The sequence below is a fragment of the Nostoc paludosum FACHB-159 genome (assembly GCF_014698835.1).
Taxonomy (GTDB): Bacteria; Cyanobacteriota; Cyanobacteriia; order Cyanobacteriales; family Nostocaceae; genus Nostoc; species Nostoc paludosum.
On the sequence record NZ_JACJTU010000047.1, the window covers coordinates 1 to 51214 of the forward strand.

The following is a 51214-nucleotide window of genomic DNA, read 5'->3' on the forward strand; positions in this document are numbered from 1 at the left end:
GGCAGCAAGCCTTTCACCTTTCGGCACATCCGGTATTAGCCACCGTTTCCAGTGGTTGTCCCTGACCTGAAGCTAGATTCTCACGCGTTACTCACCCGTCCGCCACTATGTCCGAAGACACCGTTCGACTTGCATGTGTTAAGCATACCGCCAGCGTTCATCCTGAGCCAGGATCAAACTCTCCGTTTTGTTGTGTTTCGAGTTTGTTTTCCGAAAACAAATATTATATTTATTTCGGAATCCTAGTTATAATTTTCGATTATCTTTTATTGGGAAGTCCCAAATTAGATTCTCTTGACGAGGATTGGTTATTTCTTAAGCTTTCAAAGTATTGTATTTTTGCGGTTCAGGTGTTGTTGGCGTTCTCTCTCGCCTTCACACTTATCTAGAGTAACTAGTCTATTAGGGATTGTCAAGGGGTAAAGGAATTTTTTTTCCAAATTGTGCAAATCCCTTGAGCAGTGCTGCTTTCACCTCAATGACTTAGACAAAACTGAGATGAAATTCTGCAAGAAGTTTCAAAACTATCTTTCCTTCATTGCTTTCTTGAGAAGATTGCTGTGGGTGGAAAGATTAAGTTGGAGCAGATTACGCACCGCCTGTTGTACATCATCTTGTTTAACTAAAGTGTCTCCTAATAGAACAGCATGTGTACCAGCTTCAGCGACAAAGGATAAGTCAGCTTGTGTATGTAAGCCAGACTCACTGATAATACTAATGCCCAAGTTCTGGATCTGCGATCGCCTAGCTGCCAGCAATTGGCCAGTTGTATCGATATCAATGCTGAAATCCTCTAGACTTTGATTGTTGATTCCTATCAAGCGCACATCATCAAGCTTTAGTACCCGATCTAGTTCTCCTAAGGTATGTACTTCTACCAGAGCATTCATTCCTAGATAGTGAATCACCCGCAAAAAGTTTTGAAGTTGGCGGTCGGATAGAATCGCTGCAATCAATAGCACGGCATCTGCGCCTGCTGCTCGTGCTAGATAAATTTGGCACGGATCTAAAATAAAATCTTTGCAAAGTAGAGGTAATGCTACTCTGTGGCGGATAGTTCGTAAAGTTTCAAAGCTGCCATGAAAGAACTTGTGATCGGTGACGACAGAGATACAAGTTGCACCACCACGCTCATAAGCTTTAGCGATCGCAACTGGGTCTAAGTCTGGTTTGATTATTCCATGAATTAAAGATGCTTTCTTCACCTCTGCAATGATGCAAGGTCGATAATGACTTTGTTGCAAAGCAGTAAAGAAGTCTCGTACCATAGGTGCAGCAGTTAACTGACGTTGCAATGAAGCTAAAGACATTTCCTGCTGAATTTGTGTAACTTCATACTTTTTCTGCCATACGATTTCTTTGAGAGTAGGTTGGAGTAGATGAGTATTAGGGATAGTAAATGGGTAAGTCATATGTTAATGATGACCAAAAAGTATGAATTAGAAAATGTAAGGCTACCCGTACATATTTTTTTTCAACCAGCGCGTACAATAACGCCATTGTTTATTTTTTTAGAGTTAAAGCCAGCTGGACTTAAAGCTTAAAGTCTCAACATTCTCACTATTAGTTTGACTGGATTTTGAAGTCTCAACTAAACAGTTATTTTTAAGAAGTCTGATGTAGGTACGATAGGGTATGTAATCTATCGGATTGTAACCAGAAAAACGTAGGATTAAAACGCAGGCCCAGGAGTATTTGCCTGCGATAATTGCTTTGAGAATTTGTTCAATTTGTTCATTGTTGATTTTTCTGCCCATTTGTGGTTGATAACTACTAATATTTTGATTCATATAAATACACTCGTTTGATACTAGGATAACTGGTCTTTACTTCACAGGTTTTTTGATTTTTTCTGAATTTGGTCTCATATTTTTTTAATTAGCTAATAACTTAGAGCGTATTTCAGGGAAATGAAGTATACAGGTAAGGGCACAACGATATTTCCTACGATTATCTGTATCTCACTTGTTTGCGGTCTGCTGTATTTATTCATGTAAAACTGTAACTGATTAATAAATATTGTTAGATTTAACTTACATAGATATATTCATGGTTATTTTCTGATTAAAAACCTTTGATATACAATTTAGACGAACAATATTATCTTAATTAAAATTTTACCATCAGCATTTTTAATATCTAAAATCAAGGACAGCATCATAAAAGTCATCATAAATAAATTAAAAAATCAATAAATTATTCCAAACTTATATTAAAAGTAGGGGCGGGTAGAACTGACAGAATAAATATCTAGTTTAACCCGCTCTTACAGATGAACCGTATTGCAGAAGCAGCTTCTTCATTAAGCTTACTCAATGTTTGGTAAACTAGTATATGAACAATTTTTTGATAGACGTGTCTATTTTTTTGTTTTTGAAATCTAAGTTATTTTCCTTCAGAGAACTAACTTAGACTTGGGTAAGACACAATGACTATTATCAAGTTTTATGTCTTAATAGGACATACATTATGGGACTTATCGGTTTTCAATTATTTTTTTTTAGAAGATGCAAACATCCTTTAATTTAAATAAAGAAGCTCGCTTAACACATGTTTACTTAATTTTTTCTATTTCTTTTGGGAGATTTTTGGGATAACAAGCACAAAGTTAATTATAAAAATGTATACCATATGACAGATGACAGGGTTTATTTTTATATAGTTTAATCTCTTAATCAACAAATTAAAAAAATTAAATTGATAAAAATTCTTTTTATGGTTGAAACTATGTGTATTAAGACGAATGTATCTAAATATATATAGAATTTGGAAGATTTTATATTATTGATTAATCACTTTTTTGACTAGTAAATTTTATTTTAGCCTCTGGTATTATCTCTGGTTAAAAATAAAAAACAGCTAAATTATCTAGTTGTTATGTATTTTATGTAAAATAAGAGCTAAGTACTTAATTGTTAATTTAATCAATAGGGAAAACTTATACTTACAAATAAAATTAATCAAAAATATATATCATCATAATAATGTAATGCTCGATATTTGATTTTTAAACTTTCACAGAAATAAAGTAATAAATAATATTTATTTATATCAGAATCATACCAAAAATTCTTTACATTACCATCATAAAAAAATCATAATTTATTGTTAAAATCAAAATTAAAATCATAACTTATCTCTGATTCTTTAGTAATGGATTTTATTTTTGACTAAGGAATAGCAAGATTAGAATTTTATAAAGCTGTGATTAGCAACTCATTAATGGGTATAGTGCCGACTTGGTTGACCAACTAACCAGATATATGAATTCTGGCGGGTACAGGTGAGTTGAATTTAACTTTCCATTGGTACTAGAGCCAGAAGTTGAGTTGAAATTTACTGGTTCCCTGATGTAGTTTTCTTAGTTATTAATTCATAACTATGTTCTGATAAAGACTCATAGGTTTTTAGAGAAAACTCGGCACAAAGTTTGATCGTCATTTCCTGCCACAAAAATCCTATTGATGGAAAAATGATACACGAATCATCGAAAAAAATTCTTGTTATTGAAGATGATGCCGTTACCCGCAATGTCTTCTTAGAGGTTCTTGAAGCTCAAGGTTTTAATAGTATAGGTGCTGAAAATGGCTTAGCTGGTATCCAACAAGCACAAGAGCATTTACCCGACTTGGTGATTTGCGATATTCAAATGCCGGATATGGATGGTTACAGTGTTTTGACTACACTGCGTCAACATCCTGACACAGGTATTATTCCTTTCATTTTTTTGACTGGTAGTAATACTCAAGCAGATCTTCGTAAAGGTATGGAGTTGGGAGCAGATGATTATCTGACTAAACCTTCTACTATAGAGGATTTGCTCAGAGCGATCGCTGTCCGATTTGAAAAGCAAGCTTTATTAAAGCACTGGTACACAAATAACGCTCATCAACTTAGCCTACCGCTAGCTTCATCAACTAACTCTGAGTCGATTTTTCCATCTATTCCTCAATTACAATCAGTTTTCGACTACATTGAAGATAATTATCACCAAGGAATTACTTTGTCTGATGTAGCTGTTGCAGTTGGTTATTCGCCTGCTTATTTAACTAATCGGGTAGCAAAACAGACAGGAGAGACTGTAAACGGTTGGATTGTCAAGCGCCGGATGGCGGCTGCACGTCCATTACTAAAAAATACGAATAAGACAATTGAGCAGATCGCTATTGCAGTAGGCTATCAAAATACATGTCATTTTTCCCGTCAGTTTCGTCAACACCACGGTATTTCTCCAAAAATTTGGAGAAAACAGCAAGAAATCTTTGAATCTTCTAAAAATGGGAAGCTACAATTAATTAAAAACCGTGGTTCATTGGAAAAACTTGTATCTTTAGGGCGTTGATTAAAAACAAATTATTAGCTTTCGCTACTTTTTGGTTTAGTTAACTGCTGTATTAATAATTGCAGCGTCAAAGCCAACAAACCAATTGCTACGATACCGAATATACCGCTTCCTAAAGCAACTACACCAACAACCAAGGTGCGAACAGCAGAGGTAATTTTTATTACCAATGGATTAATTGAATGGACAGGTTTGGTAGCAAAATTTGTGGCGATCGCAATCATTAGCGAATACATTGCAAATGCCATTCCTCCAGAAATTACAGCGCCAATTGTGGAGCGTAAAGGACTCGCACTCACCTGTATTTGAGCATCTGTTTTTGGGGTTAGATTTTGGTCGCTCATACAATTTTAGATTTTAGATTTTAGATTTTGGATTTTGGATTTTGGATTGGGCAAACAGGGAGTGTTGAGTAGGGAGTTTTTCTTTTTGTCTTCTCATCTTTCCCACTCCCTACTTCCCATTTTTAAACTGAAGATGCTACTTGAATACCGTGTGTAATTGTCCGAGCCACGAACAATTCTAAGTCTTCATCGGAGATTGCTTCCCTGATATGCAGCTTAACTTGTTCTGCTTGCTGTTCAGACTCAAAAAGAGCAAACACTGTCGGCCCGGAACCAGACATCATCGTTCCTAGAACGCCTTCTTCATTTGCAAAGGCTTCTCTGAGTTGTAATACTTGGGGATAGGCTGGTAATACTACGCGTTCTAAATCATTGTGCAGCTTTTCGGCTATTTTTGCTGCGTTTCGCTCAAAGATGGCTTTTACTATTTCTCCTGAGTGGACTGCATTAGCACGTGCTACTAAGTCGTTGGTATCTCTAATATAAGAATTACCAAATTCCTGGCGATAGGTTTTGTAAGCCCAAGCAGTGGAAACTTCTAAGCTGCGATATTTTGCCAATACTATATATATGTTATCCAAACTTGGTAATGGAGCAAGTTGGTCGCCTCTACCTGTGGCGATCGCTGTTCCACCTGATACACAAAATGGCACATCTGAACCAAGTGTAGCTCCCAATTCTTCTAATTCTGACTGAGTTAGTCCCAATTTCCAGAGTAAATCTATTCCTACTAACACAGCGGCAGCATTTGTGGAACCTCCAGCTAACCCAGCAGCTACAGGAATTTGCTTGTTGATGCTAATTTCTAAACCCCCATATCTAGCAAAGGCTTCAGGAAATTGCGTCGCCATAAGTTCTGCTGCTTTGTACGCTAGATTACTTTTATCTGTCGGTACTTGTGGATGGTTACAGTGAACGCGAATGCTGTCATTACTGGTGGATAAGACATCAATCCGGTCGGCAAGGGAAATACTTTGGAGTATCATTGCTAACTCGTGATAGCCACCGGAGGCATCGCCAATGATTTCCAAATACAAATTGATTTTAGCAGGGGCAATTAAACTGTAGGAATGCATTTTGAAAGTTAAGAGTTAGGAGTTAGGAGTTGGGAGTTGGGAGTTGGGAGTTGGAAGTGGGTGAATTTTGAGTTTTAAATCTATGAGGATGATTTGCTAATTTACTATTAACTCCTCACTCCTCACTCCTCACTTTTAACTCCTGACTCCTCACTTTTAACTCCCAACTCATTCGCCAGAGTTACCCATTGCTGAACACTAAGGTCTTCGGCCCTGGCTTGGGGATTTATTTCTAATTGTTCCAGTAATTGGGTTAAGCGATCGCGTTCTACGGCTGATTGCAAATTATTTCGTAACATTTTGCGCTTTGCAGCAAATCCCAACTTTATCAAATTCTCTAACCGCCTGGGATCGAGTGCTGGTATCTCTATTTTTCTGGGACGCAATCGCACAACTGCTGAATCGACTTTTGGCGGTGGATGGAATGCGGCTGCTGGGACTGTACAAATTAACTCACACTCAGCTAAATATTGTACCCGCACGCTCAACGCCCCGAAGGCTTTTGACCCTGGTTCGGCGTACAATCTTTCTGCTACTTCTTTTTGTACCAGCAGTACTATCGATTCCAATGGTTCGGGGTTAGGGTTAGCGATCGTACCGAGTAGTTTTTCAATAATTGGGCCTGTAATATTGTAGGGGATATTGGCTACTACTTTATTTTGCTTTTGGAAATTAGGAAATGCTATCAATTGAGATGGTAAATCTAGGGTGAGAAAATCTCCTTGTAGCAGTAAAAAATTTTCTCTTTTACCTAGTTGCTTTGCTAATAGTTCGCATAAGTCGCGGTCTATTTCCACTGCAAGTAGAGATTGTACTAAAGGTAGTAAACGACGAGTGAGAATACCCGTTCCTGGGCCGATTTCCAGAATGCGATCGCTTTGTTGACACTCTGCTGCTTTAATTATTGCGTCGAGTGCTTTTTCACTTTTAAGCCAATGCTGAGCAAAGACCTTGCGCGGTCGGATCATTGATATTTCTTACCTGGTATAGTTTTCAGATTTTTCCTACAGATGTGTTTGTTAGTTTTTTATCAAGAACAATTCAGTAAAAAGCAAGGTTGCATAAAAGTATTAACCGAATTAATCAAATTAAGTCGGACTTAACAGAAATATTATCAACGAAATTTAAGGGTTACGAAATTTATCAGAATCTGTATCTTAGCTTTTTTGCTGACCCTGAGGAACAAAGGACAACTAATTACTTAATAATGCTAAACAATCGGTTTCTGCCCACCAAGCATAAATTGGCGTATCGCGGTCTGGTAAACTACCAAAAGTATTAGGTTGTAATGCATTAATTTTGACACCATTCGTTAATTCCACAATGTAATTAACGTGTGTACCCAAATACATAACATTAACTAACCGACCTTCAAAAGAGTTTGTTGGTAAATTCGGTGGATAAAGTGAAAGCTGTATTTTTTCTGGGCGTACACTTACAACCACAGGGTGTGATAATTCGGTTGGTGTATCTTCAGCACGAGCGATGATAATTGAGAGTCCAGTTTTTGTCAAAATTTGCACATCAGCAGAGTTAACCGCAAGGATTTCACCGCTAAATAAATTAGTATCGCCGATAAAATCAGCTACAAAAGATGTTTGGGGACGTTCGTAAATTTGGCTGGGAGTACCAATTTGCTCTATTTTGCCTTGATTCATCACAGCAATGCGATCGCTCAAGGAAAGTGCTTCTTCTTGGTCGTGTGTTACCATCACAAAGGTCAAACCCAAGTCTTTATGTAAATTCGATAACTCAACTTGCATTTCCTTACGTAATTTTAAATCTAACGCGCCTAAAGGTTCATCCAATAGCACAACAGCGGGACGGTTGACTAAAGCCCTTGCCAAAGCAACGCGTTGCTGTTGACCGCCAGAAAGTTGGTTGGGAAAACGCGATCGCAAACTTTCCATTTTCACCAGTTTTAAAGCTTCTTGGACTCTAGTTTCAATTACTGCTTTACGTAATTTTTTTAACCGCAATCCGAAGGCGATGTTATCCCACACATTCAAATGGTTAAATAAAGCGTAACTTTGAAAAACAGTATTGACTGGTCGGCGGTAAGGGGGCACATTAGTCATAGATTGGCCCTGGATCAAAACTTTACCAGTGTCAGCTATTTCAAAGCCAGCAATTAAGCGCAGTGTTGTTGTCTTTCCACAACCGGAGGGGCCTAAAATACTAAAAAATTCCCCTTGTTTAACTTCCAAGTCGATTCCGTGTACTGCTGGTTCTTGATTAAAAAACTTGAACACATTACGCAGTTCAACGTCAAGCGGATGAAAACCTGCGATCCCCCTCTGATTCTGCATCACAGTTTGAGCCATAATCCTTAGTAGAATGCCGTGATTTTACCTGATTTGGTCAATTTATCTACTCCATTGGGCAGACTAGTAAAGACGCGATTAATCGCGTCTTTTCCTTGACACTTTGGTTTATTGTATCCGCCAAAAACAATATGTTCATAAATATACCCGCCTAATTCTCTAGCACCCAGTAGTGCCGATCGTAAATATTTACAGATAATCTTAATTTTCAAATAATCTTTGTCTTATGACCTTATTAAAACCATCTCCATTTGGTGGCAAAAAAAATACACGTACAGTCGGACGCGGTGGCCAGTCGATATTTTTTATCGTATTTACTCTGTTGATGGTGACGGGAATCTGTACTCGTTTAGCATACTTGCAAATTGTTGAAGGAGCGAATCACCGCAAACGAGCAGAAGCAAATCGAATTCGCATGATCCCCAAACAACCAGAGCGGGGCAATATTTTTGACCGCAATGGCAAACTTTTAGCTAGTACTCGCTATCCCCGGTCTGTATATTTGTGGCCGATGGCACATACTAAACCCTCGTGGCCGGTTGTGGCTCGGCGTCTATCTCAAGTTCTTGAAGTTCCCCAAGAAGAGATGGAAAAGAAACTAGAAGAGGCTGGCGCTAACTCTTCTTCGCTGATTCGGATTGCCCGTGACTTGAACGAAGCACAAATTACGGCATTAAAAGAGTATGAAAGCGAACTCAAAGACGTAGAAATTTCCACGGAAGCAGTTCGCTACTATCCTCACGGCAAGGAATTAGCACATATATTAGGTTACACGCGAGAACTCACCCCCGAACAGTTAAAAGAAAAGAAGCAGGAAGGCTACAGATTGGGTGATGTCATCGGTCAAATGGGAGTTGAAAAAGCTTATGAGAAAATGCTGCGGGGCGAATGGGGAGGTCAACAGGTAGAAGTAGATGGTGCTGGTCGGCCGCTGCGGGTTTTGGGAGAGAAACAAGCCAAAGCTGGTAATGATTTGCACTTAACTATAGATTTAGATGTGCAAAAGGCAGCAGAAAAAGCTTTAGGCGATCGCAATGGGGCGATTGTAGCCTTAGATCCTAAGAATGGTGCAGTTTTAGCAATGGTATCTCACCCTACCTTTGACCCGAATATTTTCTCGAAGCAAAAACTCACCCAAAAAGATTGGGAAAGCGTTCAAGGTTTAGAACATCCTTTGGTAAATCGCGCCCTCAGCGCCTTTCCACCTGCTAGTACCTTCAAAATAGTTACCACCACTGCTGGTCTGGAATCGGGCAAATTTTCTCCTAGCACAGTTTTACAAACTTACGGTTCCTTAAACATTGGGGGTACGCGTTTTGGCGAATGGAACCATGCAGGATTCGGCCCGTTGGGTTTTGTTGGGGCATTACAGTGGAGTAGTGATACATTCTTTTATCAAATTGGTCGCGGAGTTGGCGGGCCGACTTTAATTGAATGGACTAAAAAGTATGGATTTGGTAAAAAAACTGGCTTTGAATTTGCTAACGAAGAAACACCAGGTTTAGTGCCAGATGAAGCATGGAAACAGAAAGTATGGAAGATGCCTTGGACTGTAGGTGACAGCATTAATATGTCAATTGGTCAAGGTGCTTTACAAACAACACCCTTGCAAGTCGCCATTATGTTTTCCGTGCCTGCTAACGGTGGTTACCGAGTCCAGCCGCATTTGCTCAAAGATAATGAACAAGCAAAAAGCTGGCGGGAGTCTTTAAATATGAAGCCGACAACCATAAGTGTCCTGCGTCAAGGATTGCGGAAAGTAGTAGCTGAAGGCACAGGTAAAGCTTTGAACAAACCAACAGTTCCTCCAGTAGCTGGTAAGAGTGGTACCGCCGAAGCATGGAAGAATCATGTTAAACAAAATCACGCTTGGTTTGGTGCTTATGCTCCCGCAGATCGGCCAGAAATCGCGATCGTCGCATTTGCTGAACATTCTGGTGGTGGTGGTGGTAGTGTTGCAGCGCCAATGATTTTACAAATTATGGAAGAATATTTTTATCAGAAATATCCAGGTAAATATCAAAAACCAGAAAGTGAAAACCCACCAAAGAGCCGATAAAACTAAATTTAGCAGGCAACAGGCAACAGGTTTAAAAGTTTGTTGGTGTCGTGGTTTTACGATCGGTTATCTCCTAACCTAGCTGGCAACTGCTATAAAAATAATGTCAATGGAAATTGACGAATATATCCGAGTCACAATGACTACAAACCAGATTCCGGGACTTTCTGTTGCAGTGGTGCAGGAAGGCGAACCTGTTTTAGTTAAGGGTTATGGACTGGCGAATATTGAACATTCTGTTGCGGCGACTGAACACACAGTTTATGAAATTGCGTCTGTCGGTAAAACCTTCACCGCTGCGATCGCAATGATGTTAGTGGAAGAAGGAGTAATTTCATTAGATGAACCCATAACAAATTATCTCGATCGCCCACCTTTAGCTTGGCAAAGCGTCACAATTAAGCATATTCTCGCTCACCAGTCGGGAATTCCCAGTTATACAGATGCTCCAAACTATTGGGAACTTACCCGCCTTGATTTATCAAAATCGGAAATTTTGGCTTTAGTCGCTGACCTACCCCTAAAGTTTCAACCAGGTGAGTTTAGTGCCTATGACAACACAGGCTACTATTTGCTGGGTTTGATGCTAGAGAAGGTAACTGGAAAATCCTATGGAGATTTGTTACGCGATCGCATTTTTGCTCCTTTGGGAATGAATGCAAGTTTGATGAACGATCCCAAAGAGATTGTGCCAAACCGGGCTGCTGGCTATCGCTTGCTAAATAACAAACTCGTTAATAAACCTTATTACAGTCCCTCAGTCACTTATTCTGCTGGAGGTCAACTTTCAAGTGTGGCAGATATGGTGAAGTGGGAACAAGCGCTTTGTCGTGCAACTTTGCTCAAGCAATCAACCCTCGATTTTATATGGACTGCTAATTTTCCCAATCAAGGCGATGATTGGGAAAAATTGAGATATGTTGCAGGTTTAGGTTGGTGGGTATTGAATTATGGCGATCGCCGAGTAGTTGGCCATAATGGTTCAATTTTAGGATTCGCCAGCAATATCACTCGTTTTATTGATGACAAAATTACTGTAATTTTATTTTGCAATCTAGATACAATTTCCCGACCAGATGCGATCGCTAAAGAAATTGCCGCTTATTACTGTCCAGCACTCAGGGAAATAGTGCTTCAGCCTCCATAACAGACTTTTAAGGCTGTTGTCTATTGTCTACTGTCTCTTCCCCGCCATAAAACTATTTTTGCAATAGGTCTTTTCATTTCCTCATTACTAAACAAACGTGAGTCTCCACCGAAGACTCACGTTAACTTAATTAGTGTTTCAAACTCGGTTTAACACAAGGTTTTGTAGTAGAAACCTTTTTTATAATTTGTTTGTAAAAGTTTTTTGCCCTCACTCTGTATCCAAAAAGACAGCACCCAAATTAGGTGCAGCTAAATCTATCCCTCCGTTTGTTCCGGTGTTCGTAGGAAAACAAGAATTAGCGACATTCAGTAGTGTTGTGCGAGTGCAAGTAACATCAGGGGCAAAAAGTGAATAGCCGTAGACCTTTTGTCCTGGTGATACGAGTTCGTGCGTGCGAATCAGAATACCTCCTAAAACTTGGTTCGGTGGAATAGTGAGGGCAGGGTTTATAAGAAGTCCGCGATTATTGGCGGCATTGTTCAAGAAATAATATTGTGGAATTGGGTCTTGCAGTGGTGTTTTGCCCCAGGTGGAAGCTGCGATCGTGTAAATTGGGCCGTAGGAAGTGGGGTTTCCGTGTTTATCCACACTTGTAATTGCCGCAATACCGAAACCATCGTGTCCAGTAGGTAATCCGCGCTCGAAGACCGTAAAGCCAATTTTATTACTAGCCTTCACTGGCTTGGCAAGTACAAAGTCAAGTCGCTCAATGCTAGCGTTACCGTTGTAAGGGGTACCAGCTAAATTTGCACCTACGTTAGTAAAAACGTTATCTGGGCCTGCCAAAATATTGTTGATACTAAACAGGGTTTTTTCAGAAAGTGGGCCGACACTTAAAAAGTTAAAGGTTTTAGAAGAAGAGTTGAAACTGCCTTGGTAGTAAGCTAGCTTTCTAGGATCTGTAGCGGGTTTGCGACGAATTTGCACAACAGCAGGGATCGATCTAAACGTTGCGCTGCCTCCTGGGATTGTCAATCCTGTAATTGATTGAATTTGCCCTCCGAAATTTACAGTAAAAGTACTACCAGCAAATTCGCTATCACCTGCAACTTTCTTAAGGGATATACTAGGAAACAAAACAGTATCAGTAGTGATGGAAGTAATATCTTGCCCGATTATCTGAGCTTGTGCAGAGCTAAGGCACAAAAAGGGAGCGAGCATTGAACCCAGCCAAAAACTAAGCCCAATATTTGGGCGAAAACGGATAGGATTCCGCCCAATTGCGAGCATTAAAGAGTATTGCATTACACAGTTTCTATGAATGAGCAAAATTATTATATTGATGCTCAAAACACGTTTTGGTTAAGAAAAAGCCAAGAAACCTGAAATAAAAGTAAATTTCGGCACTTGAGGATAAAAAAAACGCTCATTCGGCTTTGAGCGTAGATAAAGTTTTATTTAGCTATTGGGGTGGGTTTTAAATTTCTGGCTCTATAGAATGTTTCCAAACTATCGCGATCGCCAACAAAACGCCAGTGCCAAGGTTCGTAACTCACGCCTTGAACATTATTTTTGGGAAAGGATATTTCAAAACCAAAACGCGCTGCATTTGCTTGTAGCCACTGATAAGCTTTGGTATTTTCAAAGTTAGTTTGGAGATTAGTTGCTGGTGCTGCACCGTCTCCAATATCCACAGCATAACCTGTGTGATGTTCGCTGTGGCCTGGAGGAGCGCTGAGGGCAGCTCGTTGTGCTGGTGTTTGATTTCGCTGGGCACTGACACCAAAAAATAATTGCTCTTGGTCTTTAACCGAGCGAAAACCAGAAATTGGCACCAAAATTACATTTGCACTCCGCGCTGTTGCTACCATCTCCTGAAATTTTTGGGCAGCAGTTTTCCGCATTCTAATGCCCCTATTTCCGGAAATGGTTACTAGTTCTGATTCAGGCGCTTGTGGATATGCCAGATGCCCCAACAGAGTATTGTTGGAATTATTGGATGCTGGGGGAGTTGCAGGAGCAGAACTAATTGGTGAAGGTTCCGAATTAACAGTTTTTCTCGGCGTAGTGAGGAAAAACAAAAAACCGCTTATTAAAGCCAGCAGCAAAAAGCCTGCTACTCCCCCAATCAGTAAAATTTGGGGCTGCAACCACACCTTCGGTGTTGCAACAGGAGTATCGCGTATAGCCACTGGAATATCATCAGGGTCGGGTGATGAATTTTGCAGTTTTTTAGAAAACCCAGCTTTCTTCAAGGGAAAACTCCTGTTTTGTGGGATAGCCATAACAGATTTTGTAGTGGACAAAAAGTATAAGTAACAGGTAGCATTTTACATTGGTGGTTCTTAGGTGCAATTTTGACAAACCTTTTAGAACTATACGTCAAGCTGGGAGGATTGGTACTGGTAGGTTTTATTTTGGGACGCAAACTACCTGTAAGGGTTCCTACCCATTTAGGACGGTTTCTTTATTGGGTGGGAGTACCCATAAGCATAGTATCTTTTTTGCGTCAATCCAGCTTGTCGGCACAGATTTGGATTGCACCCGCGATCGCTTACCTAGCCATTCTACTCGGTGCTTTTTTAGGTTGGGTAGGCATTAAAGCACAAGCTCATTTTAGAAAGACCGTTCCCCAAGCGCCAACTCAGGCTAGCTTCCTCCTAACGGCAATGTTCGGTAATACAGGCTTTCTCGGCTTTCCCATCACCTTAGCAATGGTAGGCAAGGAATACTTTGCTTGGGCGTTATTTTATGATTTGTTAGGTTCCTTCCCAGGAAGTTATGGCTTGGGTGTATTCCTAGCAGCGCGTTTTGGCGGTGGCGTCCAGAATCATTGGCACACAGTTAAAGCCATATTAATTAATCCTGGTCTGTGGAGTTTTGGATTTGGATTACTGTTTCGAGAAGTGGCAATTCCCACTTTTGTAGAATTGTTCCTAGAAAAATTGGCTTGGACTATCCTAGCTTTATCTTTAGTGTTAATTGGAATGCGATTAGCACTGCTTAATTCTTGGCGCAGCCTACCACAAGCAAGCATGAGCTTGGGTATCAAAATGCTATTAGTTCCATTAATCTTGGGCAGTATCCTACCACTATTTGGATTAACGGGTTCCACAGCTAAGGTAATAGTGCTGCAAATGGCTATGCCTCCAGCTTTCGCCACACTAGTAATTGCTGAGGCATTTAATCTCGATCGCGATTTGGCAGTAACAGCATTAGCCAGTGGAGTCATCCTATTGCTGGTTACTCTACCGATTTGGCTGTGGCTGTTTTGATTTAGGGATTGGGCATTGGGTATGGGGCATTGGGCATGGGAAAAGAGGAGGCAGAAGTTCTTTAATGCGTGAATTTTGTTAGCGCAGCGTTAGCGAGTCCGCGAGCGTCATTTTGAATTGATTTGTCTCCCTCATCTCCTCATCACCTTAGCCGCAAGTTCAGCGATGTTCATATTCTCGTAGTGTTCAAAGGGTTGGTGAATCCAGGGGTTATCGGGTAGGTAATCAACGTAGTAATCGGGTGCTATAACTGAACAGGCTTTATACCACAGTACGGCTGTGCGGATTTCTTCAATGGCAAAATCTGTATTTTGTTTTAGCCAAGGAATAGTTTGCTGGAGTGTAATTCCGGAGTCTACTAAGTCATCAACTAAAAGAATGTGCGAACCTAACTTTTCAGTGGTCATCGTCAAGTGGCGGGACAAAATTAAATTACTTCTTTGTTGCTTAGAGCCGCTGTAAGATGAGGTTGCTAAAATTGCCAGGGGTTTATCGTATATCCGGGAAAGAATATCTCCAACTCGTAGTCCTCCTCTGGCAAGACAAATAATTTGGTTAAATTGCCAACCTGATTCATAAATCTGAATAGCCAGTTGTTCAATTTTTTGGTGATAATCTGACCAAGAAACATAAAGGTCTGGCATAAATCTTAGGGAATTGGTAAACAGCTACTATTGAAGGCAAACGCAAACATTTTAGTATGAGGACAAGTTATTATGAATGATTCTGTTGCTGATGGTGATGCCCAACGAAATCCTTTAAATGAAAAACTGGATTTTAAAACAAAATTGGCTTACGGTGCAGGAGATTTAGGCCCGGCCATTACTGCAAATATCTCTGTGTTTTTTCTGCTGGTTTTTTTTACTAATGTTGCTGGTATTCCAGCGGGTTTAGCTGGCAGTATTTTGATGATTGGCAAAATTTGGGATGGCGTAAACGATCCGGTTGTCGGCTTTTTGACTGATAAAACTAAATCTCGTCGCTGGGGTCGTCGTCTTCCTTGGATGTTTTATGGAGCAATTCCCTTTGGATTATTCTTTTTCTTGCAATGGATTGTACCGCAATTTAGTGCAAACCAGAGTAATAATATTTGGCCGTTATTTTGGTATTACGTAGCGATTGGGGTGGTATCTCAGGCGTTTTACACTGTTGTGAATTTGCCCTATACGGCCATGACTCCGGAATTAACTCAAGATTATGACGAACGCACCAGCCTTAACAGCTATCGCTTTACATTTTCTATTGGTGGTAGCATTTTGTCTTTGATTTTAACGCAGATTGTTTTTTCTCGAATTAGCGATCGCCAACAACAATATCTCGTTTTAGCAGCAATTTCTACAATAATTTCGATTTTAGGATTATATTGGTGCGTTTTTGGAGTCCGCAAGCGGATTCTCGCTTTTGAAGCCAAACGCATCCAAATCGAAGAACCTCCATCTCTTCCCTTCTTTGAACAGTTAAAAATTGTTTTCAGTAACCGACCTTTTTTATTTGTTATTGGTATATATCTTTTTTCTTGGCTAGGCGTGCAAGTCACAGCCAGCATTATTCCCTATTTTGTAGTGGATTGTATGCGCCTCAAGGAATCAGATGTTCCCACGGTAATGATTGCAGTCCAAGGAACTGCTTTGGTGATGCTATTTGTCTGGGGTGAATTAAGCAAAAAAGTTGGCAAAAAAGTTGTTTATTTTCTGGGAATGAGTTTGTGGATTATAGCTGGTGCAGGATTATTTTTCTTGCAACCCGGTCAAATTTTGTTGATGTATTTTATGGCTGTGATGGCAGGTGTTGGCGTATCGACAGCTTATCTAATTCCCTGGTCGATGATTCCAGATGTGATTGAATTAGATGAACTGCAAACCGGACAACGCAGAGAAGGCATTTTTTATGGCTTCATGGTTTTGCTACAAAAATTCGGTTTAGCTTTCGGGCTATTTTTAGTAGGAAATGCGTTGCAAGTAGCTGGTTTTAAAGCCGCTGTCGCTGGACAAACTACACTACCTACTCAACCAGAATCAGCACTATTAGCTATTCGGATTGCTGTTGGCCCCATACCAACAATTTGTTTGATTTTTGGCTTAGTTTTAACTTATTTTTATCCAATTACCCGCGAGATGCACGCTGAAATTATGCTGAAACTCAAACAACGTCAAGAAAACAGAGGCAGATAATCCCTGTTCCCTTGCTTCCATAGAGGAACTTGCTTTAGACAAAGGGTATTTTTCTATAATTTGGCTTAATTCCAGCTAATTTGTCATGATAAGTTTAATAATTGAACTAAAACTTATCCAACAAGCTTGCTCTTAGTGCCAGGAGACTCTACTGTGCAAAAAGCGGAATTAGAGAATGCTCAACAACTACCGCAGATTGAACTAAGATCTTACCAATTTCCGCAAGCCCAGGAACCTTTACTGCCTGCCGAACAAGCACGAGTCGCAGAACTCGAAGCGCAAAACCGTCTTTTAGAAAATCGCGATCGCATTTTAGAAGCCACCACAACAGCTGCCAATGCTTTACTCACCATAGACAACTTCGATGAAGCAGTGAATACTGCCTTGAAAATAATTGGCGAAAGTTTGGATTGCGATCGCGTTTCGGTAATCGAGAATTTTGACCATCCATCTAAACCCTTACACTGCTGGAAGATTTTATACGAATGGGATTCACCTCATACGGTATCCCAAATCACTCATCCCTATGAAGCTCAAGGAAGCTATGAAGAGGGCGGGATTTGGGAATGGTATGAGCGAATTCATCAAGGAAACAGCATCAGCTATCTTCTAGAGGAAATGCCTGAGCCGTTTCGTAGTGGGCAAGCTGCACTCGGTGTCAAGGTATTACATGTTGTTCCGATTTTTGTCGAAGGTCAGTGCTGGGGAGTATTTGGTTTTGATGACTGTCGCGAAGCAAAACGCCGGGGGTCGGCGGAACTAGCCTTACTCAAAACCGTAGCCGCTTGTATTGGGAGTGCAATTGCACGTCAACGCATTCAGCAAGCCGAACAAAAACGCACCGTAGAACTGGCAAAATTAAATCAAGAATTGCAACAGCGCGATCGCTTACTTTCTGTAGTTGCCCAAGTCACTAAAAATTTGTTGGAAACTGAGGATATTGATGTTGCAATTCCAACAGCCTTACAAGCGATCGGGGAAGTAGCAAATATGAGCCGCGTCCAATTAATCCTCGAACGCCAAAACCCAACCACACAAAAATTACAGCACTGGGTGACCTATGAGTGGGTAGCTGAGGGAATTACCCCTCAAATCAATCATCTGACTATGGCAGCGATCGACAATGATGATGCCGAAGTCATCGTCACACAACTGTATGCAGGTCGTTCTATTTGGCGTATAGTTGACCATTTGCCGGATACCATCAGAATGCAGTTTGAATCTCTTGGTATTAAATCCTCTGGAGGAGTTCCATTATTCATTGAAGGGCGTTATATCGGCTGTGTTGCCTTCGATGATTGCCTTACCCCTCGTCACTGGAGTCAGCAAGAGATTGATGTACTCACCACTGCTGCTGAGGGCATTGGAGCAGCTTTACACCGCAAACAGTTAGTTGAACGCCTGATTGTAGAACGCGCCAGAGCTGGTGAAGAACGAGTTGCAGAACTGTCTAAAGCCAACACAGCACTCAAAAATAGTCTCGATCGCCTTGCTGCTGACTCCGAACTTGATACCTTTCTCGGTCATGCGATCTTAGAAATTAAACACCAACTAAGTGCCCAAGCGGCACATTTATTCCTCTACGATCCTCCCTCCCATACGCTGCGGTTGCATTTGGGTTCTGAAACAGATGAAGTACTGCCTAAAAATCAACTACAAGACATCGAGCCTTTCCTAGATCCCATTCCAGCAGATATTACTGGTGCTTGGAAAATCATGGTACAAACAAAACAACCGCTGGAATTTGGAATTTGGGAAAATGCTCATCCAGAACACTGGCCTGTAGCCTTGGAGTGGCATCGCAGACGAGGACATCAGACAGCTATGTGTATTCCTCTGATGTTGGGTGACATCGCCTTGGGTTTCTTGGGGTTATCATTCCAGCAAAAAGCTACCTTGAAACCAGAAGATTTTGAATTGGCGCAAGCCTTGGCACATCAAGGAACACTAGCAATTCAATTGACTCGCTTAGCAGAAGAAGCAAAACAAGCCGCTATCCTCAAAGAACAAAAAAAAGCCGCAAAAGAACAGATTGCCGAATTAGTCAGAGCCAACGAATCACTGCGAGGCTGTGTAAATCGGCTGGCAGATGAACCAGACTTAGAAACATTTTGGGAACATATTCTGCTAGAAGCCTCCGCCCAAGCCAAATCCTATGCAGCCGCCCTGTTCCTCTACAACGAAACCTCGGATACAAAAGTTATGAAACGATATGTTCGAGATGGACAGGTAATTCCCATCAAAACGGCTGCTGAACTAGAACAATTTAGAGTGCCTGTAAAAGGTAATCTTCTTTCTTTTTGGAAAGAAGCACTTTTTAGAGGCGAGGCGATTTTCTTTAATTTAGATGACTGGAATCAACAGGTTGACTCTGCAATTCAATGGCATCGCAATCAAGGGCATCGCTCTATTGTCCGCGTGCCGTTGATTCTAGGTTCTCGCCCTCTGGGTTTTATTGGTTTGTGCTTCCGAGAGCCAAGGACTAGCTTGCCTCAAAATATTGAACTGATTATGGCGTTGGCACAACAAGCCACATTAGCGATTCATTTGACCTATTTAGCCGAACAAAGCCGCCAAACTGCGATTTTGGAAGAACGCAACCGCATGGCACGAGAAATCCACGATACCCTGGCTCAAGCCTTCACAGGCGTAATTGTCCAGTTGGGTGCTGCCTCTAGGATAGTTCCTAGTGAATTGGCAGAGGTGCAAGCACACATCACTCAGGCGCGGGATCTGGCTCGTGAAGGACTTGCCGAGGCACGGCATTCGGTGAATGCTTTGCGTCCCCAAATCTTAGAAACTAGCAATTTGTCTAAAGCTTTTAGTCGCTTCGCTGCCCAAATGTCTGTCTCTATTGATACGCAGATAAACTGTAATATTATTGGCGACATCTATCCCCTGTCGATAGACATCGAGAATAACTTACTACGCATTGGGCAAGAAGCATTGACAAACGCAATTAAATATGCACTCGCCAGTGAAATCAAAATTGAACTGGTGTACGAACCGACGCAATTTATTTTGCGAGTTAAAGATAATGGACAGGGATTTGATACAGATAGTTTGTCTACTGTTAAAGGCTTTGGGTTGATGGGTATCAAAGAACGCAGCGATCGCATTTGTGCCCATTTAACAATCCAAAGCATTCCAGGTGAGGGAACGGAAATTACAATATTAATTAATCGACAGTAGGCAATAATACGAAAAAATGATTAATGACCAAACCACCACGTTGTATTGTCTGCAAGACAACTTTTTTACAAGGTCATAGCTTTTACACTGGACTGTGCGTTGAGTGTGGAAATATTAACTTCAGTAAGCGTCACCAAACTGCTGATTTACGGGGTACGATCGCCCTTGTCACAGGAGCCAGGGTCAAGATTGGTTATGGGGTAGCGTTGAGACTGTTGCGAGATGGTGCCAGTGCGATCGTCACAAGCCGTTTTCCCCATGATGCGGCAAAAAGGTACGCAGCAGAGCCAGATTTTCTAGAATGGCAACATCGTTTGCAAATTTACGGACTCGATTTGCGCCATCTTCACAGTGTAGAGCAATTTACCCAACACATTTGCAAGTTTTACCCGCGACTCGACATTATTATCAATAATGCAGCGCAAACGGTACGTCGTCCACCTGTATTTTATCGTCATTTAATTGAGTTTGAATCGCTGTCTTTGGGGGAACTTCCGCCAGAAATACAAGTGTTAGTAGGTCATAATCACGCCGTGAGCGCTGAGAATCCTGCACTATTAGCTAATAAAGAAGAAGCGACATTTGTCGAAAATTCTGCTTTATTCTCGCAATTTCCTTTGATTACTGAAGATAGCATAGATAATTCGGTTTTTTTTCCTCAAGGAGCGTATACCGATGATGGGCAACAACTTGACTTACGTCCCTTTAATAGCTGGCTAATGAAGGATGACGAAGTTAGTATTTTAGAATTACTGGAAGTACATATAGTTAATGCGATCGCTCCATTTGTCATTAACAGTAGACTCAAACAATTAATGAGCAAGTACCAAGAAACTAATAAATACATCATTAATGTTTCTTCAATGGAAGGGCGATTTAACGATGTTAATAAACCTTGGCGGCATCCCCACACCAATATGGCAAAGGCCGCTCTCAATCAAATGACCCGTACCTGTGCCAAAGAATATGCCAAACATCGTATTTTTATGAATGCAGTAGACCCTGGATGGATTAGCTTCCAACACCCTTATCATGAAGCAAAATCTATGCAAGAACGTGGTCTTTATCCTCCCTTTGATATCAATGATGCGGCTGCACGCATTTGTGACCCCATTTATCTAGGAACTAATCAGGGTAAAACGCCTTTTGCTAAACTATTTAAGGATTATAAAGAAACAGATTGGTAATTTCTGGCAGTGTAGTTTAATGGTAAAACGTCCGTTTTCCAGACGGAAGACGACCGTTCGATCCGGTTCGCTGCCACAGCAACGTAGTTCAAACAGTAGAATTCCTTGGAGTACACCAGGAGATATGGGTGCAATTCCCGTCGTTGCCCTTTTTGCGAGAGTCTTTTAATCCAAAATCCAAAATCTAAAATTGGTATAACCCCGCAAAACCAAATCTGCAACTGCATATAGTTAATGCGATCGCTCCATTTATCACTTTAGATGATAGGCGCATATTGCAGGTCTTTTAAGTCTATTTATCTCATATTCCCTACAATATTCATTCCTGTGACCAAGGAGGTATAAATGAGTTAAAATCCTTAGATTGAAGTGGGCGATCCATCCATATCCAATTTTCCCAATCTTCGTCATCGATAGATAATATTTTCGCTCCCATTAGCTCACCTTGCTCATCATAAACTTCAATAAAATTACCACTATTATCCCAACCATCATCGACATAACCATTGATACAAATCGCGTAAGTTATATCTTTGTTGGCAGGTATCTTAAAAATACAAATGTAACTAGCAGCGTGTTTTGCATACCAAATATGTCGTTTAAAAGCACTCAAAACCCCTGTTGGAACTTCTTCTTTTAAACATGCTTTAGCAAATTCTTGAATGTTAATATTTTCATTTTTAAATGTATCTTGAGGCGTAAAACTAGCACTTCCTATTTCAAATTTTACTTGAAAAATCCGGCAAATATTATCTTCATAATTATTTTTAATTTTCTCTTCGTAAAACTGTCTAATTACTAATTTACTCTCCATACCAAACCTTTTTTACAATTGCCGTTAATATATGACTCAAGCTTATTCTACTGCTAAACTAATCCTGACAAGCGTCAGAATATTAGGATTCGTCTTTATACTCCGGGTGATTGAGGAATGGCTCAAAATAGCGATCGCCTGAGTCAAGAAATGTATCAATATTATAATGTCAGCAAATTTATAGTATCTAAAAGATAATCTTACTGACGAAGGTATGACCCTGCAAAACCCAATCCGCATCTTGATTGTTGACGATCATCCCGTTGTTCGCCAGGGTTTAGCCGCAATGATCGATCGCGAACCAGACATGGCAGTTGTCGGACAGGTTTGTAATGGACGTGAGGCAGTTGCAGCATTTCGTCAAAATCAACCCGATGTCACACTCATGGATTTGCGGATGCCAGAAATGGATGGAGTCGCAGCCATTACGGCCATCTGTAGCGAGTTTGAAAACTGCCGAATTATTGTGCTGACTACCTACGACGGTGACGAAGACATCTATCGCGGACTTAAAGCTGGGGCAAAAGGTTATTTACTCAAAGATGCTGAACCAGATGAACTACTGGCAGCCATTCGTGTTGTGAACGCAGGACAGAAGTACATTCCCGCTTCAGTGGGAGCCAAACTAGCAGAAAGGGTGGGTATACTGCAACTAAGCCCACGAGAACTAGAAGTAATCCGCCTCATGGCTACAGGAAAGACTAACCAAGAAATTGCTGCTGTTTTGCAGATATCAGAGGGTACTGTTAAGTATCACGTCAATAATATTTTGAGCAAATTGGGAGTTAGCGATCGCATTCAGGCAGTGATTACAGCCCTAAAGCGCGGAATTATCAGTCTTGAATGAAAATTTGATTTTTAAACGCAAAGTAGCACAGAGGTTCGCGCAAAGGAACGCAGAGTTTTAATAAGGACATAAAATGAGATTCTTCCACTCAGCACTGATAATTACCCTAGCCATAAGTTAAGGTAATTTCCTCATCTTGGGGTTAAGTAAATACTGACCTTTACATCTGCTAAAAAATTAAACTTTGGGATAGGGACAAAGTTTGGCTAATTTTATAGAGTAAACCCATATCTTGTAAGTGCAATATCAAAGCTTTAGCGCAGACATATCGAGCGGGAGGATTTGTCACAAGACTTTCACAGGCTTTAGAGCATTCTGATTTTCCTCCACAAAGGTTTTCCATGAATCAAACAAATAATAATAACAGATTGCTCGCACCAATTTCACAACACGATCACACTCAAGGATTGATGGATGCACCCATAGTGCTAGTTGAGTATGGCAATTATCAATGCCCTTATAGTAATGAAGCTCACAGAATTATCCAACAAATTCAAGACAAAATTGGCGACAAACTATACTTTGCATTTCGGCATTTTCCCCAGCCACAAATCTATCCCCAATCACAAAAAGCAGCTGAAGCAGCGGAAGTAGCTGCCGAACAGGGGAAATTTTGGCAAATGCACGATACTCTATTTAAGTGTCAAAATTTACTAAATAACGGTTATCTAGTAGAGTATGCCCATCAATTGGGACTCAACGTCCCCCAATTCCTGCGCGATATGACAAATCACATCTATGCTGAGCGTGTGGCTGAAAATTTTCAGAGTGGTATACGTAGTGGTGTCAAGAATACACCTGCATTTTTCATCAATAACTTCCGATATGAGAATCAATGTGATTTTGAAAGTCTTTTAGAAGCACTTCTCAAAGCAGAAAAGCGCTGCGATCGCAGACAGTAATTTATCAAGAAAACTAATGAAGATTGGCATTGTTGGCTCAGGAAACATGGGCGGGGGCTTAGGTAAGATTTGGGTCAAAGCCGGACACCAAGTTATTTTTTCCTACTCTAGAGATGAGAACAAGCTACGTCAACTAGCTGCATCGGCAGGTGAAAACGCAAAAGTGGGAACACCTGAAGAAGCAGTGTATGAAGGTGATGTAGTGATGCTGGCTGTATGGGTGCCTTCTTTAGAAGAAGTCATTCGTGCCGCAGGTTCTCTTGATGGCAAGATTATTATTACTTGCGTGAGCGGTTTGCAACCTGACTTCACCGGACAAACGATTGGGATAGCAACTAATTTAAAAACATCTGTTGCTGAGACAATCCAGCATTTTGCACCAAAGGCAAAAGTTGTTGAGGCATTTAACATTACTTTTGCAGAAATCATTGGTTCCGACTCTCGACAGTTTGGTGGCGATCGCCCCAGTATTTTTTATTGTGGTGATGACGCAGAAGCGAAAAAGGTCGTTGCTGGGTTAATTGAGGAATGTGGGTATGAAGCGGTAGACGCTGGAGAATTGCTGGTAGCCCGTTCCTTGGAAACTTTAGCAACCGCTTGGGTACAGTTTGCAGTCACAAGTAAATTATTTCCGAATCTGGGACTTAAGGCATTACGACGATAAGCAGTCCCACAGTACTGAAAGTTTTGTTTGAAACTGAAATCAGAGGTTCAAAATGACTCAAGTCGAACAAAATAGCGATCGCCCTCCGATTTATGAATGAAGGAATTGCCAAAGTTGATCTGAAAGTATTTGACGAAACCTTAGACTCGAATATTACAGCAACAACTGGCTTAAGTCCTGCCGCACCGATTCAAGAATTAGAAAACTACAAGCAAATCTTTATTCACCCTACAATCAGCAAACAAATCTATGGACTTAAAAAATAAAGTTGCTATCATCACAGGTGCTAGCAGTGGTATTGGCGAAGCAACGGCTTATGAATTAGATGCGGCAGGTATGAGCCTTGTAATTACTGCCAGAAATAAAGAGAAACTTCAACAACTTACTAGCAAACTCACCAATGCTACCTTTGTTGCCAGCGAAGTCACAGATCTGGACTTACCCAAAAGCTTATTAGAGGCGGCACTTAATTCCTTTGGTCGAGTAGATGCGCTGGTCAATAATGCTGGCGTCATGGTTGTTGGTACTGTTGAAACTATTGACATTGAAGAAATTTGTCAAATGGTTCGTATTAATGTAGAAGCTGCATTTCGCTTGGCATATTTTTTTGCAAAGCATTTTAAACAACAAAATAATGGGTTTATTATCAATCTTTCTAGCATTTCAGGGACAACCAACTATCCCACTATGGCGGCTTACTGCGGTACAAAACATGCCATTGAATCTTTCACCGATTGCCTACGCTTAGAATTAGCAGGCAGTGGAGTTGGTGTAGGCTGTATTGAACCAGGAAAAGTGGCAACAAACTTGTATCAGACTTGGACTGATGACCAAAAGCAAATGGTAGCAATTGAACAGCCGCTTGTTGCTTTTGATATTGCTAGAGGCATTCGTTTCATACTAGAACAACCAAGTAACGTAAATATTGGTCGTCTGTTAATCACACCAGCTCATCAGTCAGCGTAACTTCAAAAGTTGATTTATCCTAGCGATCGCTTATCCCAATCAGCAATACCCACAAATAAAAAACTGAGATACAGCAAGCGGTTAAAGGCTTTGTAATCAAGCGAATTATGACTCCTTATGAAATGGCAGAAGCTGTGATGTTTTTGGCTTCTAATCAAGCAACATCTTTGACAGGTATGGATTTAGATGTCACAGGTGGTTATTTAGCTCGTTAGCGTTCCCTTGCTTTGCCAGTGTTGAGTTTATTGTGTCCCACTTGAAGGTGAATACCATGTCAAAAGGAAAACTGAGCCGAATTTTACTCTCTGTGGTCATTGTGAATACAGCCGTGGTTTCTGTGGCTGTAGATTGGAACGCCAGCCATATCTTTAACCCGACTTGGGTACCTCATGCTCGGTTTCATGATGTCGTGATGTTGTGGCTACTGAGTTGTTTATCAGCGATCGCACTTTGGTTGCTGTGGCGGCGTTCGGCAGAGCCACAAGTCAGCACGACTGTAGCAACTTTGGTTCCGATGCTTTTCTGGGCACCATTTTTCTTCACAACTTTATTGGTTCCTGGCACTAGCTTAAGTGCAATGCCTGATGAGCCTCTACCCATAATTGCTGGGATAACAATATATCCCAATGTTGTAATTGCTACTATCAACGAAATCTTAGCCGGAATTGGTTATTGGCTCTACCGCAGCCATAACGAGACTTTTAAAGCAGAAATATAACTAACCTATGCTTCTATTCCATCGCCAATGGATGTCTTACTTTTGGGCAATATTAACAGGAATATTTGTCTTATTCATGGCAAAACCCGCCATTGCTCACATTGGACATGGTGAATTTTTTACCAAAACACTGATTCATCAACAGTTAACTCCTACTTTGATGATTACCGGATTTGGCATCGCCTTTGTATTTGGAGCCGGACATGCCCTTTCACCCGGACATGGTAAAACAATGGTGGCTGCCTATCTTGTAGGTTCCCAGGGAACGCCAAAACAGGCAATTTTATTGGGTTTGGTTACAACTATTACTCATACACTGGGAGTTTTTATTCTGGGAATTGTGGCATTGGTGGCTTCACAATATATCGTCCCAGAAACCCTTTATCCGATTCTCAGTTTAGTTAGTGGTCTAACTGTCTGTGGAGTAGGGTTTTGGTTGCTCGATCGCCGTCTTTATGCCCACGAACATACTCATGAAGACCACCATCATGACCATCACCATCACCATCACCAACCAAGCAAATCCGTCACAAACCGATCGCTAATTGCATTGGGTATTGCGGGGGGAATTGTACCCTGTCCATCGGCGCTGGTTTTGTTGTTGAGTGCGATCGCTTTACATCAAGCTGCTTATGGAGTGATGTTGATTAGTGCGTTTAGCTTGGGATTAGCATCAGTGTTAGTAGCCATCGGGTTGTTTGTCGTGTATGCCCATCAATGGATAGATCGCTTCCCCAATAGTGCTAAATTGCTGCAAAATTTATCGATGGTTGGTGCTGTTGTTGTGATTGTGACAGGTGCAGCATTGACAGCGATCGCTGTGATTTAGAGCAATCGCAGTTTAGCGCATAAACCGATCCCAAAACAAAAGGCTTTCTTTGCCTATTACCTTTTCCCTCCTATATCTACAACCTCATAAATTCCATTCCATCAATTTCTCATGTGGAAAAAAACTCTTTGTTACTTTTTTGGCATCAGCTCCAGTATTGCCATTACTACCCCTACATTAGGAGCAGACCGCATTCAATTTAATTATCCGCCTTTTGGTGACTTTGAGATTGCCACACAAGATTTAGAAGTGTTTGCTAACGAAGGAAAAATTACTAAAGACTTTGCTTTTTATGCAAATCGTACTCAGCCAGAACAATTAGCTCAGATGCGAGAATTTTTGAAAACTAAATTTCAAATTTCGCCTACTGTTATCTCCCAATTTACTTATTCTCCCATTGGCGAAAAAATGCTGCAACGTTTAGGAGAATTACTACAAACACAAAATAGAATAAATGGTTTTTACGCTCTGCGTTCTGCTTTAATCTTGTCTGCTGCCAGTCCTGAAGGATTGAGTGTGATTAATATTATTAAAAACTATTCTAGTCCTAGTATTCGGCTCAATTTTTCAGAAAGTATACAGACAATAGGGCAACTATCTCAACTGTTACAAAAAAGAGATATAGTTGTTTCTGAAATCCAAAAAATAGCAACTCAAGAAGCTGCCAATGTTCCACCGATAGATTTTGCCCAAAAACCAGATATTCGTCAACGTGGTGAATTTAATTCTACGAAAATTACCTTAACCTTACACGATCGCTCTCGTGATGGAAAGTCAAAAACTGTTTTAGAACGGAAATATGATGTTGATGTTTACTTACCACAACCCAAATCAGCGATCGCACCAGAACCTTACCGCGTAATTGTGATTTCTCACGGTTTAGCAGAAGACCGCAGTAGTTTTGTATATATAGCTGAACACCTAGCATCATACGGTTTTGCCGTGGCTGCTCTCGATCATCCTGTTGCTAACTCAAAACAATTTCAAAAATTTTTAACAGGAATCGCTAGTCCTCCCCAACCCACAGAATTAATTGACCGTCCTTTAGATGTCAAGTATGTTTTAGATGAACTGCAACGTCTGAACGAAACTGATTCAAGATTTAAAAATAAATTAAACGTGCAACAAGTTGGTTTAATAGGACATTCACTCGGCGGTTATACAGCTTTAGCATTGGCTGGAGGAAGTTTTGATTTTGCAAAAATTCGCCAAGAATGTAATCCCAATCGTTCTTTAAATATTTCTACATTTTTACAATGTCGCGCCAACGACCTCAAACCTAATAACTATTTGATCGAAGACGATCGCATCAAAGCAATTATGCTGATGAATCCTTTAAATAGTGTTTTGTTTGGAAAACAAGGCCTCAGTAAAATAACAATCCCTGTAATGATGGTAGCTGGGAGTCAAGATATATTTACTCCCGCAGTTCCCGAACAAATTCAACCTTTTTCTCAATTACCCAGCAAAGATAAATACTTAGCACTCATTGAAAATGCCACTCACTTTTCTGTACAATCAGACTTACCAAGCAGTGAAACAGTTATTCCTGTACCACAAGGATTGCTGGGGCCTGATAGAAAAAGTGTCTATTCTTATATGAATAGTTTGGGAGTAGCTTTTTTCCAAACTCATCTTAGCGATCGCCAAGAATACAAGCCTTATATAACTGCTTCCTATGCTCAATTTATTAGCCAAGCGCCCACAAATTTAAGCTTAGTAAACTCGGATAGTGAAAAAGTAATATCCCAAGTTTTAAATCGAGTTTATCAAACTCCATCGAATTAAAAACTTCAAAAAAAATTGACCGTTGACACTTCGCAGTCAACAGTCAATAACTTTAAGTGGAATAATTTACTTTTTGGAGTTTCGTTAATAGTTAGACAGAAAATCGTCTTCAAAATTTCCAATTTTATGATTACTTTCGTGAACATTTTTACTGTCAATCCTGGCAAGCAGGAAGATGCATTTGAACGCATTCAACAGATTTATACAGAAGTGGTGCAGTATCAGCCTGGTTTTTTGGATGCTCAGTTACTTAAAAGTGACGATGGTTCCAAAGTTGCGGCAATTGCTCACTGGGAATCAGCAGATCAACTCGCCGCCTTGAGGCAGCATCCCCGATTTCAAGAACTTCACGACGAGGGGTTCTATGAAGCGATCGCTAAGGTTGAACCTCACGTTTACAGTAGCACTTTTAAAATAATTCGTAATTGATAATACTTCTAGTTCAACGGTTTATCTCTTTCAATTCTGCAATGCTCAAACTCATGACGCTGCTATTTGTCAGCAGTATGTCCATTATTGCTAGTCCGATGATTTCAAATGCGCTGCCTTCAAAGGAAACGCTCTCCAGCCAGTTAAAAATAGAAACATCTCAAATCACTTCTGTTAGTCAATTCTTGGATGTGCAACCAACAGATTGGGCATTTCAAGCACTGCGATCGCTCATTGAACAATACGGTGTTATTTCGGGTTATCCAGATGGTACATATCGAGGCAATCAAGCAATTAGTCGATATGAATTTGCGGCAGGATTAAATGCAGTTTTAGAGCAAATTAATAGACTTGTTGCCCAGGGAAAAGCAAATCTTATTTCCCAAGAAGACTTAGCAGTATTGCAGCGACTTCAAGCAGAATTTAAGGCAGAATTAACTAAGTTAACAGAGCAAGTAAATCAGTTAGAAACTCGCTCTAGCAAATTAGAGGCAAATCAGTTTTCTACAACAACAAAACTAGCAGGTCAAGTCATCTTGGCCATGAATGCAGGTGGGTTTGATAGCGATGGCATTATTGCTCCTAGAGGCGCTCAGATTACTGAAAATGACCCAAATGCAACTTTAATTTACAGAGTTACCCTCAACCTGAACACTAGTTTTACAGGTAAGGATTTACTACAAGTTAGATTGGTGACTGGCAGTGACGGTGCTGATGATAATGCAGCTGGCTTTCTTGAACCCAACTTAGGCAGTACTCTAGAATTTTCAATTCCCGGTCGAAATGGAGAATTGAGTATTGCTCGCCTTTATTACACTTTTCCTTTATTTGATGATGTGAGTGTAACCCTCGGCCCATCAATTACAGCCCCTGATTTTGTAGACAAAAATCGTTATGCTAGCGTCAGTTTTTTAGATTTTTCTACCCAAGCTTTAGTCAATAACTTCATCCTATTTCCTAGAGCCAGAGGCGCCGGTGCTGTTATTGCTTGGAATCCAGGTAGAGGTGCTTTACATTTACGAGCAGTATACATTGCTGGAGATCCAGAAAACACTCTCCCAGAAAATGCTCAAGTTTTTGGAGGTGGTAGACCTGAAGATATTCGACTATTTCCTGTCGGTGGTGGAGGAGCCGATGGAGGCTTATTTGGCGATCCTTATCAAGGAGTTATTGAATTAGAATATGCGCCGAATAAAGCCTTGGGTGTGCGTCTGCAATATAGTGGCGGTAGAGTTTTTGGTAGTGATTTTGATGCTTTAGGGGTGAATTTTGAACTAGCATTGAGCGATCGCTTGGGTATATTTGGGCGATATGGCTATGGTTCTTATCCCAACACAACGGTAGGAGATATTAACCCTAACTATTGGATGGTAGGGTTAGCATTTCCAAACTTATTTGTTGAGCGAGCGATCGCCGGAATTGCCATCGGTCAGCCATTCATTGAAAATGCAGTGGGAAACGCCACTCAGACAAATTTTGAAGGCTTTTATAATTTTCCACTCAACGACCAAATCCGAATTACACCCTTGATACAGGTGATTAATAATCCTGGGAATCAAGACTCAAACGGCACCATTATCACAGGCACAGTGCGGACTGTTTTTTCATTTTGAGAATTAAGAAAAGAGCCAATGGAACAAATTAAACAACCCATCAATTTAGCCCCCGGAGTTATTGCGATCGCTCATCGAGTCAAACCAGGATTAGAAGTTGCATTTGAAGAAGCTACACGCGGAGTAATTCTGGCAGCTAGCACATTCCCCGGCTATATAGGAAGTGATGTGCTATACCCCACCACAAAACGAGGTCAGTGGCAGCTAATTCTACGATTTGACACCCCTGAACACTTGCGAGAGTGGGAAGAATCTCCGATCTGTCAAGGTTGGATTGCGCGAGCTGAGGCCTTGACTATAGATCGCCCTAGAGTTATGCGTGTCAACTGCCTTGAAGCTTGGTTTGCCTTACCAGAAATACCTATTGCGCCACCACCACCGAAATGGAAGACTGCAATTGTCAGTGCAGTGGGTCTTTATCCAGTAATTTCTTTCATGCCTGGTTTCCTCAGACCAATTACCAGTGCGCTACCTGTTTGGCTAGCTAACTTGGTGAACATTAGTATCATGATGCCGTTGATGACTTGGGTGGTCATGCCCCAAGTGACACGCCTGTTTAAAGGCTGGCTCTATCCATCTAAGTAGAAACACAAAATATCGTATTTCTAAAGCAACATTCACACTCAATAATACCAATGACTCAACTAACTAGCACCGATTTATTTTCTCCTGTCCACCTTGGCCCTTATATACTCCCAAATCGAATTGTTATGGCACCCATGACCCGTAATCGGGCTGGTGCTGGCAATGCGCCAACGCCAATCAATGCCACCTATTATGCCCAACGCGCCACGGCTGGGCTGATTGTTAGCGAAGGTTCACAAGTATCACCACAAGGTTTTGGTTACCCAGCAACACCGGGAATTCATTCCCCAGAGCAGATTGCAGGCTGGCAGCTGGTGACAGATGCGGTGCATAATGCAGGTGGGCGCATCTTTTTGCAACTATGGCATACAGGGCGAATTTCTCACCCATCTTTGCAACCAGATGGAGCATTACCCGTGGCTCCTTCGGCGATCGCACCTGCTGGGAATGCGATGACTTATACAGGTAATCAACCTTTTGTCACCCCTCGCGCTTTAGAAACAGAGGAAATTCCTGATGTTGTCGATCAGTTCCGCCAGGGAGCTAAGAATGCCCTGGCTGCTGGATTTGATGGTGTGGAAATTCACGGAGCCTTCGGGTATCTAATCGATCAATTTCTTCAAGATGGTACTAATCAACGCAGCGATATGTATGGTGGTTCCATTAAAAATCGCGCCCGATTTTTGTTAGAAGTGGTGGAAGCCGTGACTGATGTTTGGGGTGCAAATCGTGTGGGTATTAAACTTTCCCCCAGCAACACATTTAACGATATTCATGACTCAGATCCTAAGGCTACATTTAGCTATGCGATCGCTGCACTCAACTCTTTTGAATTAGGATATCTTCACCTCATGGAACCAACACCAGCAGATATCCGGCATGGAGGCAAGCCAATTCCTGTTTCTGAGTTTCGTCCTCTTTATGCATACACCCTAATTGCCAATGGTGGATATGACAGAGAAAAGGGAAATGCAGCGATCGCAAATGGTGATGCTGACTTAGTTTCTTTTGGTGCCTTATTCCTTGCCAATCCAGATTTACCAGAACGCCTGCGGTTAAATACAGCACTCAACGAACCCGATCGTAACACCTTCTATGGGGGTGATGAGAAAGGTTATACAGACTATCCATTCCTGTATCCGACAACAATTATCCATTGATTGTAGTTGGTAATATTGTGTCGGGTTAAAGACTTATAAAACTCGCTTGGCTCATTTCCACTTTTGGAAATGGGACAAATTTCTATTTTGCTGAATACCTCAGACATAATTCTATTAATGAGGTATCACAATATTGATTTTGATTTTTATAGTAATACGATTTCTTTGTGAGGCTGCGCCAAATTCTCTAAGCTTTCTTTCTTCTTTCTTTGTGTCCTTTGCGCCCTTTGCGGTTCGTTCCTTATATACTTCGGCGCATCTTCATACAGAATTGGTATAAGTATTATGTAATATACCAATTCTCTGTGAAGATGCACTTTATTTTTAAAACGAACCGCCAAGAACGCCAAGAGCGCCAAGGTAAGAGTTTGAGAGAGTTTGGCGCAGCTTCACAAAGAAACGGTATTAGAGAAGAACGCCAAGAAAATAGCAACAAGAGAGATCAAATTATTTAGTGCAAGTTTATAGAGAATTGTTATATAGCAGTCCTAAATCATTTGTGAAAATTATATATCTCTTCCTTCTTTCTTATCTTTGCGTCCTTGGCATCCTTGGCGGTAGCCTGCGGCAAGCCGCTCCGCGTCTACGTTTCCCTATCCATATTTTTCACGACTCATTTAGGATTGCTATAGTACTTATTTCATTTAATCAAACTCTTTACAGACACTCTTTTCTCAAGTTCATCTACCTTAATCTGCGCTAATCCAAACTGTTGAATTACTCCAGCATTGGTAGTCAAATGAGTACTCACCTCGGCTACTCGATAATGACTTTCTTGTGAGGCTAAAGCAGCTGGCAATAATAACTGATCTGCTAAGTGTTCATCTACTGGTGCGCCTGTGTGATGAAACTCAAGTAGTTGCTGACAAGCAATTTCCGCAACTGTTTCGGCTGATAACCGCAAACGCCCAAAGCCACCAAAACCAGCTAGGCTATTTTGATACTCAGCAGTGAGGAAAATACCCGCGCCTGGTGCAACACCTTTTTCTCGTGATGCTTGCACAGCAACTTTTAAATGCGCTTCTCTTAACAAATTTTCGGCACGATTGGCCATGCGTTGGGGAATGTGGGAAGGTAATTCTGTTACCACAGCAACTCCGCGCACTTGCTGTAAAGTCCCCCGTTCCAACAAATCAATCCCACGGAGTTGACAACCACCAGTAACTTGCAATTCTAGTTCTCCGCCACCTTGGGGATACCAACCCCAAGCGCCTAATTTGACTTTTGCTTCTACTCCCATACGTTGCAATATCCGCAGATAAACTTGCTCAATGTATGTGACTGTGGGGCTAAAGTTCACATGAGTTCCACCTTTGAGTGTTACCTGGGAATTGCCGGGTGCTAGTGCTAAAGGCAGGAGAATTGTCTGGAGAATCAGAGCGATCGCACCCGCAGAACCACTAGGTTGTGCTTTACTAACATCAAAGGCATAAGTTCCAGGTTGCACAGCACTACCTGGGATAAATTCCAGCTGCATTGAACCCAAAGCATCACCCCATAGTTGGGCATTACAAATTCTAGCTGCGGCACGAACAGCTGTTAAATGCTGCGGTGCTAATCCTGGCTTTTTGCGTCCGGCGCGAATACCTGTAATTCGTATCGGTTCGCCAGTGATAGCGGCTAGACTTAAGGAAGTGCGAAGAACTTGTCCGCCTCCCTCTCCGTAAGAACCATCAATTTCAATCATGGGTGATTTTGGAATGTTGTTTTGGGTTCTGCCCACGGAATATTTGGAATTCCGAATTCAGAATTCAGAATACCTCAATTTTTATAGCAGATTTGCAGAAGCGTAAAGTACATAGACTAGGCATGTTAGCCAGATACCAAACCTGTTTTACTTCTGACACCTGAATTTTAACTCCTGAATTCTGAATTCTGAGTTCTGAGTTCTCAATTCTGACTCCTCAATTCTGCTGTAATTGCAGAACTTTGCTTTTACCAGGGTTCATTAACCCATAGGGGTCTACTATTTCTTTAAATTTTAACTGCTCAGGATCGATAACTTTTCTTCCACCTTCTTCAATAATATAGGTGTGAGGATTGGCAATAGTCACACCATGTTCTTCGTGATAGTGCATAATTTCGTTAAGACGTTCTTCTGTGGTGTAGCGCACGAGTTGTAAACCACCAGGAACTACAGCACCGTTGACGCGAAAATATTCTAAATGCATCATCACTTCATCGCCAAAATGATTATACATATGCTCTACAAGTTGCAGACTTTTACCCGCAGGAAACATACTTTGTAGGTAGGTAATTCCAGTGTCTACAGTCCGGGCGTGTAAGGTGGTGTGGTTCCAGGTAAATTCTGCTAATGGTGTGCCTTTGGCTGCTTCCTGGGCTGATTTTTCATAAGAAATCTGGCCGCCATATCGCTGCACCAAACCGGGCAAGAATTCTAAACTCGGTTCGGCAACCATCAAAAATACCGCATGGCTACCTTCAGGAATATATTGATGTAAGGCGTGAAAATATTGGGGAATTGGCGATGCGAAGACAGAAATTAATTTGCTAATCATGCCATCGGCATTGCCAAGTGCATGACCAAACTTTGCTGCTGCCATAAACTCGTCAAATGTAACGATGACTTCTGCCCAAGGATAAGCAGGCCCTAAGGGAATTTCAACTTCGGTAATAATGCCGTTAATGCCCCAAGCATGGTTAACCTTTTGTACATCGTCTCCCCGCAACTCGATCGCTCTGGGTTCATCTTCTAAACTTACCACTCGCAGTGCCAAGATATTACCGCGATCGCGTAAAGATCCATATTGTATCGAGCCAATACCCCCACTCCCCCCAGCAATAAATCCGCCAATTGTGGCTATGCGGTAAGTCGAGGGCGCCATGCGAATTTCCCAGCCGAATTCTCGTGTTTTTTTATCTATAGCCGCCAACTTTATCCCGGCTTCTACCCGCGCCACCCCTGGCTTCACCCAAAGAATCTTTTGCATCCGCGTCATGTCTAAAATTACGCCACCGTGCAGCGGTACGCATTGCCCATAATTCCCAGTTCCAGCACCCCGGACGGTTATAGGTACGCGATATTTCGCACAAATCGCTGCAACTTTTAAAACTTCTGCTTCACTAGTGGGACGCACGACAATATCCCCCACTTTTCCTTCTAGTTTTGGCACAAGCACCGGGCTAAAGGTGTGATAATCGTGTGATAATTTTGCGACTTGGGCGGGTTCTGTGATAATTTCTATGCCTTCTAGAGAATTAATCAGGGTATCTAAGTTGGTTGTCGTCATAATTTATTATTCAGGGTTTCTAAGTTGGTTATTGTCATAGCTTATTATTAATTACCCTACGCCATAATCTACATACTTACACTTGTAACGAGCTTGCAAACCCAGAACAATATATCTGGTGATACTCCCATGATCGGTAATTCTTCTGCTGGATTGCGATCGGTTAAATTCTGTTGCAGCCAGATTTTGCCATCTTTAATATCAAAATGCATTACGCATCGATAAATACGATTAAATTTAGGAAATTCAAGATTTGTTAGCACCTCCTAAGATTAAAATGTATTAAAATCTATAAAATTGATAATATAATAAAATACTGGTAGTAAAAATGGGCGATAAGTTAATGAATGTATCGCTTAATCCTATTATTAATCTAGTTGTAAATGTGTTGGGAAGACTTCAAAGTATGAGTGAAACTGCCGAAAAACTTAAACTCGAACTTTCTCAGCTTTCTGCAAAAGAACGTGCTGAAATCGCCTACTTTTTAATTCATTCTCTAGATGAGGATATAGATGATAATCTAGAAACTGCTTGGGATAATGAATTAACCGAACGATTGGAGGATATTAATCGTAAAACAGCTATTGGAGAAGCATCATCTCAAGTTTTTTCTGAGCTACGAGAAAAGTATTTGTGAAGTTTATTGTTATCCACACCGAAGCGCGAAAGGAGCTTGATGCTGCAATAGCTTACTATGAAGCTCAAAAAGTAGGCTTGGGGTTAGATTTACTGTCTGAAGTAGAAAAAGCTGTAATGAGAATTCAGCAAAATCCTAATTTAGGAAGTCTATATAAAATTCAAGGAATACGTCGTTATACTATTCAAAGTTTTCCCTATTTGATTTTTTATACTGATACCGTTTCACTTTAAATTTGATACATTTAGGCAAGCAGGGTAGCAGAGGAGCAGGGGAGCAAAGGGGAAAGAATTTGTATCAGGATTTTAGTAAAATGGTATGAGCTTGAAGAGGTGATTTGGGTAATTGCGATCGCGCATGGTAAGCGCAAACCAAATTACTGGAAACAAAGAAATATTGAAATTGAATAAAAAATTTGAAAGCTAGAGGAATTAACCCTTGAAACTCTCTTACCTATAGAGCATAATCAAATTCCGATCTAGTTTTCTTCTTTAACAGCACTTTCATGCCACTTACTTAATATAAAATCAGATAAAGCACTCAAACTGACAAAAATCAATACACCTAACCCAGTTGTCAGAAATAGTGCTGCAAACATTCGAGGAATTTGTAAGTTATAGCTAGATATCAAAATCCGATAAGCAATACCCGATTTCGCCCCACCAGTCCCGGCGACAAATTCCGCAACCACGGCCCCAATTAATGCTAAACCAGCGCTGATTTTTAACCCGCCTAAAAAGTAAGGCATGGCGCTAGGTAAACGGAGATATAGTAGTGTTTGCCAGCGAGAAGCTTTGTAAAGTTGGAATAAGTTGAGTAAGTTACGGTCAACGCTGTTGAGTCCTAATGTAGTGTTGGAAACGATGGGGAAAAAGGCGACTATCCAGGCACAAACTACTAAGGCGGCGAAGGTGTTATTTTTTAGCCAAAGAATTATTAAAGGTGCGATCGCTACTATGGGAGTTGTCTGTAAAATTACCGCATAGGGAAATAAACTGCGTTCAATCCATTTACTTTGAGCGAACAAAATCGCCATCAGCAAACCGGAAATTGCCGCAGCAACAAAGGCAACGATTGTGATTTGCAGTGTAATTAATAATGATGGAAAAAGCTCATTCCAGTCAGTAATTAAGGTTTGAAATACTAATATTGGCCCTGGGAGGATATAAGGAGGTAAATGCATTACCCGCACTAAGATATCCCATAGGAATAATACTAGAATACCAACTGCGATCGGTGCAAAAACATCAGCAGAAATTAATTTACTGGATATTTTTTGTGACTGGAGGCGACGGATAAACAGCATTTTCAAAAGTTTAAAATTCAATTTAACGTAGACGCGCAGCGGCTTGCCGCAGGCTACCGCCCAGACACAGAGAAGCCAGTGCGTTGGGCGGGTTCCCCGACTTGTTCGCTCTTAGCGTTCCCGAAGGGTAGCAACTGGCGCGGCACAGAGATAAAGAGTAATCTATTTCTTTCTCTCTGCGTTCTCTGCGCCTCTGCGGTTATTTATTTCATTGCTTGGGCTAAATGCAGAGAAATTTCACGGCAATATTGGTTATACACCGATGATGTACGAAAGTCATCATTACGGGGATAGGAAGCATCAATTTCTATATCTGCTACGATACGTCCCGGACTTGTTCCCATGACTAGCACTCGATTTGATAAATAGACTGCTTCGTAAATATTGTGGGTGACAAAAACTACCGTCCAGTGCTGTTGACACCATAAATCGAGTAAATCGCTATTGAGTTTACTACGAGTAATTTCATCTAATGCCCCAAAAGGTTCATCCATTAACAAGATATTTGGATGAGTTACTAATGCCCTAGCAATTGATACCCGCATTTTCATCCCACCAGATAATTCGCGGGGATAGTTTTCTTCAAAACCTTCTAATCCTACCAGCGTTAATGTCTGCTGCACCAATTTTTGACTATCTTCTTTAGAAATTCCCGCCAATTTTAACGGTAGGCGTATATTCTCCCAAACGTTTGCCCAAGGCATGAGGGCAGCATCTTGAAAAACAAAAGCCAATTTTCTTGCTTGCTGAGTTATGCCCCAATCAATACTACCAGAACTCATACGCCCCAGCCCGGCAATCAAGCGCAGTACTGTACTTTTACCGCAACCAGAAGGGCCGACTAAACTAACGAATTGTGCCTCTGGAATTGTTAAATTCAAGTCTTGCAGGGCAACAGTACCATTGGCGTAGACTTTGCTAATGTGACTGAGTGTAATAATGGGACGGTTACTCATGCATAAAATTTGGAGAATAACAGCGATCGCTCACCTAATTTTAGATTCTAAATTTTAGATTTTGGATTGAATATTACAAATTTAAAATTTAAACAGCTTGGAAGCCCCGGAATTCATTTGTCAAATAAATCTAAAATCCAAAATCCAAAATTGATTCACTTCTTGTAATAGCCTACCCCTTTATTCACAAATTGCAAGGTGTACGCTTCTTTATAATTAACGCTGGGTTGGGAAATCTTAGTATCAACCATACTATCGAAGAGTGATTTCCACCTTTCGTCACTCATTGCGCCAATACCTTGTTTTTCTGCTATGTCAGAAAGAATGATTCCATATTCATTGAGCTTTTGAATACTATAAGCCAGTTGCTCATCTGTCATTTCTGGATTATCTTTTTTAATCAGTTGATTTCCTGGTTGGGGATTTTCTAAATAGCTATACCAACCTTTGATGGAAGCATCAACAAATCGCTGCACTAAATCAGGATTTTTTTCTACGAGTTCTTTTTTGGTTTCAATAGTGGTTGCATAAGGTTGATAACCATAATCTGCTAATAAAAAGACCACTGGTTCAAAACCACCCTGCTTTTGAATGGCAAAGGGTTCAGATGTAACATAACCTTGTTGGGCTGAATTTTTGTCAGTTAAAAAAGGAGCCGGATTAAAATTGTAAGGACGCTTTTGATCGTCGGTAAAACCATACTTTGCTTCTAGTAAAGGCCAATAGGTAATATTAGCAGAAGCAGAGACATAAATTGGTTTGCCTTTAAGATCGCCAAGGGCTTTAATTGCTGTGTTGGGATGGGCGATGAGACACCAAGGATCTTTTTGAAAAATTGCTGCGACTGTGATTTTGGGAATACCCTGTGCAATGGCATTCACGGCATCAATGCCATAACCCATAAAGAAATCTACCGCACCCCCCATCAACAATTGAGTACCACTCCCTACCTGGGGGCCACCCATTTTGATGGTGACATCTAAACCGTAGTCTTTGTAAATACCAGTGGCGATCGCCTGGTAGAATCCGCCGTGTTCTGCTTGTGCTATCCAGTTTGTGCCGAATGTTACTTTGTCCAACCCAGAACTGTTAGTTGATGGTTGGTTGTTGTTAGTACAAGCTGCAATAAAGCTGCTAGCAATACAGATAGAACCGTATTGAATAAAATCACGGCGAGTTAGGCGATAATTTGTTGCTGATGAGGGCGAAGACGGATTCATAAAATAGTATGATAGTATCTCCTATCTACCGTCGTAGGTCAATCTATACGTACATTCTAGAATCAATTTTTGATTCACCAGCGAATAGGGTTGAATTTCGAGAGCGCGTTTAAAAGCGCGGATTGCCTCACTATACCTTCCTAGTGCTGCATAACACAAGCCCATGCCATGAAGGGCGCCAAAATGTATTGGATTTATCTGCACAACCATCTGACAATCTGCCAGAGATTTTTGATAATCGCCAATACTGTAATAGAGAAAAGCTCGGCGATTCCAAGCTTCGGCAAAATCTGGCTGTTCTCTGAGAAGTTCCGTCAGTGCTGTTTCGGCTTCAGTAATTTCGCCTGCATCCAGTAATTTTTGGCTGCGGTCAATCCTTTCTAGCCCATAGATTCCCTTTTGCTGAAACCAGATTCGCCAGATTTTTCTGGTTGCTTGTTCGCGGACTGTAGCATCGGGATTTTTCAACTCTTCAAGTAAGGAATTAATTGATAAAGAATCCATGAATTTGAGATCGGTGAATATACCTTTATTTTTACTTTCTCACAAATTTTAACGTCTAAAACATTTTTAAAGTCATCTTTAAATTTACGGAGTTCAATTGCTATTTATGAAATTTCTGTGTTATTTTTTGTATTCGACAATATGACTAATGCCAAACTCGACATTAAAAGTCACAACTGTTTGTTGGTAAGGATGTTACGCTTTTAAAAATAAAAACTAACTATAGGTAGTTGACAGTTCCCTAGTAACTAATAGTTCATAAAAACATTACAAAAATATTCATGACTATGCCAAAGCAAAACGACGTTTCCAGGCATATTGTTCTTACTTCCCATCCTAGTAGCTTTGGCCCTAAGCCAGTTCCCATTCAATGGGGGGCAACCGATCCCATGCAAAGGGGGCCGATTATTGCTACGCTGACCAAGCAAGCACATCGCAACGTCATTGGTACTCACTCTGGCAGTTATGCGATTTATCGTGCTCTAGCAGTGGCTAGCGGTGCTTTGCAGTCAGATCATCGAGCGGATTTGACAAATACATCCCCAGTAGAGCATATTGGCCCTTATGCCAGTTGGTTTGATGCCCAGAAGATAGTTTCCCTAGATCCTTTTGGAGCGATCGCATCTGAGGTATTTTCATCGTATTACCAACAGGGATATGATATTCGTCCCACCATCGCCATCACAAAAGCTCACATCAATATGCCGGAACTGCAAGATGCAATAGACAAAGGGCGCTTGCAGGTAGATGGCAAAATTATGAAATCAGGTGGCGATTTAGTCGTCACCAAAGCCGCCATTGAACCAGTTTGGTATTTACCAGGAATTGCTAAGCGTTTTGGCATCCCAGAGGCACAATTGCGCCGTGCTTTATTTGAACAAACTGGCGGGATGTTTCCGGAATTGGTGACGCGTTCGGATTTGGAGGTGTTTTTGCCGCCAATTGGAGGCGTAACAGTGTATATTGTCGGTGATATTGCTGCGATCGCCGATCCTAAAAAACCCGTAGCCGTGCGAGTTCATGATGAATGCAATGGTTCTGACGTATTTGGCTCAGATATTTGCACCTGTCGCCCCTACTTAGTACATGGAATTGAAGTATGCGTCCAAACTGCACAGGAAGGCGGCGTGGGTGTAATTATTTATTGTCGTAAAGAAGGCCGCGCCTTAGGAGAAGTGACGAAGTTCTTAGTATACAACGCTAGAAAGCGTCAAGAAGGAGGCGATCGCGCTGATGCCTACTTTGCCCGTACCGAATGTGTCGCCGGCGTGGAAGATATGCGCTTCCAAGAATTGATGCCAGATGTCTTACATTGGCTCGGCATCACCCGCATTGACCGCATGGTGTCCATGAGTAATATGAAATACAATGCCATCACCCAGGCAGGAATTGAGATTGTAGAAAGAATACCAATCCCAGAAGATTTAATTCCCCAAGATGCACGGGTAGAAATCGAGGCGAAAAAAGCCGCTGGATATTACACTACAGGCGATGTGTTAGATGCTGATGGCTTAGCTGAGGTGAAAGGGCGAGGCTTGGTAGAGTAGGGAGATGGGGAGGTGGGGAAGTGTGGGGAGTGTGGGGAGAGAGGGGGGAGTGTGGGGAGTGTGGGGAGTGTGGGGAGTGTGGGGAGAGAGGGGAGAAAGATTTTTTCACCATCCTCCCACACCTCCCACACCTCCCACACCTCCCACACCTCCCACACCTCCCACACCTGCTGCTTGACCAATGACCAATGACCAATGACCAATGACTAATAAACTAATTACATATCTTCGTTCGCCAGTGGCGATTCGGGAACGGTGTGGGCAACTGTTTGCATTCGTAAATGAGGGAAAATCGCGTTATTTTCATTGCGATTTAACGCAGTTGACAAAAGTTGCAGATTATGTTATCGAAGTCATGCGTTGTGAGTATCCGGATTTGCAAATTCCGTTTCATAGCCGTTGGCGACATTTTGAGGCTGGGGGTGTACCGCGTTTAGTTGTGTTGGATACTCAATTAGCGGGACTAACGCCTCTAGAAAAAGCTGCTGCTAAGTTTGATTTGGCAATTGTCAGTGTTTTGTTGGATGCGGGTGCGGGGAACAACTGGCGTTATGATGAACAGGAGACTGGGTTAAAATTGGGGCGATCGGAAGGTTTAGCTGTAGCCAGTTTTCAAATGTTTTGTGAAGGCGCTTTTTCCAGCCATAATTTGCCCCAAGTAGATGCTCAAAAATTGCAAGCATTTACAGAAGCAGAACTGGCAAATGGGTTTCAGGTAAACACAGAAAATCCTTTGGTGGGAATTTCTGGGCGTTTGAAATTATTGCAAAAATTAGGACAAGCTGTAGTTTCTTCACCTAATTTGTTTGGCAACGAAAACCCTCGCCCAGGAAATTTAGTAAATTATCTTTTGGGTAAATCTGAAAATGGGCAGTTAGCCGCTGCAACAGTTTTCAGTGCAGTTTTACAAGGACTGAGTGAAATTTGGCCGGGGAGATTAGAAGTTTCTGGGGTAAATTTGGGAGATGTTTGGCGACATCCAGCTATTAGCAATGATGGCTTAGTGCCTTTTCACAAATTGTCTCAATGGCTGACATATTCTTTATTAGAACCGCTACAAGAACTCGGTTTAATAATTACTGGTTTAGATGCCCTTACAGGATTACCAGAATATCGAAATGGGGGATTGTGTATTGATTTGGGACTTGTTGGTGTTAAAGACTTAGAGATTTGGCGATCGCCACATTCAGTAGCATCAGAAGTTATAGTTGAATGGCGTGCTTTGACGGTGATTCTCTTAGATTATATCGCCGCTACAGTGCGCGAAAAGTTGAATATGACCCCCGAACAAATGCCACTAGTAAAAATTCTCCAAGGCGGAACTTGGACGGCTGGGCGAAAAATTGCTGCTGAACTCAGAACAGGTGGTACATCGCCTATGCAAATAGATAGTGATGGAACAGTATTTTAACTATCAAATTTTATCTGCCCTTCGGGCAAGGCAGAAGGCTCTAGGGCAGAGGGCACAAGGGAAGAAAAAGTTTTAAAATATCCCTTTAAGCCGCAGTTAAAACTTGACTTTTGGTTAGATTTGGCCTAATTCACTGCTGATTGGGCTTCTTGATAAATTATTTCTTGAAACTGAATTAAATCTTTTTGCGGGTCGGCGTGGGCAACTTTCACTAATATCTGTTCGCCTAAGTTCACAGAACGTTTGAAAGACATTGGTAACTGTAAACCCAAATCTTCTAACAGAATTAGAGCTAAGTTACTATCTTCTCGCAACCACATTAACACTGTCACATGCCAAATTTGTTCTGGATTACGGCGCAAATACTCTAGAGCATAATATCTATTAGTTTGCCGTTCTACCATCGTTACTTCTTGGGTGATGGTGGTGACTGTCATCATCACTTCTTTGAGTTGTTCGGCAGAAAATGGCAAAACTTCACCGCGCAAATGGGCTTTTAGTTGGAAGTGAGTTAGCAAATCGCTGTAACGGCGGATGGGGGAAGTTGCTTGAGTGTAGGTATCCAAGCCCAAACCTGCATGGCGCAAAGGTGTAATGCTCATTTCACTTTTGGGCATACAACGCCGCATGGCGCAAGCGCGGACGAATCCGGCTGGTAACTGGAGTAATTCTTCGTCTGGAGGTAATTCTGGTTGGGGCTGGCCGCGAAATGGCAAGGGAATGTTATGTCTTTGGCCGTAGCGGGCAGCAACTTCACCAGCAAGAATCATCATTTCTGCTACGAGTTGCCGGGAGGGTGAATCGTCCAAAATGTCAATATTGATTTCGTCGCCTTTGACTTTGATCGTTGCCTCAGGCATGGTGATGCTAATTGCTCCTTGGGCATAACGCCAGGTTTTGCGCCGATTTGCCCAAGTGGCGATCGCTTCAATTTCTGGTTCTGCTTGTACCCCTAATTGCAGCATTTCATCTACATCTTCGTAGGTAAGGCGATAAGTCGGCTTAATTAAGCTCGTATGAATGCTGTAATCTTCTACTGCCCCAGTTGCACCTAAAACAATTCCAAAACTCAGGGCACAACAAATCCGCCCCTGTACCAGACTCATTGGCCCCGTGGCCAAGATTTCTGGAAACATGGGAATCATGCCTGTAGGTAAATATACTGTACTACCTCGTTTTCTCGCTTCTAAATCTAATTCATCTTCTGGCACTAACCATCTAGTAGGATCGGCGATATGTACCCACAGCCGTTCTCGTCCATCGGGGAGTACTTCCCAACTTAAACCGTCGTCGATTTCTGTGGTGGTCTCATCATCAATGGTGTAGACCTTCAGGTGAGTCAGATCCAAGCGGTTGGTATCTGAATCAGTTGGTGGGAAATCCAAACGTTGTTGCGCCACTTCTAATACCTTTTGAGGAAACTGAACTGGAATTGAAGAACGACGCAGGAACAAGTTTTCATGAGGACTCCACCAAGCCAAATCTACCAAAAGTTGAAAGGCTCCTTGGGGTGTTGTGGGGCGTCCCAGCAAGGTCATAGTTTCTAATACTGGGGCTGAGGGAGGATAGGCACGAGCCAGAGTGTCATAATTTACCCCCATCCGCACGGTGTCAGCAAGCAGCGCTGCGTATTTTTCTATTCCTTCCAACCGCTGGCGATCGTGACGTTGCCACTCTACTGCTTCACCTTTGAGCGCCTGCTCTACACGAGCTAAAAATTCCTGCTGTCCCTTAGCTTTGAGTGCCTCTACTTCTATTTGGTGCTTGCGTTCTGCAACCTGAGCAGCAGTTCGGGCTTCGTAAGCCTCTCCTTTTTGCTTGAAATAGAGTTTGTCGTCTGATAACAGGCAATGGGCAGCGTAACAATGGGGCGCACCCGATTCCGAAAATAGCAAATTCGCCATTTCCTCTGGGGTGATTGTTTCCCCACCTTCAACCAATAATTCCCAAGCTACTTCCAAGCTAGATGGATCTAAATAAGGCTTGACCTGCTCTAGAAACTTGGGAATATCCGTCGGCTTATAGGTCTCTTTGTTAACTGTATAGGTTACTTGTCTAGGCGCGAGGCTGTGGGATTGACCACGTTCGTCCACCACAAACCAGCGGGTTTTACCGTCCGGACGTTCTACGACGCCCAGACGGCGATCGCCTTGAACCCTAAATTCAACTAGCGTCCCCTTCTCCACAACTCTCGCACTTTATTTTTTTAATGAACAGTTTAAATAATTTTAAGTTAGGAGTTAGGAGTTAGGAGTTTTGATTCATAACTCATCACTCATAACTCATCACTCATAACTCTTTTTAGCCTTCCGCGTTGATAAATGGCAACAAAGCCACAATCCGCGATCGCTTAATTGCTAATGTCAACTCTCGCTGTTGCTGAGACGTAAGCCCTGTAATCCGCCGTGGCAGTATCTTGCCCCGTTCGGTGATAAACTTACGCAACAAATCAACGTCCTTATAATCTATTGGTTCTCCTGGCTTAATTGGAGAAAGGCGACGACGGAAATAACTCATCTCTACTTAATTTCCTTGTGAACGGTATGTTTATTACAGTGCGTGCAGAACTTTTTCAGTTCTAGCCTGTTGGTGGTGTTGCGGCGGTTCTTAGTGCTGGTATAACGTGATACACCAGGAGACCGCTTTTCTGGGTTTGTCCGACACTCGGTACACTCTAATGTCACAATTATGCGGACACCTTTACTCTTAGCCATAATCTTACAAACAGTAAAGCCTGGAGAGAATTAACACAAATGACTATCTTCTCACATTCTGGCGGATATTTTCAACTAATTTTTTGATTTTGATATCCAGCGAGTAGCCACGACGGGAAGAGACGATGAAAGTTCCGCAAAAGCGATCGTGTAAAGCTTGCCGCATCTGAGCATCAGATAAGGCAGTACCACAATCAATTGCTAAAGGAAGTACTAGCAGTATAGCAGTGGGATTGGCTCTAATATTGCCTAAGGCAATTGACACCAGAAGCGCACCCAAACCAGTAATTGTCTCTCGTTTCACTAGAGCCTGTAAATCTGGGATTCTACCGATTATTTCCCCATCTTTAACTTCTAGCACCTTTAAATCAAATGCCCAACGCCCTAAACTTTGTCCTTGATTGTTGTATGCCACCACCACCCGCAAAATCAGCCAAAACATTACAAAAACTAGGATTTGAGCAAATTGAATGCCAACATTGCCACTTCCTAGCAAAGAACTAACTAACCAGACAACAAAAAAATCTAGCCCCAATGCCATACCTCGCCGCCCAATATCAGCCTTGGGATAGTGTTTTTGCCGAACGCGTTCGATGGTCATACAAAACAAGTATTTTTATTTAAGGGTTGGGAAAAACGATCGCTGCTGTTTTTAATATTAAGATGATGGCTTAGCTACTTGCTGCCGTATACGCTTTGCTTGAGTCTGAAAAACTCGATGAAATCCCACAAGTAATTTTTTATCAGCCGTTACAAGACTATAAATAAAGGTTTTACTCTTTTTTGAAAAAGAAGGTGTAAATTTATACATTAATATTTACTTAGGTTATAAATGTTGTTCAGCCTACTTGCGCGGTCGAGGCTGTTACAACAAGTAACAACCTCGCTAGATTTATACTTTTATTGTGTGTGCTGAAACAAATGTTGTTAGGTTATCTCACGTTCGGGTAATTAGTTATGATTTCGGTAATCTATTAAACCCCACCCCTTAATCCCCTCCCCGCAAGCGACGAGGGGAGACAAAGCGCATCTTGGAAACTAGATACAATCTGAATTTCTTAATTGCAAATTGATATTGCTATCCACCACCGCAACCACCGCAACCACCGCCACAACTGCTGCCACAACTGCTGCCACAACTACTACCACAAGTACTGCCACCACAACCACTGCTACTACTACCAGTGCTACTAGATACTGGTTTAAGTATCTTCTTCAACTCAGCAAACATATCATTTGGTAAAACTGTCGTACCCAAAAGAGCAAATGCGACTATGAGCTTGGGATCTGTATTGCTAATTGCTTTTAAGGGTTGTATTTGTCTATGAAGTTCTTGGAAAATGCGATCGCCATAACGACTCCGATGGGTAGAACTCAGCAACAACCATAACGCAATAATACTGATGAAGATACACATTATGGTTAGATAAGTAACAGGCTTATGGCGAGAGATTCCTACACAAATTTTGGCAATACCCAATCCTAACAAGCCACCGATTAATATTGTTGGGTAGGTTTTAATATTGAAAGATTGTTTCTGGTTCACTAAAAGACCAAATTGACGCAATCGCTCCCGAAGTTCTTCAGTTACCTGAGTAGCGCCGCTGCGAATCGTATCAATGTGTCCATTTAATGCAATGGCATCTGCAACTGCTCGCTCCAGAGGATTGGACAATTTTTCTACAGATTCCTTTAAAGCGAGCATTCGTTTTTCTGTGTCTACGATGGCGTATTGTTTCTGTACTAAACTGGCGATCGCAGTATCTACAACATGATGTTTGCCCTTTGCAAGGTAAGCAGTTTCATAGGCATCAAGCTGTACCGTTTTTTCCATTGGATTGCCATCAGGTAGCCGCAGAAAATCTCGGATAACTAATGCTATAAATACTACAACAATTGAGAGCAGGAAGTAAAACTTTAAAAATTCCGGCCCGCGAAAGTTGAGTGAATTAAGCAGGAAAGGAATCACTTGCCAGCAAACAACTACAACTATCAAACTGACCAAAAGAAACGAAAATACTGCTTGATTTAGCTGCACCTTTGGCAAATAACTAAAAGATGGCTTTGGGATAATCGAATCTTGTTCATTCACTTGCAAAGAGTGTAAATTTCTTCCGAATTTCTTTTTTGCTTGAGGCCAAATATCTACTGGAGGAACCTCACCAAAAAAACGTTGATAGCTTTCTAATGTCTTGTTGTACCATTCATCAAACTTTAAGCGCTCCGATGAACCTCCACGACTTGGTTCATGATGCAATGGTACTTTGAGAATATTTGGGCAAAACTCCTGCCAATACGAACGCGTGTAGTTCAAGTGCAAATGCCAAACCCGATCTACTGAATCTGATGGTCTGACTGGATGACCTGTTGCAACTGCAAGAAACGTAAATTTTTTGTATTCTTCAATTACCCTCTGGGTATAGTTTAAAGACCAGGAATTTTCCTTTGCCAATCGTCTGCTAAAAGTTAACTGGGAATCAGACTCATCTAACGAAAAAGCCTGAATTCGTTCGTATAATTCTAGCTGTTGCAAATTCATCGATTGGTTGTTTTCAAAGTTCAACATACAGTTTTGGGTAGTGGTAAAGATTTCAGAACAAACATTTCAAGCCAAAAGGCGAAATTTTTATCAATCGCTGCAACACCCCATTCCTACATTGATTTCAGTGATTTTTCAGCTACCATAACAGGAAGTTTATAACCAGATACCAGCATTCTCCTTATTTATGCTTGCGACTCTACTTACATTCACATGAAGTATTTCTATTTTTATGAAATGACTGATTGAAAATTACGCTCATATTCGGTGAAACTATTGAGCGAAAAGGCTTTTTGACTATGGGATATGGCAATAACTAGCAATATCAGGAAAGTTCAGTGGCAAAATAGTATTAGGAGTAACAAGGCTGATGGAAAAGTCTGTTGTTTAAGAGCATTCAACAAAAGGAAAAAGCGATGACGACAGTCAACTTGAAACTCAGACGCACCTCACAAGAGGGATTTTTAGTAATTCTGAGAGTGAAGAACTTGGAGGAAGAAACAGAGGGGTTTTTACCTCCATTACTCCCAGAACTAAAATCCTCCTTTCATCAATGGCAGTCAGCCTATCGTCAAATTGAAGCTGTGCGTTCTTGTGTTGCTCCGGCACCAGGGTTACGTCTTGCGCCCAAAACAGTGACTATTTATTCCCACGGAGAACATACAGTAGCAGTAAAAAAGTATCTCAATGAATGGCTCAATTCTTCAGAGAGTAGGTGGCGGCCAATTCGAGATAGATTAATAGCGATCGCACATCAATTACATCAGTCAAATGAAGAAATTAGCATCATTATTGACGCCAAAGATATAGATTTACGTCGTCTTCCTTGGCAAGAATGGGATTTATTTGAACAACACTATCCACAAGTCGAAGTTGCCTTCAGTTCGCCTAAAAATGTCAATCAACACAAAAATAAAGCAGTTCTGAAAACTGGAAATATCAGAATTTTGGTTGCTGTTGGTAGGAGTGATGGTATTAACACAAAAGATGATCTAAAAGTTATTCAAGAGCTTGAGGAAAAAGGGGTAGAAGTAATCTGTTTAATGCAGCCCAGTCGAAAGGAATTTTGTGAAGCTCTTTGGGATGAAAAAGGCTATCATATTTTCGTTTTCACGGGACACAGTGGTAGTCAAAAAGATGGACAAATAGGTTGGATTGAACTTAACAATAAAGATAGCTTGAGTATTGAAGAGTTTCAAGAAGCTTTAAAACAAGCTATTTCTAAAGGATTGCAGTTAGCAATTTTTAATTCTTGCGATGGTTTGGGATTTGCTCACCAACTTTTACAGCTACATCTACCTTGGGTTATAGTCATGCGCGAACCTGTACCAGACCCAGTAGCTGTAGAGTTTTTAAAATACTTTTTCCAAGAATTTACCCGCAATAATTCCCTATTTAGTTCTGTTCAAAAAGCACGTAAACGCCTAGAACACTTTAAATCAGAATATCCAGGTGCAACTTGGTTACCCACAATTTGTATTGAACCCAATATTGAGCCGTTGACTTGGCAATTAATGTGTGGCAAAAACCGAAAACAGCCTACTGATGAAAAGCCAAACAATTTCAGCCATACGATTAGTAAAAATATTAAATTGTGGTTATTAACTAGCTTAGTTAGCGTACTTTTGCTATGTATGTTCTGGTTTGGTTGGAATATAGTATTACCATTGCCGCCGTCAGGAACATTTCTTTATGGCGGGAGTACTTCTTGGGAACCAATTAGAGAATTAGTCGATCGAAAAATTCGAGCTAATTGGCCACAATTTAACTTAATATACCATACACATCCTACTTTAAAACTAGGTTCAGGAACAGGAATTAAAATGTTATTAGAAGGTCAAATTTCCTTTGCTGAATCTTCACGATATGTTAGAGATTATGAGTTTCAACGTGCAGCTGCCTTAGGGATAAAGCTCAAGCAAGTACCTGTTGCCATCGATGCGATCGCCATCGCTGTTCACCCCAGTTTGAATATTCCTGGTTTGACTGTAGAGCAATTCAAAGGTATTTATACAGGTGAAATTACCAACTGGCAACAGGTGGGTGGCCCGAATCTTCAAATCACACCCTATTCTCGTCCTGATGACAGTGGTACAACTGAATTTTTCAAAGAAAATATTTTGGTCAACGATAACTTTGGTGCAAATGTTAAGTTTATTTCTACTACCAAGCAAGCCCTGAAAAGAGTAGGCAAAAATCTCAATGATGGAGCTATTTATTATGCTTCGGCTTCTGAAGTGATTAAGCAATGTATTGTTAAAACTTTACCAATTATTTGGGAGTCTGGTAAATTAATTGCTGTAGATAAATCTGGAAAGATACCAGGAGTAAAGTGTCCTTGGGAAAATAATAAAGTGAATATTGATGCGTTAAAAAACAATGATTATCCGATTAATCGTTACTTGTTTGTAATTATTAAACAAAATAGTCAAGATGAGGAAAGAGCCGGAGAGTTCTTTGCTAATTATCTGTTAAGCAATCAAGGACAAAATCTAATTGAAAAAGCTGGTTTTCTTCGGATTCACTGATATAGAAAAGTGCTGAGTGTTGATAGGGCTTACATAACGTGGTTACAAAGTTTGTGCTGTTGGCTTAGCCCAACCCAGGCATCACATCTCAATAACAGTTGAGCGCAAACCGTTGAAATCAGGGCTATTTCATTCTAAATGTAGGCAGTATATGGTAAGATGCAGCGCAAATTCTATATTAATGCATCTGTCCCATGTCTCAAATCGCAATTATAGAAGCCTTCGC

At 41.3% G+C, this 51214-nt stretch carries 49 protein-coding genes, 1 tRNA gene, 1 rRNA gene and 1 pseudogene; 28 read left to right on the top strand and 24 right to left on the bottom strand.

Annotation, left to right across the window (positions count from 1 at the left end):
- The 3 genes from H6H03_RS30790 to H6H03_RS30800 all read right to left on the bottom strand — a co-directional run.
- Nucleotides 1-189 (bottom strand): 16S ribosomal RNA (locus H6H03_RS30790); the annotation flags it as partial.
- A 335-nt stretch (nt 190-524) separates the two neighbouring features.
- On the bottom strand, nt 525-1412 hold the full coding sequence (gene trpC, locus H6H03_RS30795) for an indole-3-glycerol phosphate synthase TrpC (RefSeq protein ID WP_190958844.1): 888 nt from the start codon (nt 1410-1412) through the stop codon (nt 525-527).
- Between the two features lie 105 nt (nt 1413-1517).
- Nucleotides 1518-1790 (bottom strand): HetP family heterocyst commitment protein, encoded by a 273-nt coding sequence (locus H6H03_RS30800; RefSeq protein ID WP_190958845.1) that lies wholly within the window; start codon nt 1788-1790, stop codon nt 1518-1520.
- A gap of 1682 nt (nt 1791-3472) precedes the next feature.
- On the opposite strand from H6H03_RS30800, the gene H6H03_RS30805 reads away from it, so the two are divergent.
- Nucleotides 3473-4342, top strand: a complete 870-nt coding sequence (locus H6H03_RS30805) for a response regulator (protein ID WP_190958846.1) — start codon at nt 3473-3475, stop codon at nt 4340-4342.
- Between the two features lie 14 nt (nt 4343-4356).
- Here the strand turns inward: H6H03_RS30805 and H6H03_RS30810 are convergent, their stop codons facing one another.
- The 5 genes from H6H03_RS30810 to H6H03_RS30830 all read right to left on the bottom strand — a co-directional run bounded on the left by H6H03_RS30810 (nt 4357) and on the right by H6H03_RS30830 (nt 8298).
- Nucleotides 4357-4686: a DUF3082 domain-containing protein gene (locus tag H6H03_RS30810; protein ID WP_190958847.1), complete on the bottom strand. Its 330-nt coding sequence runs from the start codon at nt 4684-4686 to the stop codon at nt 4357-4359.
- A 122-nt stretch (nt 4687-4808) separates the two neighbouring features.
- A complete protein-coding gene (ispE, locus tag H6H03_RS30815; RefSeq protein ID WP_190958848.1) occupies nt 4809-5762 on the bottom strand; it encodes a 4-(cytidine 5'-diphospho)-2-C-methyl-D-erythritol kinase in 954 nt (317 codons plus the stop codon).
- Between the two features lie 122 nt (nt 5763-5884).
- Nucleotides 5885-6730 (bottom strand): 16S rRNA (adenine(1518)-N(6)/adenine(1519)-N(6))-dimethyltransferase RsmA, encoded by an 846-nt coding sequence (gene rsmA, locus H6H03_RS30820; protein ID WP_190958849.1) that lies wholly within the window; start codon nt 6728-6730, stop codon nt 5885-5887.
- A 225-nt stretch (nt 6731-6955) separates the two neighbouring features.
- Nucleotides 6956-8086, bottom strand: coding sequence for an ABC transporter ATP-binding protein (locus tag H6H03_RS30825; protein WP_190958850.1), 1131 nt, complete (start codon nt 8084-8086; stop codon nt 6956-6958).
- A gap of 5 nt (nt 8087-8091) precedes the next feature.
- Nucleotides 8092-8298 (bottom strand): hypothetical protein, encoded by a 207-nt coding sequence (locus H6H03_RS30830; RefSeq protein ID WP_190958851.1) that lies wholly within the window; start codon nt 8296-8298, stop codon nt 8092-8094.
- Between the two features lie 14 nt (nt 8299-8312).
- On the opposite strand from H6H03_RS30830, the gene mrdA reads away from it, so the two are divergent.
- Nucleotides 8313-10145, top strand: coding sequence for a penicillin-binding protein 2 (gene mrdA / locus H6H03_RS30835; protein WP_190958852.1), 1833 nt, complete (start codon nt 8313-8315; stop codon nt 10143-10145).
- A gap of 109 nt (nt 10146-10254) precedes the next feature.
- On the top strand, nt 10255-11292 hold the full coding sequence (locus tag H6H03_RS30840; protein WP_190958853.1) for a serine hydrolase domain-containing protein: 1038 nt from the start codon (nt 10255-10257) through the stop codon (nt 11290-11292).
- Nucleotides 11293-11502: 210 nt separating this feature from the next.
- On the opposite strand, the gene H6H03_RS30845 is transcribed toward H6H03_RS30840, so the two are convergent.
- A complete protein-coding gene (locus H6H03_RS30845; RefSeq protein ID WP_190958854.1) occupies nt 11503-12540 on the bottom strand; it encodes a hypothetical protein in 1038 nt (345 codons plus the stop codon).
- Nucleotides 12541-12689: 149 nt separating this feature from the next.
- Nucleotides 12690-13490, bottom strand: coding sequence for a M15 family metallopeptidase (locus H6H03_RS30850; RefSeq protein WP_190958884.1), 801 nt, complete (start codon nt 13488-13490; stop codon nt 12690-12692).
- A gap of 102 nt (nt 13491-13592) precedes the next feature.
- Here H6H03_RS30850 and H6H03_RS30855 point away from each other — a divergent pair, with 102 nt between their 5' ends.
- Nucleotides 13593-14510, top strand: a complete 918-nt coding sequence (locus tag H6H03_RS30855; RefSeq protein ID WP_190958855.1) for an AEC family transporter — start codon at nt 13593-13595, stop codon at nt 14508-14510.
- 131 nt (nt 14511-14641) lie between these two features.
- On the opposite strand, the gene H6H03_RS30860 is transcribed toward H6H03_RS30855, so the two are convergent.
- Nucleotides 14642-15154 (bottom strand): phosphoribosyltransferase, encoded by a 513-nt coding sequence (locus H6H03_RS30860; protein WP_190958856.1) that lies wholly within the window; start codon nt 15152-15154, stop codon nt 14642-14644.
- 72 nt (nt 15155-15226) lie between these two features.
- Between H6H03_RS30860 and H6H03_RS30865 the strand changes: the two genes are divergently transcribed.
- The 4 genes from H6H03_RS30865 to H6H03_RS30880 all read left to right on the top strand — a co-directional run bounded on the left by H6H03_RS30865 (nt 15227) and on the right by H6H03_RS30880 (nt 21136).
- Nucleotides 15227-16681, top strand: coding sequence for an MFS transporter (locus H6H03_RS30865; protein WP_190958857.1), 1455 nt, complete (start codon nt 15227-15229; stop codon nt 16679-16681).
- A gap of 153 nt (nt 16682-16834) precedes the next feature.
- On the top strand, nt 16835-19873 hold the full coding sequence (locus H6H03_RS30870) for a GAF domain-containing sensor histidine kinase (protein WP_190958858.1): 3039 nt from the start codon (nt 16835-16837) through the stop codon (nt 19871-19873).
- Between the two features lie 23 nt (nt 19874-19896).
- A complete protein-coding gene (locus H6H03_RS30875; RefSeq protein ID WP_190958859.1) occupies nt 19897-21060 on the top strand; it encodes an SDR family NAD(P)-dependent oxidoreductase in 1164 nt (387 codons plus the stop codon).
- Between the two features lie 5 nt (nt 21061-21065).
- Nucleotides 21066-21136, top strand: a tRNA-Gly gene (locus H6H03_RS30880).
- A gap of 243 nt (nt 21137-21379) precedes the next feature.
- Here the strand turns inward: H6H03_RS30880 and H6H03_RS30885 are convergent.
- Nucleotides 21380-21874, bottom strand: coding sequence for a hypothetical protein (locus H6H03_RS30885; protein WP_190958860.1), 495 nt, complete (start codon nt 21872-21874; stop codon nt 21380-21382).
- A 214-nt stretch (nt 21875-22088) separates the two neighbouring features.
- Between H6H03_RS30885 and H6H03_RS30890 the strand changes: the two genes are divergently transcribed.
- The 14 genes from H6H03_RS30890 to H6H03_RS30955 all read left to right on the top strand — a co-directional run bounded on the left by H6H03_RS30890 (nt 22089) and on the right by H6H03_RS30955 (nt 32830).
- Nucleotides 22089-22721 carry a response regulator gene (locus H6H03_RS30890; protein WP_190958861.1) on the top strand — a complete coding sequence of 211 codons (633 nt, stop codon included), beginning with the start codon at nt 22089-22091 and terminating at the stop codon, nt 22719-22721.
- 341 nt (nt 22722-23062) lie between these two features.
- A complete protein-coding gene (locus tag H6H03_RS30895) occupies nt 23063-23623 on the top strand; it encodes a DsbA family protein (RefSeq protein WP_190958862.1) in 561 nt (186 codons plus the stop codon).
- Between the two features lie 16 nt (nt 23624-23639).
- Nucleotides 23640-24287, top strand: a complete 648-nt coding sequence (locus tag H6H03_RS30900; protein ID WP_190958863.1) for an NADPH-dependent F420 reductase — start codon at nt 23640-23642, stop codon at nt 24285-24287.
- Between the two features lie 92 nt (nt 24288-24379).
- On the top strand, nt 24380-24553 hold the full coding sequence (locus H6H03_RS30905) for a hypothetical protein (protein ID WP_190958864.1): 174 nt from the start codon (nt 24380-24382) through the stop codon (nt 24551-24553).
- Nucleotides 24537-25253: an SDR family oxidoreductase gene (locus tag H6H03_RS30910; protein ID WP_190958865.1), complete on the top strand. Its 717-nt coding sequence runs from the start codon at nt 24537-24539 to the stop codon at nt 25251-25253. The genes H6H03_RS30905 and H6H03_RS30910 overlap by 17 nt, the downstream gene beginning before the upstream one ends.
- Nucleotides 25254-25321: 68 nt before the next feature.
- Nucleotides 25322-25468, top strand: a complete 147-nt coding sequence (locus H6H03_RS30915) for an SDR family oxidoreductase (protein ID WP_313931968.1) — start codon at nt 25322-25324, stop codon at nt 25466-25468.
- Nucleotides 25469-25524: 56 nt separating this feature from the next.
- Complete coding sequence (locus tag H6H03_RS30920; RefSeq protein ID WP_190958867.1) at nt 25525-25971, top strand: DUF6640 family protein; 447 nt, start codon at nt 25525-25527, stop codon at nt 25969-25971.
- 7 nt (nt 25972-25978) lie between these two features.
- Nucleotides 25979-26800 carry a nickel/cobalt transporter gene (locus tag H6H03_RS30925; RefSeq protein ID WP_242058069.1) on the top strand — a complete coding sequence of 274 codons (822 nt, stop codon included), beginning with the start codon at nt 25979-25981 and terminating at the stop codon, nt 26798-26800.
- A 111-nt stretch (nt 26801-26911) separates the two neighbouring features.
- Entirely contained in the window at nt 26912-28588 is a 1677-nt protein-coding gene (locus tag H6H03_RS30930; protein WP_190958868.1) for an alpha/beta hydrolase, read from the top strand.
- Between the two features lie 138 nt (nt 28589-28726).
- The gene (locus H6H03_RS30935; protein WP_313931967.1) at nt 28727-29017 is read left to right on the top strand and encodes an antibiotic biosynthesis monooxygenase family protein; all 291 of its coding nucleotides are present in this window, start codon (nt 28727-28729) and stop codon (nt 29015-29017) included.
- Nucleotides 29018-29058: 41 nt separating this feature from the next.
- Nucleotides 29059-30630, top strand: coding sequence for an iron uptake porin (locus H6H03_RS30940; protein WP_190958870.1), 1572 nt, complete (start codon nt 29059-29061; stop codon nt 30628-30630).
- A gap of 18 nt (nt 30631-30648) precedes the next feature.
- Nucleotides 30649-31215: an antibiotic biosynthesis monooxygenase gene (locus tag H6H03_RS30945; RefSeq protein WP_199339146.1), complete on the top strand. Its 567-nt coding sequence runs from the start codon at nt 30649-30651 to the stop codon at nt 31213-31215.
- Nucleotides 31216-31265: 50 nt separating this feature from the next.
- Nucleotides 31266-32375, top strand: a complete 1110-nt coding sequence (locus H6H03_RS30950; RefSeq protein ID WP_190958871.1) for an alkene reductase — start codon at nt 31266-31268, stop codon at nt 32373-32375.
- Between the two features lie 311 nt (nt 32376-32686).
- Entirely contained in the window at nt 32687-32830 is a 144-nt protein-coding gene (locus H6H03_RS30955; protein ID WP_190958872.1) for a hypothetical protein, read from the top strand.
- Between the two features lie 185 nt (nt 32831-33015).
- Here H6H03_RS30955 and rtcA read toward each other — a convergent pair whose 3' ends face one another.
- From rtcA to H6H03_RS30970, 3 genes and pseudogenes are all read right to left on the bottom strand, one after another.
- The gene (rtcA, locus tag H6H03_RS30960; RefSeq protein ID WP_190958887.1) at nt 33016-34062 is read right to left on the bottom strand and encodes an RNA 3'-terminal phosphate cyclase; all 1047 of its coding nucleotides are present in this window, start codon (nt 34060-34062) and stop codon (nt 33016-33018) included.
- Between the two features lie 217 nt (nt 34063-34279).
- On the bottom strand, nt 34280-35626 hold the full coding sequence (locus H6H03_RS30965; RefSeq protein WP_190958873.1) for an FAD-binding oxidoreductase: 1347 nt from the start codon (nt 35624-35626) through the stop codon (nt 34280-34282).
- 51 nt (nt 35627-35677) lie between these two features.
- Nucleotides 35678-35862: pseudogene (locus H6H03_RS30970) on the bottom strand (element excision factor XisI family protein); the annotation flags it as partial.
- Nucleotides 35863-35969: 107 nt separating this feature from the next.
- Here H6H03_RS30970 and H6H03_RS30975 point away from each other — a divergent pair.
- Nucleotides 35970-36263: an addiction module protein gene (locus tag H6H03_RS30975; protein WP_242058070.1), complete on the top strand. Its 294-nt coding sequence runs from the start codon at nt 35970-35972 to the stop codon at nt 36261-36263.
- On the top strand, nt 36260-36496 hold the full coding sequence (locus H6H03_RS30980) for a type II toxin-antitoxin system RelE/ParE family toxin (RefSeq protein ID WP_190958874.1): 237 nt from the start codon (nt 36260-36262) through the stop codon (nt 36494-36496). The genes H6H03_RS30975 and H6H03_RS30980 overlap by 4 nt, the downstream gene beginning before the upstream one ends.
- A gap of 245 nt (nt 36497-36741) precedes the next feature.
- Here H6H03_RS30980 and H6H03_RS30985 read toward each other — a convergent pair whose 3' ends face one another.
- The 4 genes from H6H03_RS30985 to H6H03_RS31000 form a co-directional block, all read right to left on the bottom strand.
- Entirely contained in the window at nt 36742-37569 is an 828-nt protein-coding gene (locus H6H03_RS30985) for an ABC transporter permease (RefSeq protein ID WP_190958875.1), read from the bottom strand.
- A 203-nt stretch (nt 37570-37772) separates the two neighbouring features.
- Nucleotides 37773-38525: an ABC transporter ATP-binding protein gene (locus H6H03_RS30990; protein WP_190958876.1), complete on the bottom strand. Its 753-nt coding sequence runs from the start codon at nt 38523-38525 to the stop codon at nt 37773-37775.
- A gap of 155 nt (nt 38526-38680) precedes the next feature.
- The gene (locus tag H6H03_RS30995) at nt 38681-39745 is read right to left on the bottom strand and encodes an ABC transporter substrate-binding protein (protein WP_190958877.1); all 1065 of its coding nucleotides are present in this window, start codon (nt 39743-39745) and stop codon (nt 38681-38683) included.
- A gap of 21 nt (nt 39746-39766) precedes the next feature.
- Nucleotides 39767-40249, bottom strand: a complete 483-nt coding sequence (locus H6H03_RS31000) for a tetratricopeptide repeat protein (RefSeq protein ID WP_190958878.1) — start codon at nt 40247-40249, stop codon at nt 39767-39769.
- Nucleotides 40250-40536: 287 nt separating this feature from the next.
- Here H6H03_RS31000 and H6H03_RS31005 point away from each other — a divergent pair, with 287 nt between their 5' ends.
- Genes H6H03_RS31005 through H6H03_RS31015 form a run of 3 tightly spaced genes read left to right on the top strand, consistent with a single transcriptional unit; the run spans nt 40537 to nt 43207 of the window.
- Nucleotides 40537-41796: a GTP cyclohydrolase II gene (locus tag H6H03_RS31005; RefSeq protein ID WP_190958889.1), complete on the top strand. Its 1260-nt coding sequence runs from the start codon at nt 40537-40539 to the stop codon at nt 41794-41796.
- A gap of 4 nt (nt 41797-41800) precedes the next feature.
- Complete coding sequence (locus tag H6H03_RS31010; RefSeq protein WP_190958879.1) at nt 41801-41974, top strand: hypothetical protein; 174 nt, start codon at nt 41801-41803, stop codon at nt 41972-41974.
- 24 nt (nt 41975-41998) lie between these two features.
- Nucleotides 41999-43207: a URC4/urg3 family protein gene (locus H6H03_RS31015; RefSeq protein ID WP_190958880.1), complete on the top strand. Its 1209-nt coding sequence runs from the start codon at nt 41999-42001 to the stop codon at nt 43205-43207.
- 125 nt (nt 43208-43332) lie between these two features.
- Here the strand turns inward: H6H03_RS31015 and H6H03_RS31020 are convergent, their stop codons facing one another.
- From H6H03_RS31020 to H6H03_RS31040, 5 genes are all read right to left on the bottom strand, one after another.
- Nucleotides 43333-45393 carry a ribonuclease catalytic domain-containing protein gene (locus tag H6H03_RS31020; protein ID WP_190958881.1) on the bottom strand — a complete coding sequence of 687 codons (2061 nt, stop codon included), beginning with the start codon at nt 45391-45393 and terminating at the stop codon, nt 43333-43335.
- A 115-nt stretch (nt 45394-45508) separates the two neighbouring features.
- Nucleotides 45509-45724, bottom strand: a complete 216-nt coding sequence (gene rpsR / locus H6H03_RS31025; RefSeq protein ID WP_073639644.1) for a 30S ribosomal protein S18 — start codon at nt 45722-45724, stop codon at nt 45509-45511.
- A gap of 2 nt (nt 45725-45726) precedes the next feature.
- A complete protein-coding gene (gene rpmG, locus H6H03_RS31030) occupies nt 45727-45921 on the bottom strand; it encodes a 50S ribosomal protein L33 (RefSeq protein ID WP_081603023.1) in 195 nt (64 codons plus the stop codon).
- A 43-nt stretch (nt 45922-45964) separates the two neighbouring features.
- Nucleotides 45965-46522 carry an RDD family protein gene (locus H6H03_RS31035; RefSeq protein WP_190958882.1) on the bottom strand — a complete coding sequence of 186 codons (558 nt, stop codon included), beginning with the start codon at nt 46520-46522 and terminating at the stop codon, nt 45965-45967.
- Nucleotides 46523-46999: 477 nt separating this feature from the next.
- On the bottom strand, nt 47000-48487 hold the full coding sequence (locus tag H6H03_RS31040) for a TIGR04222 domain-containing membrane protein (RefSeq protein ID WP_242058071.1): 1488 nt from the start codon (nt 48485-48487) through the stop codon (nt 47000-47002).
- A gap of 389 nt (nt 48488-48876) precedes the next feature.
- Between H6H03_RS31040 and H6H03_RS31045 the strand changes: the two genes are divergently transcribed.
- On the top strand, nt 48877-50988 hold the full coding sequence (locus H6H03_RS31045; RefSeq protein WP_190958883.1) for a substrate-binding domain-containing protein: 2112 nt from the start codon (nt 48877-48879) through the stop codon (nt 50986-50988).
- Nucleotides 50989-51214: the final 226 nt, after the last annotated feature.

Bases quoted from the DNA above. Each gene is read 5' to 3' on its own strand.
- H6H03_RS30875 (WP_190958859.1), top strand. From the start codon at position 19,897: ATGACCAAACCACCACGTTGTATTGTCTGCAAGACAACTTTTTTACAA.
- mrdA (WP_190958852.1), top strand. From the start codon at position 8,313: ATGACCTTATTAAAACCATCTCCATTTGGTGGCAAAAAAAATACACGT.
- H6H03_RS30965 (WP_190958873.1), bottom strand. From the start codon at position 35,626: ATGACGACAACCAACTTAGATACCCTGATTAATTCTCTAGAAGGCATA.
- H6H03_RS30895 (WP_190958862.1), top strand. From the start codon at position 23,063: ATGAATCAAACAAATAATAATAACAGATTGCTCGCACCAATTTCACAA.
- H6H03_RS30920 (WP_190958867.1), top strand. From the start codon at position 25,525: ATGTCAAAAGGAAAACTGAGCCGAATTTTACTCTCTGTGGTCATTGTG.
- H6H03_RS30905 (WP_190958864.1), top strand. From the start codon at position 24,380: ATGAATGAAGGAATTGCCAAAGTTGATCTGAAAGTATTTGACGAAACC.
- H6H03_RS30985 (WP_190958875.1), bottom strand. From the start codon at position 37,569: ATGCTGTTTATCCGTCGCCTCCAGTCACAAAAAATATCCAGTAAATTA.
- H6H03_RS30890 (WP_190958861.1), top strand. From the start codon at position 22,089: ATGACCCTGCAAAACCCAATCCGCATCTTGATTGTTGACGATCATCCC.
- H6H03_RS30845 (WP_190958854.1), bottom strand. From the start codon at position 12,540: ATGCAATACTCTTTAATGCTCGCAATTGGGCGGAATCCTATCCGTTTT.
- H6H03_RS30975 (WP_242058070.1), top strand. From the start codon at position 35,970: ATGAATGTATCGCTTAATCCTATTATTAATCTAGTTGTAAATGTGTTG.
- H6H03_RS30930 (WP_190958868.1), top strand. From the start codon at position 26,912: ATGTGGAAAAAAACTCTTTGTTACTTTTTTGGCATCAGCTCCAGTATT.
- H6H03_RS30940 (WP_190958870.1), top strand. From the start codon at position 29,059: ATGCTCAAACTCATGACGCTGCTATTTGTCAGCAGTATGTCCATTATT.
- H6H03_RS30925 (WP_242058069.1), top strand. From the start codon at position 25,979: ATGCTTCTATTCCATCGCCAATGGATGTCTTACTTTTGGGCAATATTA.
- H6H03_RS30990 (WP_190958876.1), bottom strand. From the start codon at position 38,525: ATGAGTAACCGTCCCATTATTACACTCAGTCACATTAGCAAAGTCTAC.
- rpmG (WP_081603023.1), bottom strand. From the start codon at position 45,921: ATGGCTAAGAGTAAAGGTGTCCGCATAATTGTGACATTAGAGTGTACC.
- H6H03_RS30910 (WP_190958865.1), top strand. From the start codon at position 24,537: ATGGACTTAAAAAATAAAGTTGCTATCATCACAGGTGCTAGCAGTGGT.
- H6H03_RS30860 (WP_190958856.1), bottom strand. From the start codon at position 15,154: ATGCCAGACCTTTATGTTTCTTGGTCAGATTATCACCAAAAAATTGAA.
- H6H03_RS30865 (WP_190958857.1), top strand. From the start codon at position 15,227: ATGAATGATTCTGTTGCTGATGGTGATGCCCAACGAAATCCTTTAAAT.
- H6H03_RS30950 (WP_190958871.1), top strand. From the start codon at position 31,266: ATGACTCAACTAACTAGCACCGATTTATTTTCTCCTGTCCACCTTGGC.
- rsmA (WP_190958849.1), bottom strand. From the start codon at position 6,730: ATGATCCGACCGCGCAAGGTCTTTGCTCAGCATTGGCTTAAAAGTGAA.
- H6H03_RS30805 (WP_190958846.1), top strand. From the start codon at position 3,473: ATGATACACGAATCATCGAAAAAAATTCTTGTTATTGAAGATGATGCC.
- rpsR (WP_073639644.1), bottom strand. From the start codon at position 45,724: ATGAGTTATTTCCGTCGTCGCCTTTCTCCAATTAAGCCAGGAGAACCA.
- H6H03_RS30885 (WP_190958860.1), bottom strand. From the start codon at position 21,874: ATGGAGAGTAAATTAGTAATTAGACAGTTTTACGAAGAGAAAATTAAA.
- H6H03_RS30800 (WP_190958845.1), bottom strand. From the start codon at position 1,790: ATGAATCAAAATATTAGTAGTTATCAACCACAAATGGGCAGAAAAATC.
- H6H03_RS30955 (WP_190958872.1), top strand. From the start codon at position 32,687: ATGCACTTTATTTTTAAAACGAACCGCCAAGAACGCCAAGAGCGCCAA.
- rtcA (WP_190958887.1), bottom strand. From the start codon at position 34,062: ATGATTGAAATTGATGGTTCTTACGGAGAGGGAGGCGGACAAGTTCTT.
- H6H03_RS30945 (WP_199339146.1), top strand. From the start codon at position 30,649: ATGGAACAAATTAAACAACCCATCAATTTAGCCCCCGGAGTTATTGCG.
- H6H03_RS31000 (WP_190958878.1), bottom strand. From the start codon at position 40,249: ATGGATTCTTTATCAATTAATTCCTTACTTGAAGAGTTGAAAAATCCC.
- H6H03_RS30810 (WP_190958847.1), bottom strand. From the start codon at position 4,686: ATGAGCGACCAAAATCTAACCCCAAAAACAGATGCTCAAATACAGGTG.
- H6H03_RS31015 (WP_190958880.1), top strand. From the start codon at position 41,999: ATGACTAATAAACTAATTACATATCTTCGTTCGCCAGTGGCGATTCGG.
- H6H03_RS31035 (WP_190958882.1), bottom strand. From the start codon at position 46,522: ATGACCATCGAACGCGTTCGGCAAAAACACTATCCCAAGGCTGATATT.
- H6H03_RS30900 (WP_190958863.1), top strand. From the start codon at position 23,640: ATGAAGATTGGCATTGTTGGCTCAGGAAACATGGGCGGGGGCTTAGGT.
- H6H03_RS31045 (WP_190958883.1), top strand. From the start codon at position 48,877: ATGACGACAGTCAACTTGAAACTCAGACGCACCTCACAAGAGGGATTT.
- ispE (WP_190958848.1), bottom strand. From the start codon at position 5,762: ATGCATTCCTACAGTTTAATTGCCCCTGCTAAAATCAATTTGTATTTG.
- trpC (WP_190958844.1), bottom strand. From the start codon at position 1,412: ATGACTTACCCATTTACTATCCCTAATACTCATCTACTCCAACCTACT.
- H6H03_RS30825 (WP_190958850.1), bottom strand. From the start codon at position 8,086: ATGGCTCAAACTGTGATGCAGAATCAGAGGGGGATCGCAGGTTTTCAT.
- H6H03_RS30840 (WP_190958853.1), top strand. From the start codon at position 10,255: ATGGAAATTGACGAATATATCCGAGTCACAATGACTACAAACCAGATT.
- H6H03_RS31005 (WP_190958889.1), top strand. From the start codon at position 40,537: ATGCCAAAGCAAAACGACGTTTCCAGGCATATTGTTCTTACTTCCCAT.
- H6H03_RS30995 (WP_190958877.1), bottom strand. From the start codon at position 39,745: ATGAATCCGTCTTCGCCCTCATCAGCAACAAATTATCGCCTAACTCGC.
- H6H03_RS31010 (WP_190958879.1), top strand. From the start codon at position 41,801: ATGGGGAGGTGGGGAAGTGTGGGGAGTGTGGGGAGAGAGGGGGGAGTG.
- H6H03_RS31040 (WP_242058071.1), bottom strand. From the start codon at position 48,487: ATGTTGAACTTTGAAAACAACCAATCGATGAATTTGCAACAGCTAGAA.